Here is a 49424-nt window from a genome sequence, read left to right as displayed (position 1 = left end):
CCCCGCCGTGTCCCCCGCGTCCGCCGCGCCGCCGTGAACAGCACCCCCGCGCCCACCGCGAACACGGCGGCACCACCCAGCACGAGATACGGAGTGGCACCGCCCCCGCCGGTCTCGGCGAGCTCCACCGACTCGCCGGCGGGGACGGGAGCGGGCGCACCGGACGCGGTGGCGGCGGGGGCGGGGGCGGGGGCGGAGGTGACGTCGGGGGAGGCCGCGGGGGCACCGACCTCCGTCGCCTCGGCCGTCGGCTCCGTCGCCGGCTCCTTGGTCGACTGCTTGGCCGGCGAGGCCGGCGAGGTCGGTGAAGCCGACGGGGGCGTCGAGACGGAGGCGGACGGAGCCGCACCACCGCCGCTCTCCCCGCCGAACACCACGTCGGAGCAGGTGTAGAACGCCTCGGGGGAGTCGGACCGCTGCCAGATCGAGTAGACGAGGTGGCGGCCCGACTTCTCCGGCACGGTCCCCTCGAAGACGTAGTCGCCGTCCCGCATCCCCGGGTCGGTCACCGTCAGGAACGGCCGCTCCTCCAGGTCCGACCAGGCCAGCGGCTTCGACGGGTCGTACCCGTCCTTCGTCACGTACAGCGCGAACGTCCCCTTGTGGGGCGCCGTGCCCTTGTACCGGAAGGTGCGCGGCCCGGCCGTCAGCTTCGTCGCGGGCCAGTCCGCACGGGCCAGGTCGAGGCCGCGGTACGTGTCGTTCCCCGCGCTGCACAGCTTCCCGTCCGGGATCAACTCCCGGTGCCGCCCGGCCGCGTCCCCGATGTTCACCCCGTTCCAGTCGTAGAAGGCCTGCGTCCCGCTCGCGGCCACCGCCGCCCGGCACGCCGCCGACGAAGGCGACTCGGGCCCCTCCGCGTAACAGGCCGCGACCCGGCTCACCGGATCGGTCATCGACCCGTGCGCGGAGGCGGGGGCCGCGCCGGCGAACCCGGCGAGGGCGACCGCCGCGGAGACGGTGAGGACGGCGGTCGTACGGCGAGGGCTCATGAGGGGAACGCTCCTGTGCGCGAGGACGGGACGGGGGAACGCCCGCACGCTAGCCGCCGGAATCCGTGAGAAAGCCCTGGAAGAACGGGATACGACGATCCTTAGGACCGCTTTAAGGCCGGAGTAAGCGTCTCCTCAGGAACGGCCGCCCCGGAGCCGTGCGAAGGCCCGGACGGCCAGGGCGTAGGACGGTACGACGATAGGGGTACGCATCGGCCAACGCGCCGATGATGGAGTGAGTTTCGGAGAAGGAGCGGCCGGATCCGGTATCCCTGGCGGGCGAAGCCTCCCCCCACCCCGAAAGGCCCCCCATGCGCGTCCGACTCGCCCTCGCCGCCACCACGCTCCTCGCCGCGGCCGCCGCCCCCCTCGCCCACGCGGGAGGGACGGACGGCCTCGCGGCCGACCCGGCCGCACGGCTCGCGGACTTCGTCACGGTCGACCCGGCCGGCCTCCTCGGCGCCGACGGCAAGGTCACCCTCTCCGGCACCTACCGCTGCCTCGACGACAGCGCGGGCCCGGTCTTCGTCAGCTCCACCCTCCGCCAGCAGGACCGGTCCGCCGGGATCGGCGGCACCCGGGCCGTCTGCGACGGGCTGCTCCGCACCTGGACCAACGCCTCCGTGGTGAAGGACCCCGTCTACCAGCCCGGCGAGGCCCGGGTCGAGGCCACCCTCATGCAGCTCACGCCCGAGGGCCCCATGGGCCTGCCCACCCCCGGCTTCCTCGCCGTGGAGGACCACGACGTCGTCCTCGGCTGACCACTGAGGCCTACCCGCCGAGCAGCGCCACCAGCCCCCGCCGGCCCAGCCGTTCCAGCTCGTCGAGGGCGGTCACGGCCTGCTCGGCGGCCTCCGGGTCGGCGACGGTCAGACCGCTCGCGGCGAACTCGTCCTCGTCGAGCCGGAGCACCTCGCTGCCGTCCGCCGACACCCACAGGTCCAGGTCCAGGTCCTCGACCGTCACCCCGGTCGGCCCGATCTCGGCCGGTCGGGTGACGTCGCAGTACCAGCCCTTCAGGCCGCCCTCCGCCGACCGCACCTCCTTGACGGTGAACCAGCGGTCGGTCCAGTAGTGCTCGACGAAGACGTCACCGGGCTCGAAGCGCACGAAACCGAAGTCCCGCACCCCCTCCGCCGCCCACGGCGCCCGCACCGAGAGCCGGGTCCCCGTCTCCGTCACCACCTCGGCGGGATAGCGGATCTTCAGCCGGCCCGCCTTCCACAGCGCCACCTCAACCGAGCGTCCGGACATACCGCACCTCGGTCGCGTCGATCGTGTACCCGAACCACTCGTTGATCGCCAGCATCGGCCCGTTCCCCGCGTCGTTCCCGGTGAACGCCTCCGTGCAGCCCGCCGCCCGCGCCCGGTGCAGCGAGTCGTTCTTCACCAGCTTCGCCAGGCCCCGGCCGCGGAAGCCGGGGGCCGTACCCGTCATGCCCGAGCCGTACCGGCCCAGCCCGTCGGTCAGGGCCGCCGTGAAGGCGGCCGGCACCCCGTCCACCACCGCGACCGTCGACAGCTCCCGGTCCAGCAGCGGGTTGCCCCAGGTGGAGTCCAGCCAGTACGCGTAGTCGTCGAAGACGGTGGGGACGTCACCCGGCTCGTCGGCGGTGGTCGCCGCGTCCAGCTCGAACATCGGCCGCGGATCGTCCGTGAAGTCCGCCGCCGTCCGCAGCTCCACCCCCGGCGGGAGCGCCTGGAGGGGCGGCAGTTCGGCCGAGGTCAGGTCCAGCCGCAGGAAGCACGCCTCGCGGCTCGGCGCGTATCCGTGCCGCTCGGCGAAGGCCCGGTTCCCCGGGGCGTCGAGCACCCAGCTGTAGAGCGTGGTCGCGCCCCGCTCCGCCAGGTGCTCCTCGGCGGACCGCAGCAGCAGCCCGCCCGCCCCCAGGCCCCGGTGCCCGGGGTGCACGAACACGTTGACCGTGCCGATCCCCGGCTCCGGCGACTCGTGGGCGAGGGAGACCTCGGCCGTGCCGACGATCCCGCCGTCCTCCGTCTCGGCGACCAGCGGCCGGGAGTGGGCCCCGGGGTGGGCGTGCGCCCAGGCGAAGGCAGTCTGCTCGGCGGTGGCCAGCATGTAGGGAAGGGCCGCGCGCCGGACGCGGGCGAAACCCCCGGCGTCCTCGGGCCGTACGTCACGGACGATGACAGTCATGGGCCTGCACGGTACGGCCGGTGCCGCACCGCCGCCTCCCATTTTCCGGCGGGGTGGGGGCAGAATCGGCGGGGTGACACTGACAATCGTCGTGGACCACCAGTCCACCACCGCCCCCTACGAACAGCTGCGCGCCCAGATCTCGGAGCGGGCCCGGTCGGGCAGACTCCCGGTCGGCTACAAGCTGCCGACGGTCCGGGGACTCGCGGAGCAGCTGGGGCTCGCCGCGAACACGGTCGCCAAGGCGTACAAGGCCCTGGAGGCCGACGGGGTCATCGAGACCCGGGGCCGGCACGGCACCTTCGTCGCGGCGGCCGGCGACGCCGCCAGCCGCAGGGCCGCCTCCGCCGCCGCGCAGTACGCGGAGGAGGCGTACCGCCTGGGCCTCACCCGGGACGAGGCCGAGGCCGCCGTACGGGACGCGCTGAGGGCCGCGTACGACTCCGAGTGACCGGAAGGAAAGGTCCGCCGGGGGTACGGCCCCGGCGGACCGCCCGCTCAGAGATAGAGCCCGGGGGCGGGGGTGCGCTGCTCGGGGAGCTCGGCGGGGGAGGCGCCGCGCCGCAGCGCGAACAGCTCCGCCAGCGTGGCGCCCTCGGCCGGCACCCCGTCCTCGCGGCCCAGCCACGCCACCGACTCGGCCCGGGTGAGCGGCCCGACCTCGATCCGGGCCAGGCAGCGTCCGGGCCGGACGATCGCCGGGTGCAGCCGCTCCACGTCCTCGTTGGTGGTGAGCCCCACCAGCACGTTGCGGCCCTGGCCGAGCAGACCGTCCGTCAGGTTGAGCAGCCGGGACAGCGCCTGCCCGGTGGCCTCCTTGGCCCCGCCCCGGATCAGCTCGTCGCAGTCCTCCAGGAGCAGCAGCCGCCACCGCTCCTTCTCGGTGCCGTCGTCCTCCCCGATGGCGATGTCCATCAGATAGCCGATGTCGTTGAAGAGCCGCTCGGGGTCGAGCACGCAGTCCACCTGGCACCAGTCCTGCCAGGACCGGGCGAGGGTGCGCAGCGCGGAGGTCTTCCCGGTGCCGGGCGGGCCGTGCAGCAGCAGGAGCCGCCCGGTGACGTCCTCGGGCGTCAGCTTCATCAGCCGGTCCATCGACTCGGCGACCGGCGCCGTGTAGTTGGGGCGGGCACCCTCCCAGGTGTCCGCACTGATCCGGCGGGTCATCCGGCGCGGGCCGCGCTGCGGCGCCAGGTACCAGAAGCCCATCGTGACGTCCTCGGGCTCCGGTTCGGGCTCGTCCTTGGCGCCGTCCGTCGCCTCGGCGAGGATCCGCGCGGCCAGCTCCGGGTCGGTCGCCGTCACCGTGACGTCGGCTCGGTGCTTCCACCGGGAGGCGAGGATCGTCCACCCCTCGCCCGCGGCCAGCACGGAGCTGCGGTCCTCGTCCTTGGCCCCCCACAGCACCCGGGCGCCCGGCGGCAGCAGGGTCGCGTCGGGCCTGACCCGGTCCAGGGTGGCGCCGTGCGCGTGCGGCTGCTCCCCGGTCGTGAACCGGTCGAGGAGGAGCGCGTCCATGACGTCGGCCGGTGAGTCGCTGTCGTCGAGGCCGACCGCGAACGGCAGCGCCTCGCGCGGCCCGGACGGTACGGAGGGAGTCTCTGGCATGCCGCCATGATCCGCCAACCGCCCGGACGGCGCACGGGGTTTTGGCGCCCCTCAGATCCAGTGGCCGCGCACCGCTCCCCGGGCCCGGCGGGCCAGCGCGTACCCCTTCGTCAGGACGCGGTCGGCGGCGAAGTTCCGGCCGATCGCCCGGCCCTCGACGAGGCGGGAGAACTCCTCGATCGTGGTGGAGCGGCGGACGGTGACCCGTTCCAGGGCGTACGGCCCCTGGCGGTGGCGGGCGAGCGCGTTGCCGACCGCGAGGGCCTGCGCGAAGCCGGCCTCCCGGACGGCGGCGCGCACCCGCCGGCTGGAGTAGCCGTACGGGTAGGCGAAGGAGACCGGCGCGCCGCCGAGCTCCTCGCCGACGAGCTCCCGGCAGCGCAGCGCCTCGAACCGCAGCCGCCGCGCGTCGAGCTGGTCCATCTGCGGGTGGCTGTGGCTGTGCCCGCCGATCTCGGTGCCGGCGGCGGCCAGTTCGCGGACCTGCTCCCAGGAGAGCATGGTGTCGAGGGCGCCGCCGGTGGTGTGCCGGCCGGGCAGCCAGCCGCTGGTGACGAAGACGGTGCTCGCGAAGGAGTGCTTCGCCAGCACCGGCAGGGCGTACCGGTGCACGCCCTCGTACCCGTCGTCGAAGGTGACGAGCACCGGCCGTTCGGGCAGCTCCCCGCCGGTCCGCCAGGCGGCGGCGAGCGCGGCGGTGGTGAGCGGGGTGAGGCCCCGCGCGGCCACCAGGTCCATCTGGGCGGCGAAGGCCTCGGGCGTCACGGAGAGCCCGAGCGTCGCGGGCGCCGGATCGGGGGCGACCGCGTGGTACATGAGGATCGGTACGGGAGCGGGTACGGGCTCCGCTCCCTCCGGGGTGCCGTTCACGCGAGCGCCTCCTTCGCCGCCGGGTCCCGGCCCTCCCGGGGTGCGCCCGCCGGGGTGATCGGGCCCCAGGAGAAGGCGGGGGAGCGGCCGCGGCGGGCGCGGAGGGTGCCGAGGGCGTAGCCGCCGGCGGCGAGCGCCACGCCCGTGACGATCGCCCCGGCGCGGCCCGCGCCGCCCGCCCGGCCGAGGAGGGCGTCCCGCGTCCCGCGCAGCACGCCGGCGGGCAGCACCCGGGTGGTGTAGCGCCGTTCGGACTCCAGGCCCTTGCCCGCGCCGACGCTCTGGGCGACGAGGGCCTTGGACAGGCCCTCGGCGTAGACGCGGGTGCGGAAGTAGGCGAAGCGCTCGCGGGCGGCGGGCACCTTGTGGTGGATGACGGCCCGGTCGTCGATGAGCAGGACCGCGCCCGGCACGGCGTTCGCCAGCCGGATGCACAGCTCGGTCTCCTCGCAGCCGAGCGGCCGGCGGTCGCCGTCCCTGCCGATGCCGGTGGCGAAGCCGCCCGCCGCGTCGAAGGCGGAGCGCCGGAAGGAGGCGTTGCCGCCGAGCACGTTGCGGACCCGTACCCGGCCGGGGGGCAGCCCCCGGTACGTACAGCCGACGACCCAGTCGAACTCCTCGGGGAACCAGACGGGCCGGCGGCCGGAGGCCCAGGCGGGCAGGGTGCGTCCGCCGACGGCGACGACCGCCGGGTCCGCGTAGCCGGCGGCGAAGTGGTGGAGCCAGTCGCGCTCGGCCACGGCGTCGTCGTCGAGGAAGGCGACGAACTCGCCGCGGGCGGCGGCGATCCCGGTGTTGCGGCCGGAGGAGAGGCCGCGGGGGCCCGCGTTGGCGAGCACCCGCACCTCCTCGCCGTCCGGTCCGGCCGTGCTTCCCGCGTACTCCTCGGTGAGCCGGTGCAGCAGCCGCTCGTTGTGGTCGACGACGAGCAGGGTCTCCAGCGGCGGCAGCGACTGCTTCCGGACGGAGTCGACGGCGGCGAGGATGTCCCCCCACCGCTCCTCCGTGTAGACGCAGATCACCACCGAGAAGCGGGGCGGGGTCGGGCGGTCGTTCAAGAGACCTCTCCCCGGGGGACGTTGACCGAGAGCGCGGCGGGCCGGCGGAGTGGCCGGGCGGACTTCGGGACGCGCTTCTCCCTGAGGATCACCTTGAGCACCCGGATGCCGTCGCGCACGGCGTTGAGGTTGCTGACGCCGTGGATGCGCAGGTACTCGTGGCTGGGGACCTCCTGCACCTTGAGGCCGGCCTTGACGACCCGGATGTTGATGAGGGTCTCGATCTCGAAGCCGGTGCAGTCGAGGGTGATCTTGTCGAGGCAGTGCCGCCAGAAGGCGTTGTAGCCGTAGCAGAGGTCGGTGTAGCGGGCGCCGAACTTCCGGTTGACGAGCGCGCACAGGGCCCAGTTGCCGAGGCGGCGGATACCGGTCATGTCGTCGGTGCCGCCGCCGTTGGCGAAGCGCGAGCCCTTGGCGAAGTCGGCGCCGCCGACGAGGGCGGAGACGTAGGAGACGATCTCCTGGCCGTCGGCCGAGCCGTCGGCGTCGACCATGACGATGATGTCGCCGGTGCAGGCGGCGAAGCCGCTGATCAGGGCGTCGCCCTTGCCCTTTCCGACCTGCTTGACGACCTTGACGCCGGGCCACAGCCGACGGGCCACCTCGACGGTGTCGTCCGTCGAATTTCCGTCGACGAGAACGACTTCGTGAATCCATTCCGGCAGAGTCTTGAACACGTACGGAAGATTTTCCGCTTCATTCATCGCGGGAATGACGACACTCACCGGGGGAGTGATCGCCAGATGCGATGTGATGGCACGGTACTGGGCCGCTATTCGACTCGGCTCGGTCAATTCATGGCCCGTGGCGGGCGGGCGCAGGAACGAGCTCATGGGTCGGTTTCCCTCTCGTCCGGTGGGCCGCCCAGGGACGGGCGGCCCGGTCCTGTGTCCGGTGCGAAAGGGGGGTTCTCGTCGACCCCGCACGGAAGCGATCTCCTTGCGGGAACGGCGAGTTGGCATGACTGGCCGCGCGGTACCCGCGACTCGGCGCACTGATCCGCACCGAGCACGGCACCCCCCTACCGCGCCCCGCTCCGGGACCATCGCGACACCAGCGCCCTCCCCTGAGCCGCTTTGCTGATGGACCGATGCGGGTGAGATGTACGACGGTATTGATGAATGGGACTGTATGGCAAGTCCCGCTGGTGCGGCCCGGTTTCTGGCACTTTGGCGAAGGAGTGCTGCCAGTAAGTGCCCTCTTCCGGACCGGATGTGATCAATCCGTTTCCGCGAGAGGGGGGCGTGGGGTCGCGTCGCACTCCCGTGCAGGGTTGGGCACGGGAGGCGTGATCCTGTTCGACCGGAAAGCGGGAGAGGATCCTCCGGTTCCTCAGGTGGCTGGAAACCGGCGGTTCTTGAGAGATGTTCACTCACTCTCCAGGGTCAGTTTTGACATGAACACTTCCGGAGCGGCCGATCCGATGCTACTTCCTGGTAGCGCAGAGATCCTGCTACAGGGAGGTTTCATGAAACTGTCGCGATTCGCGGCCTTCGCGTCCTCGCTCCTGCTCGGTTCCGTCCTCGCCCTGACCGGGGCGGGCGCCGCCCAGGCCGCCGAGAGCGCCGCTCTCGACTACGTGGCCCTCGGCGACTCTTACTCCTCCGGCGTCGGCGCCGGCAGCTATGACAGCGCCAGCGGCGACTGCAAGCGCTCCACCAAGGCCTACCCGCGCCTGTGGGCCAATGCCAACTCCCCCTCCTCCTTCGCCTTCACCGCCTGCTCCGGCGCCGTCACCACCGACGTCACCAACAAGCAGCTCGGCCCGCTCTCCTCCGCCACCGACCTGGTCTCGATCACCGTCGGCGGCAACGACGCGGGCTTCGCCGACGTCATGACGACCTGTGTGCTCCAGTCGGAGTCCACCTGCGTCAACCGGGTGAACCAGGCGAAGGCGTACGTCGACTCGACCCTCCCCGCCCGCCTCGACGCCGTATACAACGCCATTCGTGCCAAGGCCCCGTCCGCCCGCGTCGTCGTCCTCGGCTACCCCCGCTTCTACCAGCTGAACGGCAGCTGCATCGCCGGCCTCAGCGAGACCGAGCGGGCGGCCATCAACAGCGGCGCCGACCACCTCAACGCCGCCCTCGCCAAGCGCGCCGCCGACCACGGCTTCGCCTTCGCCAGCGTCGTCCCCGCCTTCACGGGACACGAGATCTGCTCCGGCTCGTCCTGGCTGCACAGCCTCAACTGGCTCAGCATCGGCGACTCCTACCACCCGACGGCTTCCGGCCAGTCGGGCGGCTACCTGCCCAGCTTCAGAAGCGCGGTGTAGCGGCGGGTCACCCTTCCTCCGCACCCGTACCCGCGGCGCCGGGAACGGCCGGGGCGGTGCTCGACGCCCCGCCCCCGCCGGGACCGGCGCCCCGATCCCCGTCCCTGACGGCCTGCCAGACCAGCACCCCCACGATCACCAGGAGCCCCGCGATCCCGGCGGCGATCACCGCGCCCCGGCGGGGCCCCTTCCGCCGGGGCCCCGTGCCCTCCGGCACCGCGGCCGCGCGCTCCTCCGTACGCGCCCCGCGCACACCGGCCGCTTCATCCGCGCCGTCGTGCTTCCGATCCTCCGGCCGACCCGATGCGCGCGCGGGCACCTCGCCCCGGGGCCGTTCCCCGGCTCCGGCCACCCGCTCCAACTCCCGTACGGCCCCGGCCCGCACGCCCGCGTCCCGGTCGGCCAGGCCCTCGACCACCGGCGCCAGCGGCCCCGACCGGGGATCGGCGACCGTCCTGCCGAGCAGCGCGCCCAGCGACCGAAGGTCGCCCTCGGGCCCCGGCGGCGGCGCGTCCGGCGCGTCGCCCGGCGCGGAGGTCCCGGTGGCCACGCCCGTGACCACCACCCGTCCGTCGTTCGCCAGCAGCACCCGGTCCGGGCCGAGTTCGCGATAGGGGACACCGGCCTCCCGGGCCGCCCGTAGCGCGGTCAGCACCCCGAGCGCGACCCGCGCCGCCTCCCGGTCCGGCAGCGGCCCCCCGGCCTCCAGGGTCTCCGCCAGCGTGAGCCCGCGGACCAGCTCCATCACGATCCACGGCCGGCCGTGCTCCACGGCCACGTCGTACACCGCCGCCACGCCGGGGCCGGAGATCGCCTCCGCGGCCCGCGCCTCGCGCTCGACCCGCGCGTACAGCAGCCGCTCCTCCGCCTCGGGCGTCCCCGGCGGGGCGTGCACCTCCTTGACGGCCACCTCGCGGCCGAGCGCCTCGTCCCTGGCGCGCCAGACGATCCCCGCCGCGCCCTCCGCGAGGGCGTCGAGCAGCCGGTAGCGGCCCGCGATCAGCGTCATGTCCCCACGGTAACCGCCCCTTCGGCGGGTGGCGACCCACCCGAACGGAGTCCGGTGTCGTAGATCACACCGGGCTCCGCTCCCGCAAGGGGGCGGCGGGGGCGCAGGATGGTTCATGACGGTTCGGCAGGTGTTCGAACCCTGTCCAACTCGCCCTGGAATCAGATGGATTCGTAGAGTGACCGTCAACCCCCGTACGAGTGCTGTGAATCCCGTCGGCGGGATACACGCGTGTCACTGTGGGGCGATAGGGTTAACCTGCCCGGGCCGGGTGCCCTCGTACGGGTGGGGAGAGACATGGAACAGATAACGATGCGCAGCAGGCCGCGTGTGCCTGCCATCACCTACGGGAGCAGTGCGACGAGTTCGCGCCTCGACCGCCATCTCGCGGTCCTCGGCGGTCCCGCCGTGCCGCAGCGCGAGGTGGCCGAGGCGACCCTGCTCATGCGGGAGCTGACGACGCGTCGCCACGAGGTGCCCGTCCAGAACCGCCACGACCGCGCGCGGGTCTCGCTCTTCGCCCCGCTCCGCCGTCTGCGCCGCACCCTCTTCGGCACGCGCCGCTAAGAAATGTTCCGCAGTTCCTGGTAAGGTTTTCGTGCCCTTCGGGGTGGGCGTAGAAGAGCGCCCGTGGGAGTCAACCGCATCGTGTTCGTCACCGGCTCGCCGGTACGGATCGCGCGGCAGTACGGCCCAGGCCGTGCCTCTGCTCCCCGAATTCCGGAACGGCCCTGAGTAACCCCGGATGAGCCGCCGCGAGGCGACCACGCCGGAGCGCCCGGACCAGCCGCCCGGATGCAGTCCGCACCTCCCTCGGGAACCGCGGATCAAGTCTTAGTCCGCACCGCGCGCACCCACCCACACGTCGAGAGCGCCGGACGTGTCCCCGCCCGTCCGGCGCCTCGTCGTCCCCACCCCCGCCCCGCTCAGGCCACCACGCCGGCCGCCCGCAGCTCCTCCACCTCCGCCGCTGGTACGCCCAGCTCCGCCAGGATCGCGTCCGTGGACTCGCCCAGGGCCGGGATCCGCCCCATGGGGGCTTCCGGGCCGTCCGGGAAGACGACCGGCGGCAGCAGGGAGGGGAGCGGGCCGACGGGGGAGTCCACCGGCCGCCACCGGTCGCGGGCGGCCAGCTGCGGATGCCGTACCAGCTCCGCCACCGAGTTGAGCCGCGCGCAGGCGATCCCGGCCGCGTCCAGCCGCTCCACCGCCTCGGCCGCCGGCAGCGCGGCGAGCGCCGCCCCGACCGCGGCGTCGGTCGCGGCCCGGCCGGAGACCCGGGCCGCGTTCGTCGCGAAGGACGGGTCGTCGGCCAGCTCGGGCCGCCCCAGCACCCGCTCGGCGAGCCGACGCCACTCCCGGTCGTTCTGCACCGAGAGCAGCACCAGGCCCCCGTCCGCCGTCGGATAGGCGTCGTAGGGCGCGATCACCGCATGCGCGAGCCCCGTGCGCGCCGGCGCCGTACCTCCGTGCGCCCCGTGGTGCAGCGGGTGCCCCATCCACTCGGCGAGCGCGTCGAACAGCGACACCTCCACGGGCCCGCCGAGGCCGGTCCCGCCGCGCCGGACGAGGGCGGCGAGGACGCCCGAGTACGCGTACATCCCGGCCGCGATGTCGGCGGCCGGGATCCCCGACTTGACGGGTTCCTCAGGGGTCCCCGTGACCGAGACGAGCCCGGTCTCGCACTGCACGAGCATGTCGTACGCCCTCCGGTGGGCGTACGGTCCGTCCGGCCCGTAACCGGAGACGTCCACGGCGACGAGGCGCGGGTGCGCGGCGCAGAGCGTGGCCGCGTCGAGGCCGAGCCGGGCCGCCGCCCCGTGCGCCAGGTTCTGCACGAAGACGTCCGCGCCCGCCACGAGCCGTCGCACCAGGGCGAGTCCGCGCGGGTCCTTCAGGTCGACGGCCACCGACTCCTTGCCCCGGTTGCACCAGACGAAGTGCGAGGCCAGGCCCCGGGCCGCCGTGTCGTAACCGCGGGCGAAGTCCCCGCCGTCGGGGCGCTCGATCTTCACGACCCGGGCGCCGAGGTCGGCGAGTTGCCTGGTGGCGAAGGGTGCGGCGACGGCCTGCTCGACGGAGACGACCGTGATCCCCTCCAGGGGAAGTGGCTGAGAGCTCATGCCCGCCTGCCTACCGTGCCCGGCCGGGCCCTGTCATCAGGACCTGGGTCACGCCGCGGGCCCGGCGGGCTCAGCGGCGCGCGTACCGGCGGACGGCGAGCGGCGCGAGGACCGCGATCAGCCCGAGGGACCGCAGCAGCGCGCCCGCCACCGGACGGGCCACCGGCCAGGCGGCACCGGCCGGCACGGGCGCGTCGCCGAACAGGCCGCGCACGGCGGTGGTGACGGCGGAGATCGGGTTCCACCCGGCGAGCGTCCGCAGCCACCCCGGCATGCCGTCGGTCGGGATGTACGCGTTCGGGAGCAGCGGCGGCATGAAGGCGGCGCTGCCGAGCTGACCGGCCGCCTCCTCGCTCTCGGAGGCGAGGCCGAGCAGGATCCCCGCCCAGGTCGTCGCGGCGCGGAAGAGCAGCAACAGGCCGAAGGCGGCCAGTGCTTCGAGGGCGGTGCCCTCGATCCGCCAGCCCATGGCGAGTCCCGCCAGGACCAGTGCCACGGTGCCGGCGGCGCAGACCAGGAGGTCGGCGAGGACCTGCGCGAGCGGCACGGCGGCCCGGCTCACCGGGAGGGCCCGGAAGCGGTCCGTTCATCGCGATGGTCAACGGCACGGTGATGGCCACCGTCCGCAACGAGCAGGCCACGGCCGAACGCGCCCGCGGCCTCCCCTGGTCCGAGGAGGAGGAACAGGCGGTGCGCCCCGCCTGCCTGAGCGGCCAGGCGGCCACGGGACGCTATCCGCACCTCGCCGCACTGCTCGCCGAGTCCACCGCCCCCGCCGACGGGGAGGATCTTCGCGATGACCATCGCCCGCCTCCTCGACTCCTTCGCCCCGGGGGAGCCACGGGGACGGCGTGAGGGGCCGCCGGTGAGGGGCTGCCGGGGGCGTCACACCAGCATGAACTGGCCCTCCGGCCCCTCCTCCTGATGGTCGAGCACCGAGGCCGGCCGACGGGCCCGGTCCGGTACCGGCAGGACGCCGGCCGCGCGCAGCGCCGCCCGCCCGGGACCGCCGCCGGCCGTGAACGGGGCGCGTTCCGCCTCCCGCGCGCCGAGCAGCGCCAGCACGGTGATCAGGTCGAGGAGCTCGGAGGTCCACTCCTGCGGCCAGGCCGCCGGGCCGATCGCCTCCAGCGAGCCCGGCTCGGCCGGCGCGGTCCGGCGGGCGAACCACTGCTCCAGGACCCGCACCCCGCCGACCCGGTACTCCCAGGCCGCCTCCGGCACCGGCGAGATCCGGCCGTCGCCGACGCTCAACACCTCGCCCTCGGAGTCGTACGCCAGGGATCTCGGCCGCTCCGGAAGCGCCGCCCGCACATACGGCCGGCGCCCGCCCGGCAGCCGGGGCCTCGTCCCGCTCAGCGCGCCCCGCAGCGGGATGTCCAGCAGCTCGCGGCCGAGCGCCACGCCCGCCGCCCACACCTCCCGGTCCGCGGGCAGCGGCACCCGGCAGCCGGCCGGGGAGGGCACCGCGGCCGCCACCGCCCAGGCCGCCCACTCCAGCGGCCCGCCCGCACCCCGCCCGTACCGGTCGTCGAGGAAGCCGGGCAGCCCCGGCGCCAGGTTCGGCTCCTCGCCGCCGGGGCGCCGGAAAAGCGGCCTGATCCGACCCGGCCGGCCCGCCGGGGAGCGCCCCTCGGGCAGCGCGCCGGTCATCAGCAGCGGCGGCCCGGCCGCCCCCGGCACGAACCCCTGCTCCACGAAGAAGAGCTGCGGCCCGCCCGCCACCCGCCACAGCTCGGGCCGGGCGGTGTCGATCAGCCGGTGGTCGGGCAGCAGCCACTGCTCGTCGAAGGGCCCCGACAACACCCGCACCGGCTCCGGACAGGGCCCCGTCTCACGGGCGAACCGCCCGGTCCCCGTCCGCTGCCCCGGCAGCGCCGCCACCGCCGTCCCCGTCGTACGCGCCCGGCTCGGCCGGAACAACACCTCCCGCTCGTCCCCCTCCGCCGCGACCAACCGCCCCCACCGGGCCCGCAGCGTACGGACGTCGGGCGCGACGACCCACCCCCGCCCGAACCGCAACGGCGCCACCGACCACGGCATCAGCTCGTCAAGGAGGGGCGTGTCCTCGTCCGTCCCCACGGTGGGTGGTCGCGAGGCATGCGCTCGGAAGACTTCCGTCACGCCCCGCATGCTAACGAGCGCCGTCCGTACGGGGCCAGCGTCGGCCGCGCGGGCTCGGCGTCAGTGCGCCTCGACCGTCACCGTGAAGGAGAAGCGGTCGCCGCGGTAGCGGATGCGGGCGACGTCGACGACCCGGCCGTCCTCGTCGTAGGTGACGCCGGTGTAGTGGAGGATCGGGGAGAGGAGCGGGACCCGCAGGAGGTCGGCCGTCTCCGGGTCGGCCAGGCGGGCCTCGACGGTGTCGGTGATCCGGCTGATCCGTACCCCTACGACGTCCCTGAGTACCTTGGTCATCGGCCAGCGGGCCAGGTCCGCCGGGTCGATGGCGGCGGCGAACTCGGGCCGGACCGCGTTCTCCGCCCAGTTCGTCGGCTCGCCGCTCTCGCCGTCCGCGCGCAGCCGGCGGTAGGTGGCGACCTCGGCCACGTCCGGGAAGTACTCGGCGAGCTCGCCGGGCACCGGCTCCGGGCCGTGGCCGAGGACCGTGGTCCGCTCGCCGGACTGCTGGGCCACGATCGCGTCGATCGAGCCGAGCAGCCGGCGCGGGGTGGAGCGCCGGGCGCCCGGCTCGATGAAGGTGCCGCGCCGCCGGTGCCGGCTGATCAGCCCCTCCTCCTCCAGCTCCTTCAGGGCCTGGCGCATGGTCAGCACGCTGACGCCGTAGTGGGCGGCGAGCTGCTCCTCGGTGGGCAGCCGCAGCGGGGCGTCGGGCGTGCGGCCCAGTATGGAGGCGCGCAGGGACTGCGAGACCTGGTACCACAGCGGGAGCTTGCGGTTCAGGACCAGCGAGTCGGGAGCGAAGGCGGTCACGGCGTTCTCCGTACGACGACGTGGCGGGACGGGCTGAAGCAGGACTCTACGGCCGGAAATGACGCTCCAGACCCTGCCACACGTCGTCGTAGCCCTGCTGAAGGTGGTCGGCGCCGGCCGCCTGCGCGGTCGCCGTCACCGGCCAGCGGGTCTCGAACATGAAGGCCAGACCGTCGTCGATCTTCTGCGGCTTCAGCTCGGCGGCGCTCGCCTTGTCGAAGGTCTCCCGGTCGGGGCCGTGCGCCGACATCATGTTGTGCAGCGAGCCGCCGCCCGGCACGAAGCCCCCCTTTCCGGCCGCCTTGGCGTCGTACGCGCCCTCGATCAGGCCCATGTACTCGCTCATCACGTTCCGGTGGAAGTACGGCGGCCGGAAGGTGTCCTCACCGACCAGCCAGCGCGGCGCGAAGACCACGAAGTCGACGCCGGCCAGGCCGGGGGTGTCGGAGGGGGAGGTGAGGACGGTGAAGATGGAGGGGTCGGGGTGGTCGTAGGAGATCGTCCCGATGACGTTGAAGCGGCGCAGGTCGTAGACGTACGGGGTGTGGTTGCCGTGCCAGGCGACGACGTCGAGCGGCGAGTGGCCGTACGTCGCCGTCCAGAGGTTGCCGCAGAACTTGTTGACCACCTCGACCGGGCCCTCGACGTCCTCGTAGGCGGCGACGGGGGCGCGGAAGTCCCGGGCGTTGGCGAGGCCGTTGGCCCCGATCGGGCCGAGGTCGGGCAGCTGGAACGGGGCGCCGTAGTTCTCGCAGACGTATCCGCGGGCGGTCCCGTCGAGCAGCTCGACGCGGAAGCGGACGCCGCGCGGGATCAGCGCCACCTCGCCGGGGCCGGCGGCAAGGAGGCCCAGCTCGGTGCGGAGCAGGAGGCCGCCGCGCTCGGGGACGATCAGCAGCTCGCCGTCCGAGTTGCCGAAGACCCGCTCCATGGAGGCGTCGGCGTGGTACAGGTGCACGGCCATGCCGGTGCGCTGGGTCGCGTCGCCGTTGCCGCCGAGGGTCCACAGACCGGCCAGCCAGTCGGTACCCGGCGCCGGGTCCGGCAGCGGGTTCCAGCGCAGCCGGTTGGGGTCGGCGACGGTCTCGGTGAACGGCGCGGTGCGCACGGCGCCGTTGTCGGTCCGGACGAACGGCGGGTGGGCCGCCGAGGGGCGGATCCGGTACAGCCACGAGCGGCGGTTGTGCGCCCGCGGCTCGGTGAACGCGCTGCCGCTGAGCTGCTCGGCGTAGAGCCCGAGCGGGGCGCGCTGCGGCGAGTTGCGGCCCTCCGGCAGGGCGCCGGGGAGCGCCTCCGAACCGTGCTCGTTGCCGAATCCGGTGCTGTAGGTGAGCGCCTCGGCCGTCTTCCTGGCCTGCTCGGTCGTCATCGCCCGCTCCTGTCCTGAGCCCGCGGGGTCGTACCCGCGAAGGAATCCTATGGATGACCGTAGGATTCCGCGCCGCTCCCGTCAACGGGGACGGGTGCGCGGGTCCGCCGGATCGGTGCCCGCACGACGGGGTCAAAAAGATGAACAATGCTCTACTCTCGCGGCCATGTCGTGGACCCGAAGGCTCCTCTCCGTGCTCCCGGTCGTGCTCGCGGTGCTCGCCGCGGCCCTGTTCACCGCCCCCGTCGCCCAGGCGCACGAGGAGCGGCCCGTCACCTTCCCCGACGGCTCCGGCACGGTGCCGGAGCTCCGCACGGGCGAACCCGACCTGCTCGTCTGCAAGACGGACCGGGCCGACTTCGACCGCCGGATCGCCGCCTTCCCGGCCGCTCTCAAGGCCCGCAACCTGGAGCTCTTCGCCCGCTGCGGCCGCTCCGGCTTCCGTCACCTCCAGCAGGCCGTCGACGCCGTCGACAGACCCGGCATGACCATCGCGATCCTGCCCGGCCTGTACGAGGAGGAGCCCTCGCTCCCCGCGCCCACCGGCGCCTGCGCCTCCCTGGAGGCCCCGACGTCCTCCTTCGGCTACCAGATCCTCAGCTACGAGCAGCAGGTCCAGTGCCCGCACAACCAGAACCTGGTCGCGATCCTCGGCAAGAAGGACCTCCAGATCGAGGGCACCGGCGCCTCACGCCTCGACGTCGTCATCGACGCCAAGTACGGCAAGCTCAACGCCATCCGCGCCGACGGGTCGGACGGCATCTACTTCCGCAACTTCACCGCCCAGCGCACCACCTTCAACTCGCTGTACGTGCTCGCCGCCGACGGCTTCGTCATCGACGACGTCCTCACCCGCTGGAACGACGAGTACGGCTTCCTCACCTTCGCCTCCGACCACGGCCTCTACAAGAACTGCGAGTCCTACGGCAACGGCGACTCCGGCATCTACCCCGGCTCGGCCTCGAACATCAACGACGGGCGCGGCTACGACGTCCCCCGCTACTCCATCGAGATCACCGGCTGCCGCAGCCACCACAACATGGTCGGCTACTCCGGCACCGCCGGGGACTCCGTCTGGGTCCACGACAACGAGTTCGACCACAACATGGGCGGCGCCTCCATGGACTCCGCCTTCCCCGGCCACCCCGGGCTTCCGCAGAACCACGCCCGGTTCGAACGCAACCTGATCCACGACAACAACGAGGACTACTACCCCTACGTCGCCGACGGCACCTGCGCCAGGCCGCCCGCCGAACGCGGCTACGAGAACGGCGTCGTCTGCCCCCAGATCTCCATGCCGCCCGGCACCGGCATCATCACCGCAGGCGGCAACTGGAACCTCTACGAGGACAACTGGATCTACGGCCACGAACGGACCGGCTTCTACCTCAACGCCGTCCCCGCCTTCATCCGCGGCGAGTCCGCCTGGGGCAAGCAGGCCGACACCTCCCACCACAACCGCTACGCGAACAACCGCCTCGGCACCGACAAGGCCGGCAACCCCCGCCCCAACCGCACCGACGTCTGGTGGGACGGCCAGGGCCGCGCCAACTGCTGGCAGGACGACACCGGCGCCTCCAGCCCCCGCACCCTGCCCGTCTGCGGCACCGCCCGCGGCGAGGTCTCCGGCGGGAGCGCCCGGCTCGTCGGCGAACCCGTCAAACTCGCCCAGCTCCTCGTCTGCGCCGACTACAGCGTCCAGGCGCGCCGCCTCCCCGCCGGCTGCGACTGGTACGGCGCCCGCGGCCTGGAACGCGTCGAGGTCCAGATCGCCCTCGCCGCCGCCGTCCTCCTCGCCCTCGTCGGCACCGCCCTCTGGTGGCGCCGCCTGCGCGCCCGCAGCCTCGCCGCCGCGGCCCTCGCCACCGGCCTCGCCGGACTCGCCCTCGACGTCGCCGGTTCCACCCTCACCCTCACCTCCACCTACGTCCCCGCCCTCGCCCTCCTCCTCACCGGCGTCTGGTGGACCGTCACCGGCCTCCTCCTGCGGCCCACCCGCCCCGCCTTCGCCTGGACGACGGTCGCCCTCGGCCTCCTCACCCTTCTCGACGCCTTCGACAAGGCCGTCCTGATGATCCCCGGCACCCCTCTCGGCCCCGCCTGGCCCCGACTCCTCCTGGGCGTCGTCTGGGTCCTGTGGGCCGTCATCGCCGCCGCCCGCCCCACCCCGGCCCCCGCCGACACCCCCGGCCGGAAACCATCCCGGTGAGCGCCCCGAAGAGCACTCCGAGGAGGCCACCGCGTGACCCTCCACGCACCCCGCCCGGCGGCGCGCCGCCCGACCCCCCACCCGACTCGCCGCCCGCCCCGTAGCCACTCGTCCCGCCGCCGCCCGCCCCGTCGCCGTACGGCCCCGCTCACGGCCGCCGCCCTCGCCGCCGTCCTGCTCCTGGCCGTCGGCTGCGGCGGCCGGGCCACCACCCACCACAAGCCCGGCACCGGCCACGAGCAGGCCACCGGCGCCCACGGCACCCTGCTCGCGGCCCACGACGAATCCGGCCACCGCCTCCGCGAACTCCCCACCGCCGACGCTCCCACCATCCGCGCCGAGGCCCGCCCCGACAGCGAGGGCGGCTGGAACGTCCACCTCACCGTGGAGAGGTTCCGCTTCACCCCCGAGTCCACCGGCGGCGCCGCCCTCGTCGGCCGCGGCCACGCCCGCCTCCTCGTCGACGGCCGCGAGACCGCCCGCGCCTACGGCCCCTGGACCCATGTCCCGCCCGGCGCCCACACCCTCACCGTCCGCCTCCACGCCGACGACCACACCGTCTGGGCCGTCGACGGCGCCCCCGTCCAGACCACCGTCCCCCTCACCCCCTCCACCCCTCCCACCTCCGCCGCCCCCACTCCCACTCCCACTCCCACTCCCACGCCCACCTCCGGCCCCACCCCCGCCGGCCGCGTCCTCGACATCCGCGTCACCGGCTCGACCGTCGCCCCGCCCCCTTCCCGCGTCGAGCTGAAGAAGGGCGAGCGGATCACCCTCCAGGTCACCTCCGACCGCGCCGACACCGTCCACGTCCACGGCTACGACCGCGAGGCGACCCTCGCCCCGGGCACCCCGGCCACCCTCACCCTGACCGCCGACCGCACCGGTCTCTTCGAGGTGGAGACCCACGAGTCCGGACTCGTGCTCACCCAACTGGTGGTCCGGTGACCGCCGTCCCGGCCCCGCCCCTCCCGCTCGCCCACGGCGTCGGCGCCCAGCACGACCTGCCCCTCTCTCCCTTCTACGCGTACGCCGCCGCCTTCACCGCCCTCCTCTTCTCCTTCCTCGGCCTCGCGCTGCTCTGGTCCTCCTCCCGCTTCCACGGCGACCGCGCCGGCCGCCCCCTGCCCGCCCCCGTCCAGCGCCTCGCCGACGCCCCCGCCACCCGCACCGCCCTCCGGCTCCTGGGCGCCGCCCTCGCCCTGTTCTTCCTCGCCCACCTCCTCCTCGGCCCCGACGACCCCGACCGGAACCCCGCCCCCGGCGCCCTGTACGTCCTCCTCTGGGTCGGACTCGTCCCCGCCTCCCTCCTCCTCGGCCCCGTCTGGCGCCTCCTCAACCCGCTGCGCGCCCTCCTCTCGCTCCGCCCGCCCGCCGCACCCCGGCCGATCCCCGCCGCCGTCGGCATCCGCCCCGCCGCGGCGGGACTCCTCCTCTTCGCCTGGCTCGAACTCGTCGCCCCCGACAACACCTCCCGTCCCGTCCTCCTCGCCGCCCTCGCCGTCCACCTCGCCGTCCAGCTCCTCGGCGCCGCCCGCCACGGCGCCGACTGGTTCGCCCACGCCGACCCCTTCGAGGTCTACTCCTCCCTCCTCGCCCGGCTCTCCCCGCTCGGCCGCCGCGCCGACGGCCGGCTCGTCCTCCGCTCCCCCTTCCACGGCCTCGACTCCACCCCCGAGACCCCCGGACTCGTCGCCACCGTCTGCGTCCTCCTCGGCACCACCGCCTACGACGGCCTCTCCGACAACCCCCGCTGGATCACCACCCTCCAGACCTCCTCCCTCGGCCCCACCGCCACCGCCACCCTCGGTCTCCTCGCCGCCGTCGCCCTCGCCGCCGTCTGCTACGGGCTCTGCGCCGGCGCCCTCCGTCTCCTGAACCGCGAACTCACCACGCCCCTCACCTCCTTCGCCCACTCCCTGCTGCCCATCGCCCTCGGCTATCTCACCGCCCACTACTTCTCACTCCTCGCAGTCGAAGGGACACGTACCGTCATGATGGCAGCGGGTACTGACAACGCCCCCTCGCCCGCTCCACCCCTGGGTCCCGCGGGCCTCGCCGTCCTCCAGGTCGCCGCGATCGTCACCGGTCACGTCCTCGGCGTCGTCGCCGCCCACGACCGGTCCGTCCGCCTCTTCCCGCCCGCCCGCGCCGTCGCCGGCCAACTCCCGCTGTTCGCGCTGATGATCGCGTACACGCTCGGCGGCATCGGGCTGCTCATCGCCTGACGGGGAGCGGAGCGGCATCATGGACCCCGTGCCCCAGACCAGCCCGCACGGCCCTCCGCCCGCGCTCCGCCGCACCCCCGTCCAGCAGCGCAGTGCCGAACGGCTCGCCCGCATCCTCGACGTCTGCGCCGAACTCCTCGACGAGACCGGTTACGAGAAGCTGAGCACCCGCGCCGTCGCCGCCCGCGCCGGCGTCCCCATCGGTTCCGTGTACCGCTTCTTCGGCAACAAGCGGGCGATGGTCGCCGCACTCGCCCACCGCAACCTCGACCGGTACGCCGAGCGGATCTCCGCCCGCTTCGCCCGCACCCCCGTCCTCGACGCCCACAGCGCGATCGACGGCGTCCTCGACGAGTTCATCGCGATGAAGCGGAGCGTGCCGGGCTTCGCCCTCGTCGACTTCGGCGTCCCGGCCGCCGAGGAGAACGGGGGAGGGGCCGCCGAGGACCCCAACGGCCTCGTCGCGGAACGGCTCTGCGACCTCCTCGCCGTCCACCTCGGCCGCACTGCGGACGAAGCGCTGCGGCGCAAGGTCCTCGTCGGCGTCGAGACCGCCGACACCCTCGTCCGCCTCGCTTTCCGCGCCGACCCCGAGGGTGATCCGGCCCTCGTCGACGAGACCCGGCAGCTCCTCCACGCCTACCTCGCCCCCTCGCTCTCCCCCTGACCCCGGCGGTACGCGTCACCGGACCCCTCCCGCCCCCTCCCCGGCATGCCTACCGGTCGGTATGCTCGCGCGAGTCGCCACCCGCCGCCGTCCACGGGAGACCGCATGCCCACCGCCCCGCGCATCTGCCCCCTCTGCGAAGCGACCTGCGGACTCGTCCTGACCCTCGACGGCGGCCGGGTCACCGGTGCCCGAGGGGACCGCGACGACGTCTTCAGCCGAGGCTTCCTCTGCCCGAAGGGCGCCGCCTTCCCCCAGATCGACGCCGACCCCGACCGGCTGCGCACCCCGCTCGTCCGTGAGAACGGGCAACTGCGGGAGGCGAGCTGGGAGGAGGCCTTCGACACGATCGCGGCGAGAATCCGGCCGCTGATCGAAGATTACGGCCCCGACGCCCTGGGTATCGTCCTCGGCAACCCCAACGTCCACACGATGGCCGGAGCGCTCTACCCGCCGCTCCTCCTCCGCGCCACGGGCACGAGCAACCTCTTCACCGCCTCCACGCTCGACCAGATGTCCAAGCACGTCTCCAGCGGCCTCCTCTTCGGCGACCCCTTCGCCATCCCCGTGCCCGACCTGGACCGTACCGACCACCTCCTGGTCATCGGCGCCAACCCGCTGGACTCCAACGGAAGTCTGTGCACCGCCCCCGACTTCCCCGGCCGGCTCGCCGCGCTGCGCCGGCGCGGTGGCACCCTCACCGTGGTCGACCCCCGCCGCACCCGCACCGCCCGCCTCGCCGACCGCCACCTCGCCCCCCGTCCCGGCAGCGACGCCCTCCTCCTCGCCGCCCTCGTCCACACCCTCTTCGCCGAGGACCTCACCGCCCCCGGCCCGCTCGCCGGCCGCACCGAGGGCATCGACCAGGTCCGGGACGCCGTACGGGAGTTCACGCCCGAGGCCGTCGCACCCGTCTGCGAGCTCGACCCCGGCCTCATCCGTACCGTCGCCCGGGAACTCGCCGCCGCGCCCACCGCCGCCGTCTACGGGCGGATGGGCAGCTCCACCGTGGCCCACGGCACCCTCGCCAACTGGCTCGTCGACGTCCTCAACGTCCTCACCGGCAACCTCGACCGGCCCGGCGGCGCCCTCTTCCCCCGCTCCGCCACCGCTCCCGCGCCCCGCCCCGCCGGACCCGGCCGCGGCTTCGTCCTCGGCCGCCGTCACAGCCGGGTCTCCGGACACCCCGAGGTCAAGGGGGAGTTCCCGCTCGCCGCCCTCGCCGAGGAGATCGACACGCCGGAGGCGGCTACCGCGGAAGCGGTCGTCCCGGAGACCGGTGCCCCGGAGACCGGTGCCCCGGAGACCGGTGCCCCGGAGACCGGCGCCCCGAGGAAGAGCCGTATCCGGGCCCTCATCACCATCGCCGCCAACCCCGTCCTCTCCGCTCCCGACGGGCTCCGGCTCGACGCCGCCCTCTCCACCCTCGACCTGATGGTCTGCGTCGACCCCTACCTCAACGAGACCACCCGTCACGCCGACGTCCTGCTGCCCCCGCCGCCGCCCTCCCAGAGCGCCCACTTCGACTTCGCCTTCAACGGGTTCGCCGTCCGCGACCAGGTCCGTCTCACCCCGGCCGCCGTCCCCCTGGAGGCCGGCCGCATGGACGAGTGCGAGATCCACGCCCGGCTGATCCTCGCTGCTGCGGGCATGTACGGCGCTCCGCCCTCCGTCGTCGACGACCTCGCCATCGACACCACCCTCGCCAAGGCGGTCACCCAGCCGCACTCGCCGGCGTACGGCGCCGATCCCAAGGAGTTCGCCGCCGGGCTCGGCGGCGCGAGCGGGGCCGAGCGGCGGCTCGATCTGATGCTGCGCCTCGGCCCGTACGGCCTCACCCTCGACGAGCTCAAGGCCCACCCGCACGGCATCGACCTCGGGCCGCTCAAGCCCCGCCTGGACGAGGTGCTCAAGACCCGCAGCGGCCGCATCGAGCTGTTCCCGGCCCCGATCGCCGCCGACCTGCCCCGGCTGCGGGCCGCCCTCACCGCCGTACCGGAGCCGGGGAGCCTCCAGTTGGTGGGCCGCCGCCATCTGCGTTCCAACAACAGCTGGCTGCACAACACCCCGGCCCTCACCGGGGGCTCGAACCGCTGCACCCTCCAGGTGCACCCGGAGGACGCCGCCCGGCTCGGGCTCGCCGACGGCGCCTCCGCCCGGGTCAAGGGCGCGGGCGGCGAGCTGACCGCCGAGGTGGAGATCACCGACGCGGTGCGGGCCGGGGTCGTCAGCCTGCCGCACGGCTGGGGCCACGACCGGCCCGGCACCCGGCTCACCGTCGCCGCCGCCCGCCCCGGCGTCAACGTCAACCAGCTCCTCGACGGCACCCTGCTCGACCCGCTCTCCGGAACCGCCGTCCTCAACGGCTTCCCCGTCGAGGTGGCCCCCCTGGAAGGAGTGCCCTCGGCGCCGGCGTGGTGACCTGGGCGGCCCCTGCCTGAGCCGGACGGGGGACGGCGGGCGCGGCTCGGGCATGTCGTCGCCCCGTGCGTTCACGAGGTGACGGATAGTCGGATTATCGGTTGAAATGTCCGACGACATCCTCGTGGAGGAACCCGCATGTCCGCTCGCACCGCCCGGCCCCTCGCCGCCGCCTCCGGTCTCGCCCTCGCCGGCCTCGCCCTCTTCGGCGGCGCCCCGGCCGCGCACGCCGCTCCCGGCGACAACGGTGACGTGAAGATCCACAAGTCGACCACCTCCGCGAGCGACCAGAGGAACGAACCGAAGGTCTGCGAGTTCTATCTCGTCGGTTTCAACTTCGACGACGGGCAGGAAGTCACCTGGAAGATCGTGCCCCAGCCGGCCAAGGGTGCCCCCGCCGCTCTGACCGGTTCGATCGCGCTTCCGACGGGCACGGGCCGCACCGAGGACCTCAAGCTGGCCGACGGCATGTACAAGCTCACCTGGAACTTCGAGGGCGAGAGCGGTGCGGGCAAGCACAAGGTCTTCCAGGTCGACTGCCCGGACGGCGGCAACGGCGGGAACGGCGGGAACGGCGGGAACGGCGGGAACGGCGGGAACGGCGGGAACGGCGGGAACGGCGGGAACGGTCACCACAAGCCACCGCACGGGCCGGTCGGCGCCGGTGGCGGCGGCAGCGCCGAGCTCGCGGCCGAGGAGGGCAGCTCCGCCTTCGGCGTCGGCGCCGCCGTCGCCGCCGGCCTCGCGGGTACCGCCGGCCTGGTGCTGATCCGCCGCTCGCGCCGCCGCAACGATGGCGCCGCGTAAGGCCCGTCTCACGCGCCGACGGCGGCGGCTCCTCCGGCTCACCAGGACCGTGGCGGTGGCCACGGTCCTGGTGACCGGGGGCGTGTGGTGGAGCGGGGGCGGGGACCCCGCCGACCGGCGGCCCGCCGCCGGGGTCGACGCCAAGGCCACCCCCGGGGTGGCCGCCGCGGAGTCCGCCCCCGGCGCCCCGGCGGCCGACGACGACCGCGGCTCCACCCCGCAGGCCGCGCCCCGGAGCCGTACCGTCGCCACCCAGGGCCCGGCCGACGCCGCTGAAGGGGCGGATCGTGCGTCCGCCGCCCCATCGCAGAAGCCGAAACCGAAACCGAAACCGAAGGCGAAACCGAAACCGGCGCCGCCCCCCGCCCCCCTCTCCCGCTCGCGCCCCACGCTCCTCGCCGTGCCCGCGATCACCGTCGAGGCGCCCGTCGTGGACCTGGGGCTCGACCGGCAGGGGCGGCTGGACGTGCCGCCGGTCGACGACCCGCGGAAGGCCGGCTGGTACGCGCGCGGTCCGGCGCCCGGAGAGCGCGGCACGGCCGTGATGGTCGGCCACCGGGACACGCGTACCGGACCCGCCGTCTTCCTCGACCTCGACTCCCTCGGCCCCGGCAACACCGTCCGAGTCGCCCGGGCCGACGGCCGGGTCGCCGTCTTCACCGTGGACCGGGTCCGCACGTACCCGAAGTCCGCCTTCCCCGACGAGGAGGTGTACGGCTCCACCGGCCGGCCCGAGCTGCGCCTGCTGACCTGCGGCGGCGCCTACGACCGGGGCTCCGGCTACGACTCCAACATCGTCGTCTTCGCCCACCTCACCGACGTCGACCGGACGATCTGAACGGCGGAGACCCTCACCGGCCCCGGGTCGGGTACCGTCGGCCCCAGCCGGGCCGGCCGGCCCCCGGCGCGGGGCCGCTGTGCGTGTCCCGCCACCCCGACTCCCGGCGGCCCACGGCCCGATGAGACCCGCCCCACTCCGGCAGGCCCTGGCGCCCTAAAACTAACGGCGCTAGTTTGGGGCGGCGGGGCCGGGCGGACCGGCCCGGCCGCAGGCGAGCGGCCGAGTGAAGAGGGTGGAGAGGGATGGGCGAGCCGATGAAGGCCCACGACGCGATGTACATCGACGGGGAATGGCGGCCCGCGGCCTCCTCCGGGACGATCCCCGTCGTCGACCCCGCCACCGAACAGGTCATCGCCCGCGTCCCCGCGGGCACCGCCGAGGACGTCGACGCCGCCGTGCGCGCCGCCCGGGCCGCGCTGCCCGGCTGGGCCGCCACCCCACCCGCCGAGCGGGCCGCCGCGATCGCCGCCCTGCGCGACGCGCTCGCCGCCCGCGCCGAGGAGATCGCCGCCACCGTCACCGCCGAGCTCGGCGCCCCGCCCAAGCTCGCCGCGGCGGTGCACACCGGGCTGCCGGTCACGGTGGCCGGCACGTACGCCGAACTCGCCGCCACCCACCCCTTCGTGGAGAAGGTCGGCAACTCCACCGTCTACGCGGAGCCGGTCGGCGTCGTCGCCGCCCTCACGCCCTGGAACTATCCGCTCCACCAGATCGTCGCCAAGGTCGCCCCGGCGCTCGCCGCCGGCTGCGTCACCGTCCTCAAGCCCGCCGAGGACACCCCGCTCACCGCCCAGCTCTTCGCCGAGGCCGTCCACGAGGCGGGCCTCCCGGCCGGTGTCTTCAACCTGGTCACCGGCCTCGGGCCGGTCGCGGGCCAGGCCCTCGCCGAGCACCCCGGCGTCGACATGGTCTCCTTCACCGGCTCCACCGCCGTCGGCAGCCGCATCGGCGCCCTCGCGGGCGGCGCCGTGAAGCGGGTCGCCCTCGAACTCGGCGGCAAGTCCGCCAACGTGATCCTCCCGAGCGCCGACCTCGCCAGGGCGGTCGCCGTCGGCGTCGCCAACGTCATGTCCAACTCCGGCCAGACGTGCAGCGCCTGGACCCGGATGCTGGTCCCCGCCGACCGGTACGAGGAGGCCGTCGCCCTCGCCGCCGAGGCCGCCGCCAAGTACACGCCCGGCGACCGCCTCGGCCCGCTGGTCAGCGCCCGCCAGCGCGACCGGGTCCGCGGCTACATCGAGAAGGGGATCGAGGAGGGCGCCCGGCTCGTCGCGGGCGGTCCCGAGGCCCCGCTGGAGACCGGCTACTACGTCTCCCCGACGGTCTTCGCCGACGTCACCCCCGGGATGACCATCGCCCGGGAGGAGATCTTCGGCCCCGTCGTCTCGATCCTCCGGTACGAGGGCGAGGAGGAGGCCCTCGCGATCGCCAACGGCACCGAGTACGGCCTCGCCGGCGCCGTCTGGGGCGAGGAGACCGAGGCGGTTGCCTTCGCCCGGCGGATGGAGACCGGTCAAGTGGACATCAACGGCGGCCGGTTCAACCCGCTCGCCCCCTTCGGCGGCTGGAAGCGTTCCGGCATCGGTCGCGAACTCGGCGCCCACGGACTGGCCGAGTACCTCCAGACCAAGTCCCTCCAGTTCTGAGCCCGACCGCGTCCTGAGTGCGGTCGCGTTCTGAGCCCGGCCGGGTTCCGAGTCCGGCCGCGTCCTGAGCGCGGTCGCGTTCTGAGCCCCGCCGTGTCTTCAGCTCGACCGCGCTCCGAGCCCCGACGACCGTCCTCCGCCTCCGCCCCGCAGAAGGAGACACCCGTGATCCGTGCCGCCGTCCTGCCCGCCGTCGGTGCCCCGCTGGAGATCACCGGCATCGAGCTGCCCGAGCCCGGCCCCGGCCGGGTCCGGGTCCGGCTCGCCGCCGCCGGGGTCTGCCACTCCGACCTGTCGCTGTCCAACGGCACCATGCGCGTCCCCGTCCCGGCCGTCCTCGGCCACGAGGGCGCCGGCACCGTCGTCTCGGTGGGGGAGGGCGTGACCCACGTCGCCCCCGGTGACGGGGTGGTCCTCAACTGGGCGCCGTCCTGCGGCGCCTGCCACCCCTGCTCGCTCGGCGAGGTGTGGCTCTGCGTCAACGCCCTGAACGGGGCGGCGGACGTGCACGCCCGCGCCGCCGACGGGCGCGAGCTGCACCCGGGCCTCAACGTGGCCGCCTTCGCCGAGGAGACGGTCGTCGCCGCGAACTGCGTGCTGCCGGTCCCGGAGGGCGTACCGCTCGCCGACGCCGCCCTGCTGGGGTGCGCCGTCCTCACCGGCTGGGGCGCCGTGCACCACTCCGCCCGGGTCCGGGCGGGCGAGACCGTCGCCGTCTTCGGGGTCGGCGGCGTCGGCCTCGCCACCCTCCAGGCCGCCCGGATCGCCGGGGCGTCCACGATCGTCGCCGTGGACGTCTCCCCGGAGAAGGAGGAGCTGGCGCGGGCCGCCGGAGCCACCGAGTACGTCGTGGCCTCGGAGACCACCGCCCGCGAGATCCGGAAGCTGACCGGCGGCCACGGTGTCGACGTGGCCGTGGAGTGCGTGGGCCGGGCCGTCACCATCCGCACCGCCTGGGAGTCCACCCGGCGCGGCGGCCGCACCACCGTCGTCGGGATCGGCGGCAAGGACCAGCAGGTCTCCTTCCACGCCCTGGAGCTCTTCCACTGGGGCCGCACCCTCGCCGGCTGCGTGTACGGCAACTCGGACCCGGCCGCCGACCTGCCCGTGATCGCCGGGTACATCCGGGACGGCCGCTTCGACCTGGGCGCGCTCGTCACCGAACGGATCACCCTGGACGGCATCCCCGGCGCCTTCGACGCCATGCTCGCGGGCAAGGGCGGCCGGGCCCTCGTCGTCTTCTGACCCCTTTTCTACCGGCTTTCCTGCCGGTGGCGTTCCGTCTCCGGTGCCGGGGGAGCGGACGGGCGGGGGCGCGAGCGGGAGACCGCCACCCCCGCCAGGCACAGCGCACCGCCCACCAGCGTCAGCGGCCCGGGCAGCTCGCCCAGTACGGCCCAGGCCATCAGGACCACCAGGGCGGGTACGGCGTACGTGGTCGCGCCCATCCGCCCGGCGGTCGTCCGGGCCAGCGCGTACGCCCAGGTCGTGAAGGCGAGCGCGGTCGGGAACACCCCGAGGTAGACCATGCTCGCGGTCGCCGTCAGGGGCGCCCGCGCGGCCTCCGTCACCAGCTGTCCGGCGAAGGGGAGGCAGGCGACGGCGCCGGTCGCGCAGCCGAACGTCGTCACCTGGAGCGCGCTCGCACGGGCCAGCGCCGGCTTCTGCGCGACGACCCCGCCCGCGTACGCCACCGCCGCGAGCAGGCAGAGCACGACACCGAGCACCGAGGCGTGGCCGGCCTCGCCGGACATCGACAGGCCCACGGCCACCGCGCCCGCGAAGGACACCGCCATGCCGGCGAGCAGCCGCGGCGGCAGTGCCTCCTTCAGGAAGCGGGCGCCGAGCAGGGCGATGAGGATCGGCCCGACGTTGACCAGCATCGCGGCCGTGCCGGCGTCCACCTCCTGCTCGCCCCGGTTCAGGGCCACCATGTACACCCCGAACCAGAGCACCCCGGAGGCGAGGATCCCCGGCCAGGCGGCGCGGGGCGGCAGCCCCTCGCGCCGGGCCAGGAGGACGGCCCCGAGGACCGCCGTCCCGGCGAGCAGCCGCCCGAGGGCGAGCGCGCCGGGGGAGTAGGCGGCCCCGGCGCTGCGGATGGAGACGAAGGCGGACGCCCACAGGACGACGGTGACCCCGGCGGCGGCGAGCGCGAGCCGGGCGGAGGAGACGGTTCTCGGCAGGGAGACGGTTCTCGGCATGCCCCGACGGTAGGGCGCGCACCCTTCGGCCCTCACCGCAGTATCGCCGGCAGGCGCGGGAGGAGCGGGTCAGCGCAGGGCGTCCGCCTCGATGCCGAGCTCCCGCCGCAGCGCCCGCTCGCCGGCCGGGGTCACCTTCACCGCCCGCTCGGACCCGATCCGTACGCACCAGCCGCTGTCCAGCGCGTACGCGCAGAGCGCCGCGCCCGCCAGGCCCGCGAGGTGCGGGCGGCGCTCGGTCCAGTCCAGGCAGCCGCGCGCGAGCGGCCGCCGGCCCTTCGGTACGAGGGGGACGCCGAGGCCCGCGAACCACTCCAGGCCCCGGTCCGTGAGCGCGAACCCGGTGTCCTGGCGCAGCAGTCCGCGCGCGGTCAGCGCGTCCGTGACGGTGGTGCCGAGCCGCCCGGCGAGGTGGTCGTAGCAGGTACGGCCCCGGGCCATCGCCCGCCCGGCGCTCGCGGCCCGCAGCGACCGGGGCGGCTCGTCCGCGCCCGGCCCGGCGAGTCCGGCCAGCTCCTCCACGAGGTGCGCGATCCCGGGGCCGGCGAGCCGCACGTACCGGTGCCGGCCCTGCCTCTCCTCCGTCAGCACCCCGCCCGCGACCAGCTTCCCCAGGTGCTCGGTCGCGGTGGACGGCGCCACGCGCGCGTGGCGGGCCAGTTCCCCGGCCGTCCAGGCCCGTCCGTCGAGCAGGGCGAGCACCATCGCGGCCCGGCTCTCCTCCGCGAACAGCGCCGCGAACGCGGCGAGAGCAGCGGCATCGGTGGCTTCCATGGAGTCAGCGTCCCGCACTCACGCTTCGGTCCCGCCCGAAACGTGGACGTGCTTCTCGTGCTTCTCGTACTGCGCCCCCAGGCCGTCGAGCAGCGCGCGCAGGCCCGTCGTGAAGGCGCCCTCGTCGACCTTCTCGCGGTGCTCCGCGAGGCGGTGCGCCTGGCCGAGGTGGGGGTAGTCGGCGGGGTCGTACGCCGACTCGTCGTCGACGAAGCCGCGCGCGAAGGAGCCGAGGGCCGAGCCCGTGACGAAGTACCGCATCAGGGCGCCGATGTGGGTGGCCTGGGCGGGCGGCCAGCCGGCCCGGACCATCGCGCCGAAGACCGCGTCGGCGACCTTGAGGCCGGCCGGGCGGCGGCCCGGACCCCGGGCGAGGAGCGGGACGAGGTGCGGATGGTCGGCGAGGGCCGCCCGGTAGGAGAGCGCCCAGTCGTGGAGGGCGGTGCGCCAGTCCCGGGGGTCGTCAGGATCGAACATCGACAGGTCGATCTTGGCGCTCACCGCGTCCGCGACCGCGTCCAGGATCTCGTCCTTCGTGCGGAAGTGGTTGTAGAGCGAGGGCCCGCTCACCCCGAGTTCGGCCGCGAGCCGACGGGTCGAGAGGGCGTCCAGGCCCTCCTCGTCCACGAGCCTGCCCGCCGTCTCGACGATGCGGTCTCGGCTGAGCAGGGGCTTGCGCGGTCGGGCCATGGCGCACATAGTAGGCCTGCACTGAAAAACTAGCAGTGGTAATTAAGTGGAGGGGTGAGGTGGCACCGTGGATCTGGCGCTGAGCGAGGAGCAGGAGGACGTACGGCGGCTCGCCGAGGACTTCGTCGCACGCGAGGTCACCCCGCACGCGGCCGCGTGGGACCGCGCCGAGGAGGTGGACCGGGGGATCGTCAAGAAGCTCGGCGCCCTCGGCTTCCTCGGGCTCACCCTCCCCGAGGAGTACGGCGGTTCGGGCGGCGACCACCTCACGTACTGCCTCGTCACCGAGGAACTCGGACGCGGCGACTCCTCCGTGCGCGGCATCGTCTCCGTCTCCCTCGGACTCGTCGCCAAGACCATCGCGTCCTGGGGCACCGAGGAGCAGAAGCGGACCTGGCTGCCCGGGCTCGCCTCCGGCGACGCCCTCGGCTGCTTCGGCCTCACCGAGCCCGGCACCGGCTCCGACGCGGGCAACCTCGGCACCCGCGCCGTCCGCGACGGCGGCGACTACGTGATCGACGGCGCCAAGATGTTCATCACCAACGGCACCTGGGCCGACGTCGTCCTGCTCTTCGCCCGCACCGGCGACACCCCCGGGCACCGGGGCGTCTCCGCCTTCCTCGTCCCCGCCGACACCCCCGGCCTCACCCGCCGCCCCGTCCACGGCAAACTCGGCCTGCGCGGCCAGGCCACCGCCGAACTTGCCCTGGAGGGCGTGCGCGTCCCGGCCTCCGCGCTGCTTGGTCCCGAGGGGAAGGGCTTCTCCGTCGCCATGTCCGCCCTCGCCAAGGGCCGCATGTCGGTCGCCGCCGGCTGCGTCGGCATCGCCCAGGCCGCCCTCGACGCCGCCGTGCGGTACGCGGGCGAGCGCGAGCAGTTCGGAAAGCCCATCGCCTCGTACCAGCTCGTCCAGGAACTCCTCAGCGACATCGCCGTCGACGTGGACGCGGCCCGGCTGCTGACCTGGCGGGTCGCCGACCTGATCGACCGGGGCGAGGACTTCGCCACCGCCGCCTCCAAGGCCAAGCTGTACGCCTCCGAGGCCGCCGTCCGCGCCGCGAGCAACGCCCTCCAGGTCTTCGGCGGCTACGGCTACATCGACGAGTACCCGGTCGGCAAGCTGCTGCGGGACGCCCGCGTGATGACCCTCTACGAGGGCACCAGCCAGATCCAGAAGCTCATCATCGGCCGGGCGCTCACGGGGGTCTCCGCCTTCTGAGTTCCGCGCCCCAGGCGTTTTCTGAGTATCCGGGCGGATGTGGCGTCGGCCACATCCACCCGATGCTTTTCCGCATGAGCGAGTCACAGGTCAAGCAGCAGAACACCAGCGCCTACCACGCGCAGGCCGTCGCCTCCTTCGCGGTCGCCCTCGCCGCCGTCGGCATCGGGATCTACCAGCTGGAGGCGAGCGCCTGGGTGCGCGCCTTCCTCGCGGTCTCCGTCCTCTACCTCACCACCTCCGCCTTCACCCTCGCCAAGGTGGTCCGCGACCGGCAGGAGTCGGAGCGGATCGTCAGCCGGGTGGACCAGGCGCGCCTGGAGAAGCTCCTCGCCGAGCACGACCCCTTCCAGCAGAAGCTCTGAGCCCGGCGGAGGCCCTGGGTCCGACAGAAGCTCTAAGCGCTTGCTCAGCTTCGTTGTATGGTGTTCGTCCCGACCGGTCCGAGGAGGAGTGTGGGATGAGCACGGCGGAGCAGACGCCCGGCGGCGAGGACGTGCCCTGGGGTGAGGTCACGCCCGAGGCCGCCCGGAGGCTGCTGGTCGCGGCCGTCGAGGCCTTCGCCGAACGCGGCTACCACGCCACCACCACCCGCGACATCGCCGGCCGCGCCGGGATGAGTCCGGCCGCGCTCTACATCCACTACAAGACCAAGGAGGAGCTGCTCCACCGGATCAGCCGCATCGGCCACGACAAGGCCCTGGAGATCCTCCGGGCCGCCGAGACCCGTGAGGGCTCCGCCGCCGACCGGCTCGCCGACGCCGTGCGCTCCTTCGTCCGCTGGCACGCCGAGCACCACACCACCGCCCGGGTCGTCCAGTACGAGCTGGACGCGCTCGGCCCCGAGCACCGCACCGAGATCGTGGAACTGCGCCGCGAGACCGACGCCACCGTGCGCCGGATCATCGAGGAGGGCGTGGCGACCGGCGAGTTCGCCGTGGAGGACCCGCCGGGCACCACCGTCGCCGTGCTCTCCCTCTGCATCGACGTGGCCCGCTGGTTCAATCCCCGGGGCCGCCGGACGCCCGACGGGGTCGGCGCGCTCTACGCCGACCTCGTGCTCCGCATGGTGGGACACCGGGCCCAGAAGTAGCGCACGGAGGCGGTGCCCAGAAGTAGTGCCCGGGGGCAGTGCTCAGAAGTAGTAGCGCGAGACCGACTCCGCGACGCACACCGGCTTGTCGCCGCCCTCGCGCTCCACGGTCACCTTCGCGGTGACCTGCACCCCGCCGCCGGCCTCCTCCACCTTCGTCAGCACCGCCGTGGCCCGCAGCCGCGAGCCGACCGGCACCGGCGCGGGGAAGCGCACCTTCTCCGTGCCGTAGTTGAGACCCATCTTCATGCCCTCGACCCGCAGCACCTGCGGCACGAACAGCGGCAGCAGGGAGAGGGTCAGATAGCCGTGGGCGATCGTCGAGCCGAAGGGGCCCGAGGCGGCACGCTCGGGGTCCACGTGGATCCACTGGTGGTCGCCGGTGGCCTCGGCGAAGAGGTCGATCCTCTTCTGGTCGATCTCCAGCCAGTCGCTGTGCCCCAGCTGCTCGCCGACCCCCGCGCGCAGTTCCTCTGCGGAGGTGAAGATCCTCGGCTCGGCCATGTCCCTGGTCCCTTCTCTACGGCATACCGAACGGTTTGTGTCCAAGCGCTTGCTCAGCATGTGGGGTGAGGGTCGCGCTGTCAACGGACCAGTTAGGGTTCGAGGGGTGCCGCAGATTCCAGAGAAGATCCACGAACTCACCGTCGGCCAGCTCTCCGCCCGCAGCGGCGCCGCCGTCTCCGCCCTCCACTTCTACGAGGCCAAGGGGCTCATCAGCAGCCGCCGCACCGCCGGCAACCAGCGCCGGTACGGGCGTGACGCCCTGCGGCGGGTCGCCTTCATCCGCGCCGCCCAGCGCGTCGGCATCCCCCTCGCCACCATCCGCGAGGCCCTCTCCGCGCTTCCGGAGGAGCGCACCCCGACCCGCGAGGACTGGTCCCGGCTCTCCGCCGCCTGGCGCACCGAGCTCGACGACCGCATCAAGCAGCTCGGCCGGCTCCGCGACCACCTGACGGACTGCATCGGCTGCGGCTGCCTCTCCCTGGAGACCTGCGTCCTGTCCAACCCCGACGACGTCATCGGCGAGAGCATGGCCGGCTCCCGCCTCCTCCCGCTGCGCAAGGAGAACCAGGGCGCCTCCTAGGAACCGTCCGCCCTCCCCGGGCCCCGTCCCGCGCCCTGGGCTCCCCGGCCCTGTCCGCTTTCCCCGGCCCGTCCGGCCCTCCTAGGGCCCGTCAAGGAGTGCCGCCCGCACCTGCTCCGCCGTGGAGCGGGCGCGGCGGCCGTCCGGCAGGAACAGGGTGTCCTCCAGGCCGATCCGCCCGGCCAGACCGAGCCGCCGGGCCAGCCGCGCCACGGGCCAGGCCGCCGCGCCGGTCCCGCACAGCAGGACCGGCGCCCCGCCGGGACCGCCCGGCAGCGCCCGCGCCCACGGCTCGGCCTCCGCCGCGGCCGTCTCCGGCACCTCCGCCGCGATCCGCCGCACCCGGTCCGCCAAGGGGGAGCGGGCGAAGAGCGCCGGTCCGGCCGTGCCGGCCCGCAGCCCCGCCTCCACGGCCACCCCGGCCGCCAGCAGCGCCTCCGCCGTCTCCTCGGCGCCCGGCTCGTGCCAGGCCACCCACGCCAGCTCCGGAAGGAGCTCCCAGGACCGGATCCGCGCGACCCTGCGCTCCGGATCGGGCTCCGCCCACGCGTCGGCCGCCACCGACACCGGTACGCCGACCAGGCCGCGTACGGCCGTCAGCGCGGGCCCCACCACCCGGGGCGACAGCGAGCCCCCGCCGCAGGGTGTCCTGGGGCGGATCCGCACCTCGCGCGCCCCCGCCGCCACCGCGTCCGCCGCGGCCGCGGCGAGCCCCGCCGGGTCGCGCGGCACCGCCGCCGACTCCTCCGCGTCCCAGGTGCCGTTCAGCGCGGCCTGGAGCAGCGGCGCCCCCGGCCGGGTCACGCCGCGGGGGCCAGCGGGCGGCTGTGCCTCTCCCGGGCCCGGGCCAGCGCCCCCGGCGTGAGGACCGCCGGGGGCACCTCGACCCCGCAGTTCGCGCACACCGGTCCGTACCACGGCTCGTCCCCCGGGGCGCCGCCCCACACGAGCTCCGCCCCCTTGCACACCGGGCACGCCTCGCCCGGACCGTCCTCCAGCGCCGTCACAAGGCGCCGTATCACCTCGGGCAGCGGCTCCGCCGGGTGGACGGCCGGATCGCCGCACCGCACCACGCCGTTGCCGCCCCACACGTCCCGGTGCCAGTCGTCCGTCGCCCCCAGTCTCCGCAGCCCGCCGTGCTTCTCGCGCCGGCGCCGGGCGGCGAACTCCCTCTCGTACGCGAGCCAGACCGCCCGCGCCTCCTCCAGCTCCTCCAGGGCGGCCACCAGGCGCGCCGGATCGAGCTCCCGGTCGTCGGGACCGAACCCGTGCCTGCGGCACAGATGGTCCCAGGTCGCCCGGTGCCCGTAAGGAGCGAACCGCTCCAGGCACTTGCGCAGCGAGTATCTGCGCAGCGCCGTGTCACAGCCCTGATCGCGCACCTGTCTCGCGAGACTCCGGAAACCGGCCATCGCTCGCCACCTCCGTCGCTGGTCCTTCGCGGTCCTTCGCGCATCCGCGGTTACCAGAGGGACGAACGGCGCCGCCGCCGTGTTCCGCCCGGAGCCGGAACGGGCGTCTTCTGGCGAGAAGACGCCACTCCGGCCGTGCGTTACCGGCGGCCGATCCGGGCCGCCGAGACCACCACCCGGGCCAGCTCGGGCCGCCGGACGTCGCTGTGCGAGCGGACCGCCTCCGCCGCGTCCACGCTCACACAGCCCGAGGCCGGAACACCGTCCCGCAGCACCGCCGCCAGCGTCCGCCGCGCCGCCCCCGGCACGCCCTGGACGCCGTCCCAGCCGATCGCCCCCCACCGCGGGTCGCGCGCCGCCAGCCGCCCCAGCGGCCCCGCCAGGGACGCCGAGTCCCGCGCCGCCCGGGAGGCCAGCGGGTACATGACCCCGAGGGCGGTGTCGTGGTGCGAGTGGCAGGCCACCACCGGCCCCCGCACCCGCAGCTGCATGTCCCTGAGCGCCCCCGAGCGGGCCGGGTCGTGCGGCAGCCGGGCCGCGAACGCGTAGTGCGAGAAGGCGCCCTGGAGCAGCGTCAGCGAACGGACCGGCCGGTGCGCCCCCGGCAGGCCGCGCAGCGCGTACGCGACGAGCCGGGCGCCCATGCTGTGCCCCACCAGGTGCACCCGCAGCCCCGGCGCGGCCCGCGCCACCTCCGCGAGCAGCGGCCCGAGCCCCCGCTCGCCCACCTGCCCCGCCCGCCGCTTCATCACGTAGTACGTCGCCTGCCGCATCGCCTCCCGGCCGCCCTTCCAGAGCCGCCCGAGCCCGTCCCCGAAGGCCGCCTCCGGCACCGGCGCCCCGGCCTCCTGCGCCCCGGCCTCCTGCGCCTCCGCCTCCAGTGCCTCGGTGAACGCGGCGCAGACCTCCACCGGATCCGCCACCAGGAACTCCGGCACGCCGCCGGCCGCGGCGAGACCTTCGCCGCCCACGTCCGCCAACTCCCGCAGCAGCGCCCCGAACTCCCGGAACGCCGGCTCCTCCGGCGGTGCGAGCACCAGCAGCTCGGTGAGCCGGACGAGCGTCCGCTCCTTCTCCGGCAGCGTCGTCACCAGCGCCCGGAAGTCCGGCACCGGCTCGTCCGTGAACATCATCGAGGGCCAGATCACGCCCGCGTACCCCGCCTCCACCCCCGGTGCGAGCAGCCCCGGGAAGGGCGCGAAGAAGTCCGAGTACCACCGGGTGGCCCCGGACGGCGAGTTGTTCCAGCCGTGCGCGAACACCACCAGGTCCGTCACCCCCCGCCGCGCCAGGGCGACCAGCCCGGCCGCCTGCCCGGCCGGGCCGTCCCCGTCCTTGTCGAAGACGATCTCCCGGTACGGCTCCACACTCATCCCGCTCACGGCCCGCCCGTCCCTCCCCGTCGAGGAAGCGCCCCGGGGTCCGCGTCCCGCAACCCCCGGGCAGCATGCCCGGATCCGGCCGCTCTCAGACCTCGACGGAGGACCTCACCGGCAGGCCCCGGCTCTCACCGGTACAGCAGATGCTCCCGCCGCACCGCCCGGAAGGCCGCCAGGTCCTCGGCCCACGCGCCCGTGACCTCGTCGGTGTCCGCGCCGGCGTCGATCAGGGTGCGGACACGGGTCGAGCCGGTGAGCTTGTCGATCCAGTGGTCGGGGCGCCAGGCGAAGCCGGACCAGGAGCGGCGGGCGGTGACCAGGAGGGCGATGCCGGTGCGGACCGGGTCGAAGGCCACGCGGTCGTGGACGTGCAGCTGGACGCCGCCGACCGTACGGCCCTGGAACTTGGAGAAGACGGGGGCGAAGTACGCCTCGCGGAAGCGGACCCCGGGCAGCTCCAGGGCGTTCGCCGCCTCCGCCCAGCGGCGGTCGATCCCCTCCGCCCCGAGGAGTTCGAAGGGGCGGGTGGTGCCCCGGCCCTCGGAGAGGTTGGTGCCCTCGAAGAGGCAGGTGCCGGAGTAGACGAGGGCGGTGTCGGGGGTCGGCACGTTCGGGCTCGGCGGCACCCAGGGCAGCCCCGTGGCGTCGAAGAGGTCCGCGCGCCGCCACCCCGTCATCCGTACCGTCTCCAGCTCCACCGGCCGGGCCAGGAACTCGGCGTTGAAGAGCAGGGCCAGCTCCGCCACCGTCATCCCGTGCGCCTGCGCGATCGGCTCGCGGCCGACGAAGGTGGCGAAGGCCCGGTCGAGGACGGGGCCGAGGGCCTCCCGGCCGCTCACCGGGTTCGGGCGGTCCAGGACCACGAACCGCTTCCCGGCCAGCTCCGCCGCCGCCATGCAGTCGTACAGCGTCCAGATGTAGGTGTAGAAGCGGGCGCCCACGTCCTGGATGTCGAAGACGACGGTGTCGACGCCGGAGGCCGTGAAGACGTCCGCGAGCGCCTGCCCGCTCTTCAGATACGTGTCGTACACCGGGAGACCGGTGGCGGGGTCGTCATGCCGGCCCTCCGAGCCGCCCGCCTGCGCGGTGCCCCGGAAGCCGTGCTCGGGGCCGAACACGGCCACCAGGTCCACCCGTTCGTCGGCGTGCATGACGTCCACCAGGTGCCGGGCGTCCGGTGTGACACCGGTCGGGTTGGTGACCACGCCGACCCGTTCGCCGGCCAGCAGGGCGTACCCGTCCGCCGCGAGGCGCTCGAAACCGGTCCGTACGCGCGCGTGCGCCCGCTCCGGGCCGCCCGAGGCCGCGGCAGGGGCGGCCGTCACGGCCAGCGCCCCTCCGGCGGCCAGCAGACCCCGACGCGACAGCTCCACCGGCCTCATGCGTCCACCGGCCTCATGCATCCACCCGCCTCATGCGTCCACCCGCCTCATGCGCTCATCCGCCTCATGCGTGACACGGCCACGCAGGCTAGCGCTCCTGACGACCCGGGGGAACGAGGCGTGCGGAAGCCCCCGGCGCGTCCTCACGGTCTTCCACCCGTCCATACCGACCGGTTAGTCTGCCCGCTGTCAGACCGTGAGCCGAGCCGAACCAGCTGGAGGGTCCATGAACGCGGGCACGCACGAGGTCCGGGGCGCCGGCGTCGTCGTCACCGGAGCGGGCGGCGGCATCGGCGCCGCCCTCGCCCGGCGCTTCGCCGCCGAGGGCGCCCGGGTCGTCGTCAACGACCTCGACCCGGTCCGCGCCAAGGCCGTCGCGGACGAGCTCGGCGGCACCGCCGTCCCCGGCGACGCCTCCGCGATCGTCGACGAGGCCCGCGACGCCCTCGGCGGCACCGTCGACATCTGGTGCGCCAACGCCGGACTCGCCTCCGCCGGCGACGCCTTCGCCGACGAGGCCGTCTGGGCCGCCGCCTGGGACGTCAACGTCATGGCCCACGTCCGCGCGGCCCGCGCCCTGCTCCCCGACTGGCTGGAGCGCGGCACCGGGCGCTTCGTCTCCACCGTCTCCGCCGCCGGCCTGCTCACCATGATCGGCGCGGCCCCGTACAGCGTCTCCAAGCACGGCGCCTACGCCTTCGCCGAATGGCTCTCCCTCACCTACCGCCACCGCGGCCTGAAGGTCCACGCCATCTGCCCGCAGGGCGTCCGCACCGACATGCTCGCCGCCACCGGCTCGGCCGGCGACCTCGTCCTCGTCCCCACCGCCGTCGAGCCCGAGACCGTCGCCGACGCCCTCCTCGACGCCATCGCCGCCGACCGCTTCCTCGTCCTCCCGCACCCCGAGGTCGCCGACTACTACCGCAACCGCGCGGACGACCCCGAGCGCTGGATCGGCGGCATGAACAAGCTCCAGCGCCACTGGGAGGCGGGCGCGCGGTAGCGCACCCGGCGACGGATGGGAAGATCTACCGAAGGACACCCCGACCGCCAGGGGCGGGGACGACGGACCGGAAGGCGGCGGAGCATGGCCAGGACGACGGACGCGGACGGCTCTCCCGTCCCCCAGAGGCTCCTCGCCGCCGCCACCCGGCTCTTCGCCGAGCAGGGCTACGACCGCACCTCCGTCCAGGAGATCGTCGAGGCGGCGGGCGTCACCAAGGGCGCCCTCTACCACTACTTCGGCTCCAAGGAGGACCTCCTCCAGGAGGTCTACGCGCGCGTGCTCCGCCTCCAGCAGGAGCGGCTCGACGCGTTCGCGGACGCCGACGCGCCCGTCGAGGAGCGGCTGCGCGACGCCGCAGCCGACGTCGTCGTCACCACCATCGAGAACCTCGACGACGCCTCGATCTTCTTCCGCTCCATGCACCACCTGAGCCCGGAGAAGAACAAGCAGGTCCGCTCCGAGCGCCGCCGCTACCACGAGCGCTTCCGCGCCCTGGTGGAGGAAGGCCAGCGGGCGGGCGTCTTCTCCTCCGCCACGCCCGCCGACCTCGTCGTGGACTACCACTTCGGCTCGGTGCACCACCTGTCCACGTGGTACCGCCCGGACGGCCCTCTGACCCCGCAGCAGGTCGCCGACCACCTCGCCGACCTCCTGCTGCGGGCCCTGCGCCCGTAACACCGGGTCCTACAGGTACTTCTTCAGCTCGCGGCGGGCCAGCGACCGCTGGTGGACCTCGTCCGGCCCGTCCGCGAGCCGCAGGGTCCGTGCCGCCGCCCACAGCTCGGCGAGCGGGAAGTCCTGCGAGACGCCGCCGGCGCCGTGTGCCTGTACCGCCTTGTCGACGATGTCCACCACCGCGCGCGGGGTGGCGATCTTGATCGCCTGGATCTCGGCGTGGGCGCCCTTGTTGCCGACGGTGTCCATCAGCCAGGCCGTCTTGAGGACCAGGAGCCGCAGCTGCTCGATCGTCACCCGCGCGTCCGCGATCCAGTTCCGCACCACGCCCTGCTGGGCGAGGGGCTTGCCGAAGGCCGTACGGGAGACGGCCCGCCGGCACATCAGCTCCACGGCCCGCTCGGCCATGCCGATCAGCCGCATGCAGTGGTGGATCCGGCCGGGCCCGAGCCGGGCCTGCGCGATGGCGAAGCCGCCGCCCTCCTCGCCGATCAGGTTCGCGGCCGGGACCCTGACCCCGTCGAAGACCACCTCGGCGTGGCCGCCGTGGTAGTGGTCCTCGTAGCCGTACACCCGCATCGCCCGGCGCACCTCGACGCCCGGGGTGTCGCGCGGGACGAGGATCATCGACTGCTGGCGGCGCGGGTCGGCGCCGTCGGGGTCGGTCTTGCCCATGACGATGAAGATCCGGCAGTCGGGGTGCATCGCCCCGGAGATGTACCACTTGCGCCCGTCGATCACGTACGAGTCGCCGTCCCGCCGGATCCGGGTCTCGATGTTGGTCGCGTCGGAGGAGGCCACCTCGGGCTCGGTCATCGCGAAGGCGGACCGGATCTCGCCCGCGAGCAGCGGCTCCAGCCACTGCTTCTTCTGCGCCTCGTCGGCGAACTCGGCGAGCAGCTCCATGTTCCCGGTGTCCGGGGCCGCGCAGTTGAGGGCGGTGGGGGCGAGCTGCGGGCTGCGGCCGGTGATCTCGGCGAGCGGGGCGTACTGGAGGTTGGTGAGGCCGGCCCCGTACTCCTCATCGGGCAGGCTGTGCTGGTCTACGAAGAAAAGGTTCCACAGGCCCTGCCGCCGGGCCTCGGCCTTCAGCTCCGCCACCACCGGCGGCTCGTCCCAGGGCGAGGCGAGCCCGGCCCGCTGCTCGTGCGCGACGGCCTCGGCGGGGTACACGTGCTCGTCCATGAAGGCGAGGAGCCGGGCGCGCAGCTCCTCGGTGCGGGCGTCGTAGGCGAAGTCCATGGCGGGTCAGCCCTCCTGAAGGGTGGTCAGGCCGTGATCGATGAAGACGGGGACGAGTTCGCCGATGCGGTCGAAGCCGGCGCCGACGGTCTGCCCGAGGGTGTAGCGGTAGTGGATGCCCTCCAGGATCACGGCGAGCTTGAACCAGGCGAAGGCCGTGTACCAGGAGAGGGCGGAGACGTCCCGGCCGGAGCGGGCGGCGTAACGCTCGGCCAGTTCGGCGGCGGCGGGGTGGCCCGCGGCCGCCGCGGTCGTCGAGATCGGCGAGCCGGGCAGGTCCAGCGGGGTGCTGTACATGACGAGGAGGCCGAGGTCGGTGAGCGGGTCGCCGAGCGTGGACATCTCCCAGTCGAGCACCGCCCCGATCCGGTCGTCGTCGCCGACGAGGACGTTGTCGAGCCGGTAGTCGCCGTGGACCACGGTGGGCGCGGGGGAACGGGGCAGGGCGCGGCCGAGGGCGGCGTGCAGCTCCTCGATCCCGGGCAGCTCGCGGCCGCGGGAGGCGGCGAGCTGCTTGCCCCAGCGACGCAGCTGCCGGTCCAGGAACCCCTCGGGCCGGCCGAAGTCGCCGAGCCCGGCGGCCTCCGGCTCCACCGCGTGCAGGTCGACGAGGGTGTCGACCAGGCCGAGCACGGTGGCGCGGGTGCGTTCCGGGCCGAGCGGGGCCAGCTGGGAGGCCGAGCGGTACGGGGTCCCCTCGACGAACTCCATCACGTAGAAGGGCGCGCCGAGCACCGACTCGTCCTCGCACAGCAGCACCGTGCCCGGCACCGGGACCGGCGTTCCGCCGAGCGCGCTGATCACCCGGTGCTCGCGCTTCATGTCGTGCGCGGTGGCCAGCACGTGGCCGAGCGGCGGGCGGCGGACCACCCAGCGGCTCGTGCCGTCGGTGACGGCGTACGTGAGGTTGGAGCGGCCGCCCTCGATCAGCCGGGCCTCCAGAGGGCCGGCGACCAGGCCCGGCCGCTCGCGGTCGAGGTGGTGGCGCAGGCGCTCGGGGTCGAGGCCGGGCGGCGGGGCGGCAGGGCTCATCGGACGTACCTCCGGTGGGTCGGGCGGTCGCCGTTCATGATGACCGACCAGTCGGTATGTCGTCCAGAGGGGTCCCCGAAACGCGGGAGGGCCCCGGCCCCGTACCGGGCCCCCGGCCCCGTACTGGCCCCCGGCCCCGGCCCCGTACTGGCCCCCGGCCCCGGCCCCGTACTGGCCCCCGGCCCCGGCCCCGTACCGGGCCCCCGGCGCCTCACGCGTGACAGGCCACCGGCACGCCCCCGTTCATCGCCGCCATGTCGCCGAAGACCGCCACCGGGTCGAGCGGGTGCCCCTCCGGGAACCCGTCCAGCTCCGCGTACGCCCGGTGCAGGTTCGCCACGAGCCGCTCGCTCTCCCGCCACCCGGCGAACTCGCCCGGTTCCGCCCGGCGGGCGGTCTCCAGCGGCGGGTCCCCCTTGGCGCGCCCCTCGGCGGCGAGCTCCGCCACCCACCGCAGATAGCGCTCGGTGGCGTCGTACGCGGCCGGATCCGTCACCGGCCCGTGCCCCGGCACCACCCGCTCCGCGTCCAGGGACCGCAGCACGTCCAGGGCGCGCAGCGAGCCGGCCAGCGAGCCCATCGGCAGGAACGGCGTCCCGCCCTGGAAGACCAGGTCACCGGTGAACACCACACCCTGCTCCGGCAGGTGCACGATCGAGTCGCCGGTGGTGTGCGCGGGACCCGGGTGCACCACCCGCACCTCGATCCCGCCCGCGTACACGGTCATCCGATCGCGGTACGTGACGTCCGGCGGCGTGATCTCGACCCGGCCGAAGTCGGTCTGCGGCCACAGCAGGTGCAGCTGGTGACCCGCGGCCAGCTGCTCGGACCGGCAGTTCTCGTGCCCGACGATCCGCGCGCCGGGCCGGAACACGCCGTTGCCGTAGGTGTGGTCGCCGTGGTGGTGGGTGTTCACGATCGTGCGCGGCAGCGGCAGCCCGGCGGCGAGCACCGCCTCGCGCAGCAGCAGGGCGCGCCGCTCGGTGGCGGTGGTGTCGACGAGCAGCGACTCGCCCGCGTCGCCGAGGAAACCGGCGTTGTTGAGGCACCAGCCGCCGTCGGGCTGGACGTAGGCGTGGACGTGCGGCGCGAGGGTGACCACGTACGGGTCGGTGGCAGGCACAAGGCTCCCCGGGAAGAAGATCGGCGCATCGGACGAGTGCAGGGGAAGCCTGCCAGCGGAGGGGTCACAGGGGGACCGGTTCCGGAAGGCCGATGTCCTCCGGTGCCCCGCCCGGCTTGCGGAGCGCCCCGACCCCGCAGAGGGTCGGAACCATGAAGGCGATCAGCTACCGCCGGTACGGCGGCCCCGAGGTCCTGGAGTACGGCGAGCTGCCCGACCCGAAGGTCGGACCCGACGAGGTCCTGGTCCGGGTCCGGGCGGCGGCGGTCAACCCGGTCGACTGGAAGGCGCAGGCCGGCTACCTCGACGGCATGATCGACGCCGTCTTCCCCGTCATCCCCGGCTGGGACGTCTCCGGCGTCGTCGTCCGGCCCGGCGTCTCCGTCACCGAGTGGGCGGAGGGCGACGAGGTCATGGGCTACGTACGGGAGGACGTCCTCTCCCACGGCACCTTCGCCGAGTACGTCGCCGCCCCGGTCCGCACCCTCGCCCGCAAGCCGCGCACCTGCTCCTTCGAGGAGGCCGCCGGGCTGCCCCTGGCCAGCCTCACCGCCTACCAGGGCCTGCGCACCGCCCTCTCGGTACGGTCCGGGGAGACGGTCCTCGTGCTCGCCGCGGCCGGCGGGGTCGGGTCCATGGCCGTGCAGATCGCCCGGCACCTCGGCTGCCGGGTCCTCGGCGCCGCCCGCGAGTCCGGCCGGGAGCGGGTGACGGCGCTCGGCGCCGAGCCGGTCCTCTTCGACGAGCGGTCCTTCGCCCACCAGGTCCGCGAGCTCGCCCCGGACGGCGTCGACGCGGTCCTCGACACCCTCGGCGGCCCCTTCCTCCAGCACGCGGCGAAACTCCTCGCCCCCGGCGGCCGGCTCGCCTCCATCGCCGACGGCGAGGTCCTGGCGCTCGGCGGCCGCTACTTCTGGGTGCGTCCCGACGCCGCCGACCTGGCCGCCCTCGCGGACCTCGTCGACGAGGGCGTCCTCGACGTACGGGTCGCGAAGACCTTCCCGCTGGAACGGGCCGCCGACGCGCAGCGCGCCAACGCCGAGGGCGGCCTCCAGGGCAAGGTCGTCGTCACCGTCCCCTGAGGCCGGTGGACGGACGTACTCACCAGAGCAGCGCCGCCCCGCACACCGCCAGGGCCACCGTGCACCCGGCCGCCACCAGCGCGCCCCGCGCCGAGAGGACGGGCGGCCGGGGGGTGTCCAGGGCGCGGATCCGCCGGTGGGAGACGGCCAGGAAGCCGATCCACAGCAGTGCGGCGAGGGCGAGCCCGGCCACCCCGGCGGCCGTGGCGCCCCCCATGAGGGCCAGCTTGATCCCGAGCACCGCCACGACCGTCCACGACAGGGTCGTACGCCGCCAGGCGAGCCGGGTCCGCTCCGGCTGGAGCCCCGGGTCACGGGCTCCGGCCCCGGCAGGGCCGCCCACTAGCCGGCCCGGCCGACGACCACGAGCACCACCATCGCGATCGCCACCACGGCCACGGCGAGGCTCAGCACCGTCGGGAAGCGGGAGACGGGCAGGTCCTCGCCCCGCCGCATGGCCCGCTCGCAGCGGATCCAGTGGTTCACCGCCCGCAGCGCGCACAGCACCCCCGCGGCGAGCAGCGCGAGCGCGAGCCCGACCCGGACGGCCCAGCGCAGGTCCGGCAGGAACTGGTCGACGGCGAAGCCGCCGCCGATGAGCGCGAGCGCGGTCCGGATCCAGGCGAGGAAGGTCCGCTCGTTGGCGAGGGAGAAACGGTAGTCGGGGGTCTCGCCCTCGTCCCGGATCCGCCGCGGCGCGAACCACAGCCGCAGACTCCGCACGAATTCGCTCACCCCGGCACCCTAACGGCACCTCAGCGCCTCGACGGCACCTCAGCGCCTCGACGGCCCGGCGCCCTACCGGTCCCGCCGCGCCGCCAGCCGCTCGTACGCGGCGAGGCCGTCCGGCACCCACTCCCAGGCCCCCGCCGCACCGGGCAGCCGCTCCCGCAGCTCGTCCTCGGTGAGGAAGGCGTGCCAGGCGACCTCCTCCACCTGCGGCCGCACCGGCAGGTCGCAGCGGACCTCGTACACGGACGACCACCACTTCCCGGCCACGCCGCCGGAGTCGTACAGGAACTTGAGCACGAAGACGGGCCGGGGGAGCCCGGAGACGCCCAGCTCCTCCTCGGCCTCGCGCAGCGCCGCGTCGTCGTAGGACTCGCCGGCGCCGACGACCCCGCCGACGAACATGTCGTACATCGAGGGGTAGAGCAGCTTGTCCGCCGTCCTGCGGTGGACGAAGACCCTGCCCCCGGCGTCCCGCACCCGGACGAAGACGCAGCGGTGGACCAGGCCCCGCGCGTACACCTCGCCGCGCGGGGCCCGTCCGACCACCCGGTCCTGCTCGTCGACGACGTCCAGTACTTCATCGGCTGCGCCCATGCGCCCATGAAACCAGCCCGGACCACCGCCGGTGCGCGAACGGTTGACTCGATACATCCGTGTATCCAAGATGCGGTCCATGTCCTACGACGCAGATGTGATCGTGATCGGGGCCGGTCTCGCCGGTCTGGTCGCCACCGCCGAACTGGTCGACGCCGGCCGGTCCGTGATCCTCCTGGACCAGGAGCCCGAACAGTCCCTCGGCGGCCAGGCCCACTGGTCCTTCGGCGGGCTCTTCCTCGTCGACTCGCCCGAACAGCGCCGGCTGCGCGTCAGGGACAGCCACGCCCTCGCCCTCCAGGACTGGATGGGCACCGCGGGCTTCGACCGTCCCGAGGACGACTGGGCCCGCCGCTGGGCGGAGGCGTACGTGGACTTCGCCGCCGGCGAGAAGCGCTCCTGGCTCCACGCCCGCGGGATCCGCTTCTTCCCGGTGGTCGGCTGGGCCGAGCGCGGCGGCTACGACGCCAACGGCCACGGCAACTCCGTCCCCCGCTTCCACATCACCTGGGGTACGGGCCCCGGCCTCGTCGCCCCCTTCGAGCGCAAGGTCCGCGAGGGCGTCGCCCGCGGCCTCGTCACCCTCCGCTTCCGCCACCGCGTCACCGCCCTCGGTCGCACCGGCGGCGCCCTCGACACGGTCACGGGCGAGGTCCTGGAACCTTCGGACGCGGAGCGCGGCACGGCCAGCTCCCGCACCGCCACCGGCTCCTTCGAACTCAGGGCCCAGGCGGTGATCGTCACCACCGGCGGCATCGGCGGCAACCACGACCTGGTCCGCGCCCAGTGGCCCGCCCGCCTCGGCACCCCGCCGGAGAAGCTGCTCTCCGGCGTCCCCGCCCACGTGGACGGCCTGATGCTCGGCATCGCGGAGAAGGCGGGCGGCCGCCTGGTGAACCGCGACCGGATGTGGCACTACACCGAGGGCATCGAGAACTGGAACCCGATCTGGGCCCGGCACGGCATCCGCATCCTGCCCGGCCCCTCCTCCCTCTGGCTCGACGCCACCGGCAAGCGGCTCCCCGTCCCCCTCTTCCCCGGCTTCGACACCCTCGGCACCCTCGAACACATCATGCGGACCGGCCACGACCACACCTGGTTCGTCCTCGACAAGCGGATCATCGGCAAGGAGTTCGCCCTCTCCGGCTCCGAGCAGAACCCCGACCTCACCGGCAAGTCCGTCCGCGACGTCCTCGGCCGCGCCCGCGCCGACGTCCCAGGACCCGTCCGGGCCTTCATGGACAAGGGCGCCGACTTCGTCGTCGAGGACGACCTGTCCGCCCTCGTCCGCGGCATGAACCGGATCACCGGCCGGGACCTCGTCGACGAGACCGCGCTCCGCCGCGAGCTCACCGCCCGCGACCGGGAGGTCGCCAACCCCTTCACCAAGGACCTCCAGATCACCGCGATCCGCGGCGCCCGCGGCTACCTGGGCGACCGCCTCATCCGTACCGTCGCCCCGCACCGCATCCTCGACCCCGCGGCCGGCCCGCTGATCGCCGTCCGCCTCAGCATCCTCACCCGCAAGTCCCTCGGCGGCCTCCAGACCGACCTGTCCTCCCGCGTCCTCACCGACACCGGCGAGCCCCTTCCCGGCCTGTACGCGGCGGGCGAGGCCGCCGGCTTCGGCGGCGGCGGCGTCCACGGCTACCGCTCCCTCGAAGGCACCTTCCTCGGCGGCTGCGTCTTCTCCGGCCGCGCGGCGGGCCGGGCGGCGGCTGCGGCGACCGCGTAGCGCGAGGAGGCCCGGCCCGAGCGCGTACCCGCTCCGGGACCGGGCCTCCTCCGACGGGGCCGGCGCTACAACACCAGCGACAGCAGCAGCACGAACACGATGCCGACCACCGAGATGATCGTCTCCATCACCGACCAGGTCTTGACCGTCTGGCCGACGCTCATCCCGAAGTACTCCTTCACCAGCCAGAACCCGGCGTCGTTGACGTGGCTGAAGAAGAGCGAACCCGCGCCGATCGCCAGGACGAGCAGCGCCGTCCCGCTCGTCGACATGCCCGTCGCCAGCGGGGCCACCAGGCCCGCCGCCGAGATCGTGGCGACCGTCGCCGAGCCCGTCGCGAGCCGGATCGCGACGGCGATCAGCCAGGCGAGCAGCAGGGCGGGGACGGACCAGTCCTGGGAGAAGTCCAGGATCATCCGGCCGACGCCGATGTCGATCAGGGTCTGCTTGAAGCCGCCGCCCGCGCCGACGATCAGGAGCACGCCCGCGATCGGGGCGAGGGACTTCTCGACGGTGGAGGAGAGCCGCTCCTTGGTGAAGCCGGCCGCGCGGCCCAGCGTGAACATGCCGACCATGACGGCCGCGAGCAGGGCGATCAGCGGCGAGCCGACGACGTCGGCGACCTTCTGCAGGCCGTTCGCGGGGTCGTCGACGACGATGTCGACGAGGGCCCTGACCAGCATCAGGACGACCGGCAGCAGCACGGTGGCGACGGTGACGCCGAAGCCGGGGCGCTTCTCCGGGTCTCCGGAGGCGCGGGACGGGATCATCTTCTCCGGGGCCGGGATGTCGACCCAGCGGGCCGCGTACCGGGAGAAGACCGGACCCGCGATGATCACGGTCGGGACCGCGACGACCAGGCCGAGGGCGAGGGTGACGCCCAGGTCGGCGCCGACGGCGTCGATCGCGACGAGCGGGCCGGGGTGCGGCGGGATGAGCCCGTGCATCACGGACAGGCCGGCGAGGGCCGGGACGCCGATCCGCATCAGGGAGTAGTGGCCGCGCTTGGCGACCATGAGGACCACCGGGATCAGCAGCACGATGCCGACCTCGAAGAAGAGCGGCAGACCGATCACGGAGGCGATCAGGACCATCGCCCACGGCATGGACCGCCTGCTCGCCCTGGTGAGGATCGTGTCGACGATCTGGTCGGCGCCGCCCGAGTCGGCGAGGAGCTTGCCGAGGATGGCGCCGAGCGCGATGAGCACGCCCACGCCGGCCACGGTGTTGCCGAGGCCGGTGCTGAACGCCGTGATGGTGGCCGCGAGCGGGGCACCGGCGAACGCGCCGAGCGCGAGCGACCCGATGGTCAGCGCCAGGAACGCGTGCAGCCTGAACGTGGTGATGAGCAGGACGATGACGGTGATGCCGGCGAGTACGGCTATGCCCAGGCGGGCGTTGCCGGCCGAGGTGATCGGTTCGACGGCGGCCGCTGCCAGGGTCTCGACGCTGAGACTGGTCACGGGGGTGTCCTTCGTACGGGCGGGTGGGGGACGGGGGGCGGGGGCGGCGGGATCAGCGGGTGAGCCGGCGCAGCGCGGCGACGGCCCGGCCGGTGATCTCCTCGGGGGTGCCGGACACGTCGACGGAGACGCCGGCCTCGTCCTCCTGCAGCGGCTGCAGGGTGGCGAACTGGGAGTCGAGGAGCGCCGTCGGCATGAAGTGGCCCTTGCGGGCGGCCATCCGCTCCTCGATCAGCTCCCGGTCGCCGGTCAGATGGAGGAAGACGATCCCGGGGGCGGCCGCGC

General features: G+C 74.3%; 50 protein-coding genes and 1 pseudogene (1 of these 51 cut by a window edge). 22 read left to right on the top strand and 29 right to left on the bottom strand.

The features are described from left to right. Positions 1–992: lytic polysaccharide monooxygenase (locus tag QK442_RS11435; protein ID WP_282693768.1), on the bottom strand; the 992-nt coding region annotated here is incomplete at its 3' end. A 311-nt stretch (positions 993–1303) separates the two neighbouring features. Here QK442_RS11435 and QK442_RS11430 point away from each other — a divergent pair. Beyond that, positions 1304–1753: a DUF6299 family protein gene (locus tag QK442_RS11430; RefSeq protein WP_282693767.1), complete on the top strand. Its 450-nt coding sequence runs from the start codon at positions 1304–1306 to the stop codon at positions 1751–1753. A gap of 10 nt (positions 1754–1763) precedes the next feature. Here the strand turns inward: QK442_RS11430 and QK442_RS11425 are convergent, their stop codons facing one another. Both QK442_RS11425 and QK442_RS11420 read right to left on the bottom strand, forming a co-directional pair. Then, a complete protein-coding gene (locus QK442_RS11425; RefSeq protein ID WP_282693766.1) occupies positions 1764–2246 on the bottom strand; it encodes a DUF402 domain-containing protein in 483 nt (160 codons plus the stop codon). Next, positions 2227–3150 (bottom strand): GNAT family N-acetyltransferase, encoded by a 924-nt coding sequence (locus QK442_RS11420; RefSeq protein WP_282693765.1) that lies wholly within the window; start codon positions 3148–3150, stop codon positions 2227–2229. The genes QK442_RS11425 and QK442_RS11420 overlap by 20 nt, the downstream gene beginning before the upstream one ends. Before the next feature lie 73 nt (positions 3151–3223). Here QK442_RS11420 and QK442_RS11415 point away from each other — a divergent pair, with 73 nt between their 5' ends. Beyond that, the gene (locus tag QK442_RS11415) at positions 3224–3601 is read left to right on the top strand and encodes a GntR family transcriptional regulator (protein ID WP_282693764.1); all 378 of its coding nucleotides are present in this window, start codon (positions 3224–3226) and stop codon (positions 3599–3601) included. A 47-nt stretch (positions 3602–3648) separates the two neighbouring features. Here the strand turns inward: QK442_RS11415 and QK442_RS11410 are convergent, their stop codons facing one another. Genes QK442_RS11410 through QK442_RS11395 form a run of 4 tightly spaced genes read right to left on the bottom strand, consistent with a single transcriptional unit; the run spans position 3649 to position 7519 of the window. Continuing rightward, positions 3649–4758, bottom strand: coding sequence for a DUF5925 domain-containing protein (locus tag QK442_RS11410; RefSeq protein ID WP_282693763.1), 1110 nt, complete (start codon positions 4756–4758; stop codon positions 3649–3651). 51 nt (positions 4759–4809) lie between these two features. After that, positions 4810–5574 carry a polysaccharide deacetylase family protein gene (locus tag QK442_RS11405; protein WP_282693783.1) on the bottom strand — a complete coding sequence of 255 codons (765 nt, stop codon included), beginning with the start codon at positions 5572–5574 and terminating at the stop codon, positions 4810–4812. A gap of 50 nt (positions 5575–5624) precedes the next feature. After that, positions 5625–6686 carry a glycosyltransferase family 2 protein gene (locus tag QK442_RS11400; RefSeq protein ID WP_282693762.1) on the bottom strand — a complete coding sequence of 354 codons (1062 nt, stop codon included), beginning with the start codon at positions 6684–6686 and terminating at the stop codon, positions 5625–5627. Beyond that, entirely contained in the window at positions 6683–7519 is an 837-nt protein-coding gene (locus tag QK442_RS11395) for a glycosyltransferase family 2 protein (protein ID WP_282693761.1), read from the bottom strand. The genes QK442_RS11400 and QK442_RS11395 overlap by 4 nt, the downstream gene beginning before the upstream one ends. 635 nt (positions 7520–8154) lie before the next feature. On the opposite strand from QK442_RS11395, the gene QK442_RS11390 reads away from it, so the two are divergent. Continuing rightward, complete coding sequence (locus QK442_RS11390) at positions 8155–8961, top strand: SGNH/GDSL hydrolase family protein (protein WP_282693760.1); 807 nt, start codon at positions 8155–8157, stop codon at positions 8959–8961. Between the two features lie 7 nt (positions 8962–8968). Here QK442_RS11390 and QK442_RS11385 read toward each other — a convergent pair whose 3' ends face one another. After that, on the bottom strand, positions 8969–9970 hold the full coding sequence (locus tag QK442_RS11385) for a serine/threonine-protein kinase (protein ID WP_282693759.1): 1002 nt from the start codon (positions 9968–9970) through the stop codon (positions 8969–8971). Between the two features lie 297 nt (positions 9971–10267). Between QK442_RS11385 and QK442_RS11380 the strand changes: the two genes are divergently transcribed. Continuing rightward, complete coding sequence (locus QK442_RS11380; protein ID WP_282693758.1) at positions 10268–10537, top strand: hypothetical protein; 270 nt, start codon at positions 10268–10270, stop codon at positions 10535–10537. Between the two features lie 359 nt (positions 10538–10896). On the opposite strand, the gene QK442_RS11375 is transcribed toward QK442_RS11380, so the two are convergent. After that, positions 10897–12093: a CaiB/BaiF CoA-transferase family protein gene (locus QK442_RS11375; protein ID WP_282693757.1), complete on the bottom strand. Its 1197-nt coding sequence runs from the start codon at positions 12091–12093 to the stop codon at positions 10897–10899. A gap of 70 nt (positions 12094–12163) precedes the next feature. After that, positions 12164–12676 (bottom strand): annotated as a pseudogene (locus tag QK442_RS11370) (ABC transporter permease); the annotation flags it as partial. Between the two features lie 11 nt (positions 12677–12687). Between QK442_RS11370 and QK442_RS11365 the strand changes: the two are divergent. Further along, entirely contained in the window at positions 12688–12948 is a 261-nt protein-coding gene (locus QK442_RS11365; RefSeq protein ID WP_282693756.1) for a hypothetical protein, read from the top strand. A 30-nt stretch (positions 12949–12978) separates the two neighbouring features. On the opposite strand, the gene QK442_RS11360 is transcribed toward QK442_RS11365, so the two are convergent. The 3 genes from QK442_RS11360 to hmgA all read right to left on the bottom strand — a co-directional run bounded on the left by QK442_RS11360 (position 12979) and on the right by hmgA (position 16396). Next, positions 12979–14136 carry a type ISP restriction/modification enzyme gene (locus QK442_RS11360; RefSeq protein WP_282693782.1) on the bottom strand — a complete coding sequence of 386 codons (1158 nt, stop codon included), beginning with the start codon at positions 14134–14136 and terminating at the stop codon, positions 12979–12981. 141 nt (positions 14137–14277) lie between these two features. Further along, entirely contained in the window at positions 14278–15027 is a 750-nt protein-coding gene (locus QK442_RS11355) for a GntR family transcriptional regulator (RefSeq protein ID WP_282693755.1), read from the bottom strand. 46 nt (positions 15028–15073) lie between these two features. Further along, positions 15074–16396 carry a homogentisate 1,2-dioxygenase gene (hmgA, locus tag QK442_RS11350; RefSeq protein ID WP_282693754.1) on the bottom strand — a complete coding sequence of 441 codons (1323 nt, stop codon included), beginning with the start codon at positions 16394–16396 and terminating at the stop codon, positions 15074–15076. 166 nt (positions 16397–16562) lie between these two features. Between hmgA and QK442_RS11345 the strand changes: the two genes are divergently transcribed. The 9 genes from QK442_RS11345 (at position 16563) to QK442_RS11305 (ending at position 28460) form a co-directional block, all read left to right on the top strand. Next, complete coding sequence (locus QK442_RS11345) at positions 16563–18605, top strand: right-handed parallel beta-helix repeat-containing protein (protein ID WP_282693753.1); 2043 nt, start codon at positions 16563–16565, stop codon at positions 18603–18605. Positions 18606–18779: 174 nt separating this feature from the next. Next, positions 18780–19553, top strand: coding sequence for a hypothetical protein (locus QK442_RS11340; RefSeq protein WP_282693781.1), 774 nt, complete (start codon positions 18780–18782; stop codon positions 19551–19553). Beyond that, positions 19550–20833 (top strand): hypothetical protein, encoded by a 1284-nt coding sequence (locus QK442_RS11335; protein WP_282693752.1) that lies wholly within the window; start codon positions 19550–19552, stop codon positions 20831–20833. Before QK442_RS11340 ends, QK442_RS11335 begins: the two co-directional genes overlap by 4 nt. A gap of 19 nt (positions 20834–20852) precedes the next feature. Further along, on the top strand, positions 20853–21500 hold the full coding sequence (locus QK442_RS11330) for a TetR/AcrR family transcriptional regulator (protein ID WP_282693751.1): 648 nt from the start codon (positions 20853–20855) through the stop codon (positions 21498–21500). 105 nt (positions 21501–21605) lie between these two features. After that, positions 21606–23921 (top strand): molybdopterin oxidoreductase family protein, encoded by a 2316-nt coding sequence (locus QK442_RS11325; protein WP_282693750.1) that lies wholly within the window; start codon positions 21606–21608, stop codon positions 23919–23921. Positions 23922–24059: 138 nt separating this feature from the next. Beyond that, entirely contained in the window at positions 24060–24728 is a 669-nt protein-coding gene (locus QK442_RS11320) for a hypothetical protein (RefSeq protein WP_282693749.1), read from the top strand. A 55-nt stretch (positions 24729–24783) separates the two neighbouring features. Next, positions 24784–25566 carry a class F sortase gene (locus QK442_RS11315; protein ID WP_282693748.1) on the top strand — a complete coding sequence of 261 codons (783 nt, stop codon included), beginning with the start codon at positions 24784–24786 and terminating at the stop codon, positions 25564–25566. Between the two features lie 257 nt (positions 25567–25823). Further along, complete coding sequence (locus QK442_RS11310; RefSeq protein WP_282693780.1) at positions 25824–27215, top strand: aldehyde dehydrogenase family protein; 1392 nt, start codon at positions 25824–25826, stop codon at positions 27213–27215. Between the two features lie 165 nt (positions 27216–27380). After that, a complete protein-coding gene (locus QK442_RS11305) occupies positions 27381–28460 on the top strand; it encodes a Zn-dependent alcohol dehydrogenase (protein WP_282693747.1) in 1080 nt (359 codons plus the stop codon). Between the two features lie 8 nt (positions 28461–28468). Here the strand turns inward: QK442_RS11305 and QK442_RS11300 are convergent, their stop codons facing one another. The 3 genes from QK442_RS11300 to QK442_RS11290 form a co-directional block, all read right to left on the bottom strand. Further along, on the bottom strand, positions 28469–29419 hold the full coding sequence (locus QK442_RS11300; protein WP_282693746.1) for a DMT family transporter: 951 nt from the start codon (positions 29417–29419) through the stop codon (positions 28469–28471). 69 nt (positions 29420–29488) lie between these two features. Further along, positions 29489–30193 (bottom strand): winged helix-turn-helix domain-containing protein, encoded by a 705-nt coding sequence (locus QK442_RS11295; protein ID WP_282693745.1) that lies wholly within the window; start codon positions 30191–30193, stop codon positions 29489–29491. Between the two features lie 18 nt (positions 30194–30211). Then, positions 30212–30892, bottom strand: coding sequence for a TetR/AcrR family transcriptional regulator (locus tag QK442_RS11290; protein WP_282693744.1), 681 nt, complete (start codon positions 30890–30892; stop codon positions 30212–30214). A 58-nt stretch (positions 30893–30950) separates the two neighbouring features. Between QK442_RS11290 and QK442_RS11285 the strand changes: the two genes are divergently transcribed. From QK442_RS11285 to QK442_RS11275, 3 genes are all read left to right on the top strand, one after another. After that, positions 30951–32102: an acyl-CoA dehydrogenase family protein gene (locus tag QK442_RS11285; RefSeq protein WP_282693743.1), complete on the top strand. Its 1152-nt coding sequence runs from the start codon at positions 30951–30953 to the stop codon at positions 32100–32102. 74 nt (positions 32103–32176) lie between these two features. Then, the gene (locus QK442_RS11280; protein WP_282693742.1) at positions 32177–32467 is read left to right on the top strand and encodes a YiaA/YiaB family inner membrane protein; all 291 of its coding nucleotides are present in this window, start codon (positions 32177–32179) and stop codon (positions 32465–32467) included. Between the two features lie 95 nt (positions 32468–32562). Continuing rightward, positions 32563–33195, top strand: a complete 633-nt coding sequence (locus tag QK442_RS11275; protein ID WP_282693741.1) for a TetR/AcrR family transcriptional regulator — start codon at positions 32563–32565, stop codon at positions 33193–33195. Between the two features lie 42 nt (positions 33196–33237). On the opposite strand, the gene QK442_RS11270 is transcribed toward QK442_RS11275, so the two are convergent. Continuing rightward, positions 33238–33699 (bottom strand): MaoC family dehydratase, encoded by a 462-nt coding sequence (locus tag QK442_RS11270; RefSeq protein ID WP_282693740.1) that lies wholly within the window; start codon positions 33697–33699, stop codon positions 33238–33240. 106 nt (positions 33700–33805) lie between these two features. Between QK442_RS11270 and soxR the strand changes: the two genes are divergently transcribed. Then, positions 33806–34282, top strand: a complete 477-nt coding sequence (gene soxR, locus QK442_RS11265) for a redox-sensitive transcriptional activator SoxR (protein ID WP_282693739.1) — start codon at positions 33806–33808, stop codon at positions 34280–34282. Positions 34283–34363: 81 nt separating this feature from the next. On the opposite strand, the gene QK442_RS11260 is transcribed toward soxR, so the two are convergent. The 4 genes from QK442_RS11260 to QK442_RS11245 form a co-directional block, all read right to left on the bottom strand. Continuing rightward, positions 34364–35086: a 3-keto-5-aminohexanoate cleavage protein gene (locus QK442_RS11260; protein ID WP_282693738.1), complete on the bottom strand. Its 723-nt coding sequence runs from the start codon at positions 35084–35086 to the stop codon at positions 34364–34366. Beyond that, the gene (locus tag QK442_RS11255; protein WP_282693737.1) at positions 35083–35694 is read right to left on the bottom strand and encodes a hypothetical protein; all 612 of its coding nucleotides are present in this window, start codon (positions 35692–35694) and stop codon (positions 35083–35085) included. Before QK442_RS11255 ends, QK442_RS11260 begins: the two co-directional genes overlap by 4 nt. Before the next feature lie 140 nt (positions 35695–35834). Then, on the bottom strand, positions 35835–37067 hold the full coding sequence (locus QK442_RS11250; RefSeq protein WP_282693779.1) for a serine-threonine protein kinase: 1233 nt from the start codon (positions 37065–37067) through the stop codon (positions 35835–35837). Between the two features lie 134 nt (positions 37068–37201). Then, positions 37202–38446, bottom strand: a complete 1245-nt coding sequence (locus tag QK442_RS11245; RefSeq protein WP_282693736.1) for a DUF1343 domain-containing protein — start codon at positions 38444–38446, stop codon at positions 37202–37204. Between the two features lie 235 nt (positions 38447–38681). On the opposite strand from QK442_RS11245, the gene QK442_RS11240 reads away from it, so the two are divergent. Both QK442_RS11240 and QK442_RS11235 read left to right on the top strand, forming a co-directional pair. Further along, positions 38682–39458, top strand: a complete 777-nt coding sequence (locus tag QK442_RS11240) for an SDR family oxidoreductase (RefSeq protein WP_282693735.1) — start codon at positions 38682–38684, stop codon at positions 39456–39458. A gap of 84 nt (positions 39459–39542) precedes the next feature. Further along, entirely contained in the window at positions 39543–40136 is a 594-nt protein-coding gene (locus QK442_RS11235) for a TetR/AcrR family transcriptional regulator (RefSeq protein WP_282693734.1), read from the top strand. 9 nt (positions 40137–40145) lie between these two features. On the opposite strand, the gene QK442_RS11230 is transcribed toward QK442_RS11235, so the two are convergent. The 3 genes from QK442_RS11230 to QK442_RS11220 form a co-directional block, all read right to left on the bottom strand. Further along, on the bottom strand, positions 40146–41378 hold the full coding sequence (locus QK442_RS11230; protein ID WP_282693733.1) for an acyl-CoA dehydrogenase family protein: 1233 nt from the start codon (positions 41376–41378) through the stop codon (positions 40146–40148). Between the two features lie 6 nt (positions 41379–41384). After that, complete coding sequence (locus tag QK442_RS11225) at positions 41385–42410, bottom strand: phosphotransferase family protein (RefSeq protein WP_282693732.1); 1026 nt, start codon at positions 42408–42410, stop codon at positions 41385–41387. Positions 42411–42621: 211 nt separating this feature from the next. Next, a complete protein-coding gene (locus QK442_RS11220; RefSeq protein WP_282693731.1) occupies positions 42622–43533 on the bottom strand; it encodes an MBL fold metallo-hydrolase in 912 nt (303 codons plus the stop codon). 152 nt (positions 43534–43685) lie between these two features. Between QK442_RS11220 and QK442_RS11215 the strand changes: the two genes are divergently transcribed. Further along, positions 43686–44615, top strand: a complete 930-nt coding sequence (locus QK442_RS11215; protein WP_282693730.1) for an NADP-dependent oxidoreductase — start codon at positions 43686–43688, stop codon at positions 44613–44615. A gap of 19 nt (positions 44616–44634) precedes the next feature. Here QK442_RS11215 and QK442_RS11210 read toward each other — a convergent pair whose 3' ends face one another. The 3 genes from QK442_RS11210 to QK442_RS11200 form a co-directional block, all read right to left on the bottom strand. Next, complete coding sequence (locus QK442_RS11210; protein ID WP_282693729.1) at positions 44635–44958, bottom strand: DUF202 domain-containing protein; 324 nt, start codon at positions 44956–44958, stop codon at positions 44635–44637. After that, positions 44958–45350, bottom strand: a complete 393-nt coding sequence (locus QK442_RS11205) for a DUF202 domain-containing protein (RefSeq protein ID WP_282693728.1) — start codon at positions 45348–45350, stop codon at positions 44958–44960. The genes QK442_RS11210 and QK442_RS11205 overlap by 1 nt, the downstream gene beginning before the upstream one ends. Before the next feature lie 63 nt (positions 45351–45413). Continuing rightward, entirely contained in the window at positions 45414–45941 is a 528-nt protein-coding gene (locus tag QK442_RS11200) for an NUDIX domain-containing protein (RefSeq protein ID WP_282693727.1), read from the bottom strand. A 79-nt stretch (positions 45942–46020) separates the two neighbouring features. Here QK442_RS11200 and QK442_RS11195 point away from each other — a divergent pair, with 79 nt between their 5' ends. Beyond that, positions 46021–47676, top strand: a complete 1656-nt coding sequence (locus QK442_RS11195; RefSeq protein WP_282693726.1) for an FAD-binding dehydrogenase — start codon at positions 46021–46023, stop codon at positions 47674–47676. A gap of 65 nt (positions 47677–47741) precedes the next feature. On the opposite strand, the gene QK442_RS11190 is transcribed toward QK442_RS11195, so the two are convergent. Together QK442_RS11190 and QK442_RS11185 are read right to left on the bottom strand one after the other, a co-directional pair. After that, positions 47742–49139, bottom strand: coding sequence for a gluconate:H+ symporter (locus QK442_RS11190; protein ID WP_282693725.1), 1398 nt, complete (start codon positions 49137–49139; stop codon positions 47742–47744). 52 nt (positions 49140–49191) lie between these two features. Beyond that, positions 49192–49424, bottom strand: partial view of a gluconokinase gene (locus QK442_RS11185; RefSeq protein ID WP_282693724.1) — the 3' portion only. The gene runs 295 nt beyond the window's last position; only the last 233 of its 528 coding nucleotides appear in the window; its start codon lies off the right edge, out of view; it ends in the stop codon at positions 49192–49194.

This window comes from Streptomyces sp. CC208A, assembly GCF_030010625.1.
Lineage (GTDB): Bacteria > Actinomycetota > Actinomycetes > Streptomycetales > Streptomycetaceae > Streptomyces.
The sequence above is the reverse complement of the archived record's forward strand: the minus strand, read 5'-3'. Positions and strand labels throughout refer to the sequence as shown.

What these genes read in the sequence shown, in the direction of transcription:
- QK442_RS11230 (WP_282693733.1), bottom strand. Translation starts at nt 41,378, where the DNA reads ATGGACTTCGCCTACGACGCCCGCACCGAGGAGCTGCGCGCCCGGCTC.
- QK442_RS11395 (WP_282693761.1), bottom strand. Translation starts at nt 7,519, where the DNA reads ATGAGCTCGTTCCTGCGCCCGCCCGCCACGGGCCATGAATTGACCGAG.
- QK442_RS11330 (WP_282693751.1), top strand. Translation starts at nt 20,853, where the DNA reads ATGGACCCCGTGCCCCAGACCAGCCCGCACGGCCCTCCGCCCGCGCTC.
- QK442_RS11225 (WP_282693732.1), bottom strand. Translation starts at nt 42,410, where the DNA reads ATGAGCCCTGCCGCCCCGCCGCCCGGCCTCGACCCCGAGCGCCTGCGC.
- QK442_RS11430 (WP_282693767.1), top strand. Translation starts at nt 1,304, where the DNA reads ATGCGCGTCCGACTCGCCCTCGCCGCCACCACGCTCCTCGCCGCGGCC.
- QK442_RS11215 (WP_282693730.1), top strand. Translation starts at nt 43,686, where the DNA reads ATGAAGGCGATCAGCTACCGCCGGTACGGCGGCCCCGAGGTCCTGGAG.
- QK442_RS11410 (WP_282693763.1), bottom strand. Translation starts at nt 4,758, where the DNA reads ATGCCAGAGACTCCCTCCGTACCGTCCGGGCCGCGCGAGGCGCTGCCG.
- QK442_RS11380 (WP_282693758.1), top strand. Translation starts at nt 10,268, where the DNA reads ATGGAACAGATAACGATGCGCAGCAGGCCGCGTGTGCCTGCCATCACC.
- QK442_RS11300 (WP_282693746.1), bottom strand. Translation starts at nt 29,419, where the DNA reads ATGCCGAGAACCGTCTCCCTGCCGAGAACCGTCTCCTCCGCCCGGCTC.
- QK442_RS11290 (WP_282693744.1), bottom strand. Translation starts at nt 30,892, where the DNA reads ATGTGCGCCATGGCCCGACCGCGCAAGCCCCTGCTCAGCCGAGACCGC.
- QK442_RS11270 (WP_282693740.1), bottom strand. Translation starts at nt 33,699, where the DNA reads ATGGCCGAGCCGAGGATCTTCACCTCCGCAGAGGAACTGCGCGCGGGG.
- QK442_RS11425 (WP_282693766.1), bottom strand. Translation starts at nt 2,246, where the DNA reads ATGTCCGGACGCTCGGTTGAGGTGGCGCTGTGGAAGGCGGGCCGGCTG.
- QK442_RS11325 (WP_282693750.1), top strand. Translation starts at nt 21,606, where the DNA reads ATGCCCACCGCCCCGCGCATCTGCCCCCTCTGCGAAGCGACCTGCGGA.
- hmgA (WP_282693754.1), bottom strand. Translation starts at nt 16,396, where the DNA reads ATGACGACCGAGCAGGCCAGGAAGACGGCCGAGGCGCTCACCTACAGC.
- QK442_RS11295 (WP_282693745.1), bottom strand. Translation starts at nt 30,193, where the DNA reads ATGGAAGCCACCGATGCCGCTGCTCTCGCCGCGTTCGCGGCGCTGTTC.
- QK442_RS11200 (WP_282693727.1), bottom strand. Translation starts at nt 45,941, where the DNA reads ATGGGCGCAGCCGATGAAGTACTGGACGTCGTCGACGAGCAGGACCGG.
- QK442_RS11365 (WP_282693756.1), top strand. Translation starts at nt 12,688, where the DNA reads ATGGTCAACGGCACGGTGATGGCCACCGTCCGCAACGAGCAGGCCACG.
- QK442_RS11375 (WP_282693757.1), bottom strand. Translation starts at nt 12,093, where the DNA reads ATGAGCTCTCAGCCACTTCCCCTGGAGGGGATCACGGTCGTCTCCGTC.
- QK442_RS11420 (WP_282693765.1), bottom strand. Translation starts at nt 3,150, where the DNA reads ATGACTGTCATCGTCCGTGACGTACGGCCCGAGGACGCCGGGGGTTTC.
- QK442_RS11250 (WP_282693779.1), bottom strand. Translation starts at nt 37,067, where the DNA reads ATGAGTGTGGAGCCGTACCGGGAGATCGTCTTCGACAAGGACGGGGAC.
- QK442_RS11235 (WP_282693734.1), top strand. Translation starts at nt 39,543, where the DNA reads ATGGCCAGGACGACGGACGCGGACGGCTCTCCCGTCCCCCAGAGGCTC.
- QK442_RS11360 (WP_282693782.1), bottom strand. Translation starts at nt 14,136, where the DNA reads ATGCCGTGGTCGGTGGCGCCGTTGCGGTTCGGGCGGGGGTGGGTCGTC.
- QK442_RS11310 (WP_282693780.1), top strand. Translation starts at nt 25,824, where the DNA reads ATGAAGGCCCACGACGCGATGTACATCGACGGGGAATGGCGGCCCGCG.
- QK442_RS11345 (WP_282693753.1), top strand. Translation starts at nt 16,563, where the DNA reads ATGTCGTGGACCCGAAGGCTCCTCTCCGTGCTCCCGGTCGTGCTCGCG.
- QK442_RS11320 (WP_282693749.1), top strand. Translation starts at nt 24,060, where the DNA reads ATGTCCGCTCGCACCGCCCGGCCCCTCGCCGCCGCCTCCGGTCTCGCC.
- QK442_RS11240 (WP_282693735.1), top strand. Translation starts at nt 38,682, where the DNA reads ATGAACGCGGGCACGCACGAGGTCCGGGGCGCCGGCGTCGTCGTCACC.
- QK442_RS11405 (WP_282693783.1), bottom strand. Translation starts at nt 5,574, where the DNA reads ATGTACCACGCGGTCGCCCCCGATCCGGCGCCCGCGACGCTCGGGCTC.
- QK442_RS11390 (WP_282693760.1), top strand. Translation starts at nt 8,155, where the DNA reads ATGAAACTGTCGCGATTCGCGGCCTTCGCGTCCTCGCTCCTGCTCGGT.
- QK442_RS11195 (WP_282693726.1), top strand. Translation starts at nt 46,021, where the DNA reads ATGTCCTACGACGCAGATGTGATCGTGATCGGGGCCGGTCTCGCCGGT.
- QK442_RS11255 (WP_282693737.1), bottom strand. Translation starts at nt 35,694, where the DNA reads ATGGCCGGTTTCCGGAGTCTCGCGAGACAGGTGCGCGATCAGGGCTGT.
- QK442_RS11280 (WP_282693742.1), top strand. Translation starts at nt 32,177, where the DNA reads ATGAGCGAGTCACAGGTCAAGCAGCAGAACACCAGCGCCTACCACGCG.
- QK442_RS11385 (WP_282693759.1), bottom strand. Translation starts at nt 9,970, where the DNA reads ATGACGCTGATCGCGGGCCGCTACCGGCTGCTCGACGCCCTCGCGGAG.
- QK442_RS11275 (WP_282693741.1), top strand. Translation starts at nt 32,563, where the DNA reads ATGAGCACGGCGGAGCAGACGCCCGGCGGCGAGGACGTGCCCTGGGGT.